At 36.1% G+C, this 57,671-nt stretch carries 53 protein-coding genes (1 of these 53 running past the window's edge); 34 read left to right on the plus strand and 19 right to left on the minus strand.

The annotated features are described in order from the left end of the window. Positions 1-23: 23 nt before the first annotated feature. Together ACFQO1_RS04615 and hutH are read left to right on the plus strand one after the other, a co-directional pair. Positions 24-137, plus strand: coding sequence for a T9SS type A sorting domain-containing protein (locus ACFQO1_RS04615; RefSeq protein WP_380217219.1), 114 nt, complete (start codon positions 24-26; stop codon positions 135-137). Between the two features lie 116 nt (positions 138-253). Then, a complete protein-coding gene (gene hutH, locus ACFQO1_RS04620; protein ID WP_380216808.1) occupies positions 254-1,762 on the plus strand; it encodes a histidine ammonia-lyase in 1,509 nt (502 codons plus the stop codon). A 21-nt stretch (positions 1,763-1,783) separates the two neighbouring features. On the opposite strand, the gene ACFQO1_RS04625 is transcribed toward hutH, so the two are convergent. Both ACFQO1_RS04625 and pepT read right to left on the minus strand, forming a co-directional pair. Then, positions 1,784-2,008, minus strand: a complete 225-nt coding sequence (locus tag ACFQO1_RS04625) for a hypothetical protein (protein WP_380216809.1) — start codon at positions 2,006-2,008, stop codon at positions 1,784-1,786. Positions 2,009-2,342: 334 nt separating this feature from the next. Then, positions 2,343-3,578, minus strand: a complete 1,236-nt coding sequence (pepT, locus tag ACFQO1_RS04630; protein WP_380216810.1) for a peptidase T — start codon at positions 3,576-3,578, stop codon at positions 2,343-2,345. A 99-nt stretch (positions 3,579-3,677) separates the two neighbouring features. On the opposite strand from pepT, the gene ACFQO1_RS04635 reads away from it, so the two are divergent. Beyond that, positions 3,678-4,703 (plus strand): quinone-dependent dihydroorotate dehydrogenase, encoded by a 1,026-nt coding sequence (locus ACFQO1_RS04635; RefSeq protein WP_380216811.1) that lies wholly within the window; start codon positions 3,678-3,680, stop codon positions 4,701-4,703. On the opposite strand, the gene ACFQO1_RS04640 is transcribed toward ACFQO1_RS04635, so the two are convergent. Next, positions 4,693-5,607: a T9SS type A sorting domain-containing protein gene (locus ACFQO1_RS04640; protein WP_380216812.1), complete on the minus strand. Its 915-nt coding sequence runs from the start codon at positions 5,605-5,607 to the stop codon at positions 4,693-4,695. The genes ACFQO1_RS04635 and ACFQO1_RS04640 overlap by 11 nt on opposite strands. A 72-nt stretch (positions 5,608-5,679) precedes the next feature. Here ACFQO1_RS04640 and ACFQO1_RS04645 point away from each other — a divergent pair, with 72 nt between their 5' ends. The 9 genes from ACFQO1_RS04645 to guaB all read left to right on the plus strand — a co-directional run bounded on the left by ACFQO1_RS04645 (position 5,680) and on the right by guaB (position 13,799). Then, positions 5,680-6,294: a LysE family translocator gene (locus ACFQO1_RS04645; protein WP_380216813.1), complete on the plus strand. Its 615-nt coding sequence runs from the start codon at positions 5,680-5,682 to the stop codon at positions 6,292-6,294. Between the two features lie 54 nt (positions 6,295-6,348). After that, positions 6,349-7,212, plus strand: coding sequence for a hydroxymethylglutaryl-CoA lyase (locus ACFQO1_RS04650; RefSeq protein WP_380216814.1), 864 nt, complete (start codon positions 6,349-6,351; stop codon positions 7,210-7,212). A gap of 1 nt (position 7,213) precedes the next feature. Next, positions 7,214-8,764 (plus strand): bifunctional metallophosphatase/5'-nucleotidase, encoded by a 1,551-nt coding sequence (locus ACFQO1_RS04655; protein WP_380216815.1) that lies wholly within the window; start codon positions 7,214-7,216, stop codon positions 8,762-8,764. Between the two features lies 1 nt (position 8,765). Next, positions 8,766-9,242, plus strand: coding sequence for a heme-binding domain-containing protein (locus ACFQO1_RS04660; RefSeq protein ID WP_380216816.1), 477 nt, complete (start codon positions 8,766-8,768; stop codon positions 9,240-9,242). A gap of 135 nt (positions 9,243-9,377) precedes the next feature. Then, the gene (locus tag ACFQO1_RS04665; RefSeq protein ID WP_380216817.1) at positions 9,378-10,553 is read left to right on the plus strand and encodes a porin; all 1,176 of its coding nucleotides are present in this window, start codon (positions 9,378-9,380) and stop codon (positions 10,551-10,553) included. 192 nt (positions 10,554-10,745) lie between these two features. Then, a complete protein-coding gene (locus ACFQO1_RS04670) occupies positions 10,746-11,276 on the plus strand; it encodes an FMN-binding protein (RefSeq protein ID WP_380216818.1) in 531 nt (176 codons plus the stop codon). After that, positions 11,276-11,764 (plus strand): hypothetical protein, encoded by a 489-nt coding sequence (locus tag ACFQO1_RS04675; RefSeq protein ID WP_380216819.1) that lies wholly within the window; start codon positions 11,276-11,278, stop codon positions 11,762-11,764. The genes ACFQO1_RS04670 and ACFQO1_RS04675 overlap by 1 nt, the downstream gene beginning before the upstream one ends. A gap of 28 nt (positions 11,765-11,792) precedes the next feature. Then, positions 11,793-12,230, plus strand: coding sequence for a hypothetical protein (locus tag ACFQO1_RS04680; protein WP_380216820.1), 438 nt, complete (start codon positions 11,793-11,795; stop codon positions 12,228-12,230). Positions 12,231-12,326: 96 nt separating this feature from the next. Then, complete coding sequence (gene guaB / locus ACFQO1_RS04685; RefSeq protein ID WP_380216821.1) at positions 12,327-13,799, plus strand: IMP dehydrogenase; 1,473 nt, start codon at positions 12,327-12,329, stop codon at positions 13,797-13,799. Between the two features lie 104 nt (positions 13,800-13,903). Here the strand turns inward: guaB and ACFQO1_RS04690 are convergent, their stop codons facing one another. From ACFQO1_RS04690 to ACFQO1_RS04700, 3 genes are all read right to left on the minus strand, one after another. Then, complete coding sequence (locus tag ACFQO1_RS04690; protein ID WP_380216822.1) at positions 13,904-14,410, minus strand: OmpH/Skp family outer membrane protein; 507 nt, start codon at positions 14,408-14,410, stop codon at positions 13,904-13,906. Between the two features lie 89 nt (positions 14,411-14,499). After that, positions 14,500-14,736, minus strand: coding sequence for a hypothetical protein (locus ACFQO1_RS04695; RefSeq protein ID WP_380216823.1), 237 nt, complete (start codon positions 14,734-14,736; stop codon positions 14,500-14,502). Beyond that, positions 14,736-15,194, minus strand: a complete 459-nt coding sequence (locus ACFQO1_RS04700) for an SRPBCC family protein (RefSeq protein WP_380216824.1) — start codon at positions 15,192-15,194, stop codon at positions 14,736-14,738. The genes ACFQO1_RS04695 and ACFQO1_RS04700 overlap by 1 nt, the downstream gene beginning before the upstream one ends. A 150-nt stretch (positions 15,195-15,344) precedes the next feature. Here ACFQO1_RS04700 and ACFQO1_RS04705 point away from each other — a divergent pair, with 150 nt between their 5' ends. From ACFQO1_RS04705 to ACFQO1_RS04730, 6 genes are all read left to right on the plus strand, one after another. After that, positions 15,345-17,303, plus strand: a complete 1,959-nt coding sequence (locus ACFQO1_RS04705; protein WP_380216825.1) for a peptidylprolyl isomerase — start codon at positions 15,345-15,347, stop codon at positions 17,301-17,303. A 1-nt stretch (position 17,304) separates the two neighbouring features. After that, entirely contained in the window at positions 17,305-18,150 is an 846-nt protein-coding gene (locus ACFQO1_RS04710) for a peptidyl-prolyl cis-trans isomerase (protein WP_380216826.1), read from the plus strand. After that, positions 18,137-19,582 (plus strand): peptidylprolyl isomerase, encoded by a 1,446-nt coding sequence (locus ACFQO1_RS04715; RefSeq protein ID WP_380216827.1) that lies wholly within the window; start codon positions 18,137-18,139, stop codon positions 19,580-19,582. Before ACFQO1_RS04710 ends, ACFQO1_RS04715 begins: the two co-directional genes overlap by 14 nt. A 6-nt stretch (positions 19,583-19,588) precedes the next feature. After that, a complete protein-coding gene (locus ACFQO1_RS04720; RefSeq protein WP_380216828.1) occupies positions 19,589-20,542 on the plus strand; it encodes an AAA family ATPase in 954 nt (317 codons plus the stop codon). A 271-nt stretch (positions 20,543-20,813) separates the two neighbouring features. Then, positions 20,814-23,078: an aconitate hydratase gene (locus tag ACFQO1_RS04725; RefSeq protein WP_380216829.1), complete on the plus strand. Its 2,265-nt coding sequence runs from the start codon at positions 20,814-20,816 to the stop codon at positions 23,076-23,078. Positions 23,079-23,164: 86 nt separating this feature from the next. Further along, a complete protein-coding gene (locus ACFQO1_RS04730) occupies positions 23,165-23,728 on the plus strand; it encodes a TlpA family protein disulfide reductase (protein ID WP_380216830.1) in 564 nt (187 codons plus the stop codon). On the opposite strand, the gene recG is transcribed toward ACFQO1_RS04730, so the two are convergent. Next, a complete protein-coding gene (gene recG, locus ACFQO1_RS04735; RefSeq protein WP_380216831.1) occupies positions 23,729-25,834 on the minus strand; it encodes an ATP-dependent DNA helicase RecG in 2,106 nt (701 codons plus the stop codon). 45 nt (positions 25,835-25,879) lie between these two features. On the opposite strand from recG, the gene ACFQO1_RS04740 reads away from it, so the two are divergent. Next, on the plus strand, positions 25,880-27,931 hold the full coding sequence (locus tag ACFQO1_RS04740; RefSeq protein ID WP_380216832.1) for a M1 family metallopeptidase: 2,052 nt from the start codon (positions 25,880-25,882) through the stop codon (positions 27,929-27,931). After that, the gene (locus ACFQO1_RS04745; RefSeq protein ID WP_380216833.1) at positions 27,928-28,842 is read left to right on the plus strand and encodes a patatin-like phospholipase family protein; all 915 of its coding nucleotides are present in this window, start codon (positions 27,928-27,930) and stop codon (positions 28,840-28,842) included. The genes ACFQO1_RS04740 and ACFQO1_RS04745 overlap by 4 nt, the downstream gene beginning before the upstream one ends. Here the strand turns inward: ACFQO1_RS04745 and ACFQO1_RS04750 are convergent. Genes ACFQO1_RS04750 through ACFQO1_RS04760 form a run of 3 tightly spaced genes read right to left on the minus strand, consistent with a single transcriptional unit; the run spans position 28,839 to position 32,290 of the window. Beyond that, positions 28,839-29,360 (minus strand): DUF7935 family protein, encoded by a 522-nt coding sequence (locus tag ACFQO1_RS04750; protein ID WP_380216834.1) that lies wholly within the window; start codon positions 29,358-29,360, stop codon positions 28,839-28,841. The genes ACFQO1_RS04745 and ACFQO1_RS04750 overlap by 4 nt on opposite strands. 35 nt (positions 29,361-29,395) lie before the next feature. Beyond that, positions 29,396-31,006, minus strand: coding sequence for an FMN-binding glutamate synthase family protein (locus ACFQO1_RS04755; RefSeq protein WP_380216835.1), 1,611 nt, complete (start codon positions 31,004-31,006; stop codon positions 29,396-29,398). Next, positions 31,007-32,290 (minus strand): amidohydrolase, encoded by a 1,284-nt coding sequence (locus ACFQO1_RS04760; protein WP_380216836.1) that lies wholly within the window; start codon positions 32,288-32,290, stop codon positions 31,007-31,009. A 209-nt stretch (positions 32,291-32,499) separates the two neighbouring features. On the opposite strand from ACFQO1_RS04760, the gene ACFQO1_RS04765 reads away from it, so the two are divergent. Together ACFQO1_RS04765 and ACFQO1_RS04770 are read left to right on the plus strand one after the other, a co-directional pair. Continuing rightward, on the plus strand, positions 32,500-34,278 hold the full coding sequence (locus tag ACFQO1_RS04765) for a hypothetical protein (RefSeq protein WP_380216837.1): 1,779 nt from the start codon (positions 32,500-32,502) through the stop codon (positions 34,276-34,278). A 173-nt stretch (positions 34,279-34,451) separates the two neighbouring features. Then, positions 34,452-36,770, plus strand: a complete 2,319-nt coding sequence (locus ACFQO1_RS04770; protein ID WP_380216838.1) for an ATP-dependent helicase — start codon at positions 34,452-34,454, stop codon at positions 36,768-36,770. Positions 36,771-36,801: 31 nt separating this feature from the next. Here ACFQO1_RS04770 and ACFQO1_RS04775 read toward each other — a convergent pair whose 3' ends face one another. After that, entirely contained in the window at positions 36,802-37,683 is an 882-nt protein-coding gene (locus ACFQO1_RS04775) for an alpha/beta hydrolase fold domain-containing protein (RefSeq protein WP_380216839.1), read from the minus strand. Positions 37,684-37,828: 145 nt separating this feature from the next. On the opposite strand from ACFQO1_RS04775, the gene ACFQO1_RS04780 reads away from it, so the two are divergent. The 3 genes from ACFQO1_RS04780 (at position 37,829) to ACFQO1_RS04790 (ending at position 39,620) form a co-directional block, all read left to right on the plus strand. Continuing rightward, positions 37,829-38,041 carry a hypervirulence associated TUDOR domain-containing protein gene (locus ACFQO1_RS04780; protein ID WP_380216840.1) on the plus strand — a complete coding sequence of 71 codons (213 nt, stop codon included), beginning with the start codon at positions 37,829-37,831 and terminating at the stop codon, positions 38,039-38,041. Between the two features lie 31 nt (positions 38,042-38,072). Next, positions 38,073-38,690 carry an L-threonylcarbamoyladenylate synthase gene (locus ACFQO1_RS04785; RefSeq protein WP_380216841.1) on the plus strand — a complete coding sequence of 206 codons (618 nt, stop codon included), beginning with the start codon at positions 38,073-38,075 and terminating at the stop codon, positions 38,688-38,690. Between the two features lie 93 nt (positions 38,691-38,783). Next, complete coding sequence (locus ACFQO1_RS04790) at positions 38,784-39,620, plus strand: alpha/beta fold hydrolase (RefSeq protein ID WP_380216842.1); 837 nt, start codon at positions 38,784-38,786, stop codon at positions 39,618-39,620. Between the two features lie 31 nt (positions 39,621-39,651). Here ACFQO1_RS04790 and ACFQO1_RS04795 read toward each other — a convergent pair whose 3' ends face one another. The 3 genes from ACFQO1_RS04795 to ACFQO1_RS04805 form a co-directional block, all read right to left on the minus strand. After that, the gene (locus ACFQO1_RS04795) at positions 39,652-40,143 is read right to left on the minus strand and encodes a nuclear transport factor 2 family protein (protein WP_380216843.1); all 492 of its coding nucleotides are present in this window, start codon (positions 40,141-40,143) and stop codon (positions 39,652-39,654) included. Positions 40,144-40,235: 92 nt separating this feature from the next. After that, complete coding sequence (locus tag ACFQO1_RS04800; protein ID WP_380216844.1) at positions 40,236-41,099, minus strand: OmpA family protein; 864 nt, start codon at positions 41,097-41,099, stop codon at positions 40,236-40,238. A 90-nt stretch (positions 41,100-41,189) separates the two neighbouring features. Beyond that, entirely contained in the window at positions 41,190-42,182 is a 993-nt protein-coding gene (locus tag ACFQO1_RS04805; protein ID WP_380216845.1) for a glycosyltransferase family 2 protein, read from the minus strand. Between the two features lie 121 nt (positions 42,183-42,303). On the opposite strand from ACFQO1_RS04805, the gene ACFQO1_RS04810 reads away from it, so the two are divergent. After that, positions 42,304-43,485 (plus strand): serine hydrolase domain-containing protein, encoded by a 1,182-nt coding sequence (locus ACFQO1_RS04810; RefSeq protein WP_380216846.1) that lies wholly within the window; start codon positions 42,304-42,306, stop codon positions 43,483-43,485. A gap of 215 nt (positions 43,486-43,700) precedes the next feature. Here the strand turns inward: ACFQO1_RS04810 and prfB are convergent. Beyond that, positions 43,701-44,808 (minus strand): peptide chain release factor 2 gene (gene prfB, locus ACFQO1_RS04815; RefSeq protein ID WP_380216847.1). Its coding sequence is split into 2 segments (ribosomal slippage): positions 43,701-44,744 and positions 44,746-44,808, totalling 1,107 coding nucleotides; the frame shifts between segments, so codons are not numbered across the junction. A 130-nt stretch (positions 44,809-44,938) separates the two neighbouring features. On the opposite strand from prfB, the gene ACFQO1_RS04820 reads away from it, so the two are divergent. The 3 genes from ACFQO1_RS04820 to ACFQO1_RS04830 are packed head-to-tail and all read left to right on the plus strand — an operon-like array spanning position 44,939 to position 49,011. After that, positions 44,939-47,347: a zinc-dependent metalloprotease gene (locus ACFQO1_RS04820; protein ID WP_380216848.1), complete on the plus strand. Its 2,409-nt coding sequence runs from the start codon at positions 44,939-44,941 to the stop codon at positions 47,345-47,347. 11 nt (positions 47,348-47,358) lie between these two features. After that, positions 47,359-47,982 (plus strand): hypothetical protein, encoded by a 624-nt coding sequence (locus ACFQO1_RS04825; protein WP_380216849.1) that lies wholly within the window; start codon positions 47,359-47,361, stop codon positions 47,980-47,982. 3 nt (positions 47,983-47,985) lie between these two features. Continuing rightward, on the plus strand, positions 47,986-49,011 hold the full coding sequence (locus ACFQO1_RS04830; RefSeq protein ID WP_380216850.1) for a threonine aldolase family protein: 1,026 nt from the start codon (positions 47,986-47,988) through the stop codon (positions 49,009-49,011). A 45-nt stretch (positions 49,012-49,056) separates the two neighbouring features. Here ACFQO1_RS04830 and ACFQO1_RS04835 read toward each other — a convergent pair whose 3' ends face one another. Further along, positions 49,057-49,374 (minus strand): YegP family protein, encoded by a 318-nt coding sequence (locus tag ACFQO1_RS04835; protein ID WP_380216851.1) that lies wholly within the window; start codon positions 49,372-49,374, stop codon positions 49,057-49,059. A gap of 208 nt (positions 49,375-49,582) precedes the next feature. Then, complete coding sequence (locus tag ACFQO1_RS04840; protein ID WP_380216852.1) at positions 49,583-49,906, minus strand: YbaB/EbfC family nucleoid-associated protein; 324 nt, start codon at positions 49,904-49,906, stop codon at positions 49,583-49,585. A 65-nt stretch (positions 49,907-49,971) separates the two neighbouring features. On the opposite strand from ACFQO1_RS04840, the gene ACFQO1_RS04845 reads away from it, so the two are divergent. The 3 genes from ACFQO1_RS04845 to ACFQO1_RS04855 all read left to right on the plus strand — a co-directional run bounded on the left by ACFQO1_RS04845 (position 49,972) and on the right by ACFQO1_RS04855 (position 54,635). After that, the gene (locus ACFQO1_RS04845; protein ID WP_380216853.1) at positions 49,972-52,107 is read left to right on the plus strand and encodes a S9 family peptidase; all 2,136 of its coding nucleotides are present in this window, start codon (positions 49,972-49,974) and stop codon (positions 52,105-52,107) included. A 75-nt stretch (positions 52,108-52,182) separates the two neighbouring features. After that, positions 52,183-53,220, plus strand: a complete 1,038-nt coding sequence (locus ACFQO1_RS04850) for a PLP-dependent cysteine synthase family protein (RefSeq protein WP_380216854.1) — start codon at positions 52,183-52,185, stop codon at positions 53,218-53,220. A 155-nt stretch (positions 53,221-53,375) separates the two neighbouring features. Next, positions 53,376-54,635: an aminotransferase class I/II-fold pyridoxal phosphate-dependent enzyme gene (locus tag ACFQO1_RS04855; RefSeq protein WP_380216855.1), complete on the plus strand. Its 1,260-nt coding sequence runs from the start codon at positions 53,376-53,378 to the stop codon at positions 54,633-54,635. Between the two features lie 62 nt (positions 54,636-54,697). On the opposite strand, the gene ACFQO1_RS04860 is transcribed toward ACFQO1_RS04855, so the two are convergent. Together ACFQO1_RS04860 and ACFQO1_RS04865 are read right to left on the minus strand one after the other, a co-directional pair. Beyond that, positions 54,698-55,816 (minus strand): GTP cyclohydrolase, encoded by a 1,119-nt coding sequence (locus tag ACFQO1_RS04860; protein WP_380216856.1) that lies wholly within the window; start codon positions 55,814-55,816, stop codon positions 54,698-54,700. A gap of 4 nt (positions 55,817-55,820) precedes the next feature. After that, complete coding sequence (locus ACFQO1_RS04865; protein WP_380216857.1) at positions 55,821-56,861, minus strand: transporter; 1,041 nt, start codon at positions 56,859-56,861, stop codon at positions 55,821-55,823. Between the two features lie 70 nt (positions 56,862-56,931). Here ACFQO1_RS04865 and ACFQO1_RS04870 point away from each other — a divergent pair, with 70 nt between their 5' ends. Both ACFQO1_RS04870 and ACFQO1_RS04875 read left to right on the plus strand, forming a co-directional pair. Next, positions 56,932-57,195 carry a DUF4834 family protein gene (locus tag ACFQO1_RS04870; RefSeq protein WP_380216858.1) on the plus strand — a complete coding sequence of 88 codons (264 nt, stop codon included), beginning with the start codon at positions 56,932-56,934 and terminating at the stop codon, positions 57,193-57,195. A gap of 31 nt (positions 57,196-57,226) precedes the next feature. Then, on the plus strand, positions 57,227-57,671 hold the beginning of the coding sequence (locus ACFQO1_RS04875) for a YfhO family protein (RefSeq protein ID WP_380216859.1). It continues 1,997 nt past the right edge of the window; 445 of the gene's 2,442 nt are visible here — the first part of the coding sequence; the start codon lies at positions 57,227-57,229; its stop codon lies off the right edge, out of view.

Raw genomic sequence — 57,671 nt, forward strand, 5'->3', positions numbered from 1 at the left:
GTAAGATCGTAAGAGATTATACCATTTTAGCAGGAGAGAATGATATCGACTTTAGAGGCATGGCCAATGGAGTATATGTGGTTCAGTTTGTAAGTGAGAACAGAACTTCAACTCATAGAGTCATACTAGATCAATAAAACGAAGAGAATAATCTTCTAAACAATAAACACCCTTCTTTTGTAAATCAAAAGAGGGGTGTTTTTTATTAATCATTGACAGGAAATTGTATTTTTACAGAAAACTGAGGCAACCTATGAATAATGTCCATTACATAAGTAGTGAATTATTGGATCTTCCTACGCTTAAAGATATATTACATCTTCAAAAGAAATTAGCACTTTCTGAAGAATCCATACTAAATATAAAAAAATCTCACAGCTATCTAGAAACAAAACTTAAAGAGGCTTCAAAACCTGTCTATGGTATCAACACTGGCTTTGGTTCTTTATGCAACGTAGAAATATCTCAAGAAAATCTATCCAAACTTCAAGAAAACTTAGTAATGTCTCATGCGTGTGGGACTGGTGATTTAGTGCCTCAAATTATTGTTAAATTAATGCTTCTTTTAAAGGTTCAATCACTAAGTTATGGTAATAGTGGAGTACAACTTGAAACCGTAGAACGATTAATTGATTTTTATAATCATGATATTTTGCCAGTCATTTATACTCAAGGAAGTTTAGGTGCTTCAGGAGATTTAGCTCCATTGGCGCATTTGTCGTTACCTTTATTAGGAATGGGAGAAGTTTATGTTGCGGGTAAAATTATAGCTTCAGAAAAAATATTAAAAAAACACGATTGGAAACCCATTGTGCTTCAGGCTAAAGAAGGACTGGCACTGCTAAATGGCACCCAATTCATGAGTGCTTATGGAGTATATACATTGCTAAAAAGTCATAAATTATCTTATTTGGCAGATGTCATTAGTGCAGTTTCAATTGATGCTTTTAATTGTAATATGAGTCCCTATAATGGATTAGTGCACCTGGTTAGGCCTCATCGAGGACAGGTAAAGACGGCAGAGCGTATTTTAGAGTTGCTGGATGGAAGTGAAATTGGATCCTCAGAAAATAAAATGGTTCAGGATCCATATTCTTTTAGGTGTATTCCACAGGTGCATGGAGCTTCAAAAGACACCATTGTTTTTGTGACCAAAACATTTAAAACAGAGATCAACTCCGTAACAGACAACCCTAATATTTTTGTAGGTGAAGATTTAATTATTTCCGGCGGAAACTTTCACGGGCAGCCACTTGCTTTAGGATTAGATTATCTGGCAATTGCCATGGCAGAACTAGGAAATATAAGTGAAAGACGTACTTTTCAGTTGGTTTCAGGGTTAAGAGGTTTGCCAGATTTTTTGGTGAATAATCCGGGATTGAATAGTGGATTTATGATTCCGCAGTATACAGCAGCGAGTATTGTAAGCCAGAATAAACAATTTGCGACACCGGCTTCAGTAGATTCTATCGTCTCTTCCAATGGTCAGGAAGATCATGTAAGTATGGGTGCAAATGCGGCCACTAAATGTTTAAAAGTGGTTGAGAATATAGAAACCATTCTTGCAATAGAATTAATGAATGCTTCGCAAGCATTGGCGTTCAGAAAACCTGAAAAATCTTCAGAATTTATAGAACAGTTTCTAAAATCATATCGTGAAGTTGTGCCTTTTGTTGAGGATGATCGTTTGCTGGCAAATGATATTCATGCGTCTGTTGCTTTTATTCAGAATATGGAAATAGATAATGAAATCCTTTTTTGAAGTTTTATTTAATAGCTTTTTTTAGCTTCTGAAAGCAACTCTACTACTATTCTCTTTCAGCCAATATATTTTAAAAACGATACCCAACCAAAAATCCGCCTTTAAAAATGCATTTGGTGAATCATTTGAATCTAACAGATAGCGACCCGCGCCTGCACTAAGTTCAAATACAAAACCATTGTTGCTTATCCATTTTTGTCCAATAGCTAATCCTATAGCTGTATCAAACCAATCCTCTAGCTCCATATTTCTTTTTTTTTAGAAAATATTGACGGTAATACGGCATAAAAGCAAATTTTTGACATTCACTGAAGCTCTCATCAAGACTAAAAATTATGGCGGCACCAGCAACAGAATATTTGCTAATTACATATTCATAGTTAATTCCAATATTGGGGATTGCTAAAGTTTCAAGCCTGTCAATACGGAGATCATGTTTTCTGTTTAATGTATCTTGAGTAGGTATTTCGTCTTCCTGAGAAAACGTGAGTGAACTGAAAATTAATACAATGACAAAAATAGGTATTTCAAAATGGTTGTTTCTAATAAAAAAATAAGTTCGAATAATTATGCTATTTTCTTATTTTTTAGCTACAATCTTAACAATATTTACAATGACTTCAATAGCTTTTTGCATACTCTCTACAGGTACATACTCGTAGCGACCATGAAAATTGTGGCCACCTGCAAAAATATTTGGACAAGGAAGGCCCATAAAGCTTAATTGAGACCCGTCAGTTCCTCCACGAATAGGTTTAATAATTGGTTCAATATCAGCATCCTTCATGGCTTGTTCTGCAATATCAACGATATGCATCACCGGTTCTATCTTTTCACGCATATTAAAATATTGATCTTTAATTTCTACGGTAATGGCTTCAGTTTCATATTGTGAATTCAATTCATCTGCTAATTTCTGAATCATTTCTTTTCTGGCTTCAAAATGCCCTTTATCATGATCGCGAATGATATATTGAAGTTTGGTGCTATCAACTTCACCATTGATACTATACAAGTGGAAAAAGCCCTGTCTATCCTCGGTGTGTTCTGGAGTTTCCAGTCGGGGAAGCGAATTAATAAAGTCTGTAGCAATATACATGCTATTGATCATCTTTCCTTTTGCATATCCGGGATGGACAATTTTTCCTTTTACCGAAACCACAGCTCCTGCTGCGTTAAAATTTTCGTATTCTAGCTCGCCTATCTGACTTCCATCCATCGTATACGCCCAATCTGCACCAAATTTTTCTACATCAAATTTATGAGCGCCCCGACCAATTTCCTCATCTGGAGTAAAACCTACGCGAATAGTACCGTGTTTTATTTCGGGATGTCGAATAAGGTAATCCATAGCTGAAATAATTTCTGCAATACCCGCTTTATCATCGGCTCCTAAAAGTGTGGTCCCATCTGTGGTAATCAGTGTTTGTCCTTTATATAAAAGCAAATCATCAAAATCATCTGGTGACAAGACAATATTCTGATCTTCATTTAAAACAATGTCTTTTCCGTCATAATTTTCAATGATTTTCGGATTGACATTTGCACCTGTAAAATCAGGCGTAGTATCAAAATGAGAAATAAATCCAATGGTTGGAACTTCATAATCCAGATTACTAGGTAAGGTTGCCATGATATACGCATTTGCATCAATAGTTACTTCCTGCATTCCTATTTGTTTCAATTCTTTGACCAGTGCATTGGCGAGATCCCATTGTTTTGCAGTACTTGGAGTTGTGTTGCTTTCTGGATCACTTTCGGTATCAACCGTTACATAACTTATAAATCTTTTTATGAGGTCTTCTTTATGAATCATTGAATTTTTGTTATCGTTAAAAACTTGTTGTACAAATTTAAAAGATTAGCCTAAATCTTTACGGCTTTACCCTTATTTTTGCTGAAGATTTTTTTAATCATGTACAAAACACTTATTCGTCCCCTATTATTCACTGTTGACCCAGAAAAGATACACCATACTATATTTAAAAATATCCGGTTTTTTAATAAAATAGGTTTTTCTATAGTTTTTAAAGGAATGTACGCAGTAGAAAACCCAAGATTGGAACGAGAACTTTTCGGATTAAAATTTCCAAACCCTGTTGGTTTAGCTGCAGGATTTGATAAGGACGCAAAATTGTACAGAGAGCTTTCCAACTTCGGATTTGGCTTTATTGAAATTGGAACTGTAACACCAAAGCCACAAGAAGGAAATCCAAAGAAACGATTATTTAGATTACCGGAAGACAGTGCATTGATTAACCGAATGGGTTTTAATAATGGAGGTGTAGAAGCAGCAGTTAAAAGGCTTAAGGGTAACCCTTCAGGAAAAAACCATGTACTTATTGGAGGCAATATTGGAAAAAACAAAATAACCCCAAATGAAGAAGCTGTAACCGATTATCTTATTTGTTTTGAAGCATTATTTAATTATGTCGATTATTTTGTGGTAAATGTGAGTTCACCTAATACTCCTAATCTAAGAGCGCTTCAGGATAAAAAGCCTTTAACTTATTTACTGAAAACCCTAAAAGATAAAAATTCAGAAAAAAAAACACCAAAACCTATCCTTCTAAAAATAGCTCCAGATTTGACAAGCGAACAATTACTAGATATTATTGATATTGTTTCAGAAACAAAGATTGACGGAGTAATTGCAACAAATACCACAATTTCAAGAGAAGGACTTACTTCAGCCAATCAAACTGAAATGGGAGGATTAAGCGGGAAGCCTTTGTCGAAAAGGTCCACAGAAGTAATACGTTTTCTGCATACTGAGAGTAAGGGCGCTTTTCCAATTATTGGCGTTGGAGGAATTCATACTGTGGCAGACGCATTGGAAAAAATAGAAGCCGGAGCAAGTTTGTTACAACTCTACACCGGCTTTATATATGAAGGTCCTCAATTGATTAAGGACATTAATAAGGCGTTGCTTAACGCTTAATCAATTTCTTGGTAGTAATATTATTTTTAGTGTCGGTTGCTCTTAAAAGATAGACCCCAGAATTTAAATTAGAAGTATCTATAGAGGTCTGATTGCTAATATTTCGTGTAATATTCATCACTCGTGCCCCTAAGACGTTATAGATCTCAATATTCTTTAACTGAATAGCATTTGTTTGAATGGTAATTTTATCTGTAAATGGATTGGGAAAAACACTTACGGTAACCTTGTCATCAATATTATTCGTGCCAAGGATATTTGATAGTTCGATGGTCATAGTCCCAATTTTTTCCGAAGAAAAAGGAGCAGTCCCTCGTGCATCTGCTATAGGAGCTTTAGGATTCGTATCACTATTAGCAGAAGTATAATCTGAACCACTGTCTGTTCCTGCGTCTAATGGGTACACATCCAAAACAATTGATTGTTTCCATTCACCATTAGTGTCTAAAAGAGAAACGCCATCAATAGCGATCATCCAGTCTGGACTTGGAGCGATCATGGATAGCAATGTTAGCAATGGGTAGTCCTCGGTTGTTGTAACTTGATCTATAACTATTTGGCCGGCTGCGGTTCCTAGCGCAGGGCCATTAATTGACTGATTTGAATTTCCGTTTGAAATCGCTGTGTTAACTTCAGAAAAGAATGCGGTGTTCGAACCTTGCTCTGCGATGTTCTCCACTCCTGTGGTAGCAGTTTCACCTACAGTATAAAAAGAAACATTATCATTGTGTGTAGCTCCTACTAATCTTGACCAATGCGCACTAGAAGGTAAATTTCCACTAGAATGAGGATGCGTAGCTTGTGACCAGGTACTTTCAAAAGTAATCTGATAGGTAGCTGTAGATTGTCCAAAGGACACTAAAGCTAAAAGTGAAAACAAAAATAGAAAAGTAATTTTTTTCATGTCAACTAATTTAATACCTATAAGACGTCAAATTTCGTGCCTTCTTACATAAAAAACGCATATTTTTAAAAAATGTTTGAAATAATATTGTCTTTTACGCTTGCAACCTTAATTTTAGCATTATCTCCAGGGCCTGACAACATTTATGTCCTTACACAATCGCTCGTAAATGGTGTAAAAAGTGGTATTGCCACAACTTCGGGTCTTATAAGTGGTTGTATCGTACATACGACATTTCTCGCATTTGGGATTTCTGCAGTGATCACAACTTCGGAAACTTTATTCTACGCCATTAAAGTAATTGGAGCAGCATATTTACTGTATCTGGCATTTAAAGTCTTCAAAAGTGATGCTCAGGTTACTTTTTCTGAAAATGCTCCTAAAAAATCTAATTGGTCTCTCTTTAAACAAGGAGTAATAATGAATTTGGTCAATCCCAAAGTAATGATTTTCTTTTTGGCTTTTTTTCCTGCTTTTATTTGGGATAACGAAGGGAATACAGTGATTCAAATTTATATATTAGGAATTACCTTTATGGTAGTTTCATTTATTACATTTTCTACCATAGCCTTATTGGCGGGGAGTATTTCTGGATATTTAAAAAGAAATAAAAACATAGGAATTATTTTAAAATGGTTACAAATAATTGTATTTATAGGTATCGCAGTATTTATTCTAGTTCCTTAAAAAATGTAGAAGGTATTCTTTTTTGAAACTTGGTAAATTGTATCTTTGAAAGTGATGCAAAAAGTGAAGATCATAGAATGTCCTAGAGACGCAATGCAAGGAATTAAAGATTGGATTCCTACCGAAAAAAAGGTACAGTATATTCAATCCTTGTTACGTTGTGGCTTTGATACGATTGACTTCGGAAGTTTTGTATCTCCAAAAGCTATTCCGCAGATGGTTGATACTGCCGAGGTGTTAGCAGAACTCGATCTTTCAACAACGGAGAGTAAATTACTGGCTATTGTTGCCAATCTTCGTGGTGCTGAAGCTGCTGTGAAACATAAGGAAATTCAGTATTTAGGGTATCCATTTTCAATTTCTGAAAACTTTCAGATGCGAAATACACATAAAACTATTGATCAGTCTATTGTATTGCTTCAGGAGATTTTAGAACTTTCAGAAAAGCATAACAAAGAAGTGGTTGCGTATTTATCTATGGGCTTTGGCAATCCGTATGGCGACCCGTGGAATGTGGAGATTGTAGGTGAATGGACCGAAAAACTTTCAGCAATGGGAGTCAAAATACTTTCCCTGAGTGATACCGTAGGAACTTCGACTCCCGAAATTATCGACTATCTTTTTTCAAATCTAATTAAAACGTATCCCCATATAGAGTTTGGGGCTCATTTGCATACCACACCCACTGCTTGGCATGAAAAGACAGATGCTGCCTATAAAGCAGGATGCAGAAGGTTTGATGGGGCAATTCAAGGTTTTGGAGGGTGTCCCATGGCAAAGGATGAGCTTACTGGTAACATGCCCACCGAAAAAATGCTAAGTTATTTTAATACCGAGAAGGTAGACAGCAATATCAATCCTATGTCTTTTGAAAGTGCTCATAATGAAGCGTCAAAGATTTTTAATCAGTATCATTAATATGAAAAAATTAGTAGGTTTAAGTGTGTTTTTTGCAACAATTATGATGAGTTGCACCGGAACTAAAGATGTAAACGGGACGGTTATAGATGATACTATTAAAGACGATGGTTTGATCACGCTACAATTTATCCAAGTGAATGATGTATATGAAATTGCCCCGTTGGGAGGAGGCTTGTATGGTGGGATGGAGCGTGTGGCTTATGTGGCAGATTCGGTAAAAGCATTAAATAAAAATTCGATGCTGGTCATGGCGGGCGATTTTTTAAATCCGTCGTTATTGGGAACGATAAAAGTTGATGGTGAGCGCTTAAAAGGGAAGCAGATGATCGATGTAATGAACGCCATGGACTTTGATCTGGTCACCTTTGGAAATCATGAATTTGATATAGGACAAGAAGACCTTCAGAAGCGATTAAATGAAAGTACCTTTCCATGGACGTCTGCCAATGTGATGGAAATTGATAAGGGTACTAAAGATTTTTTTGAGATTGAAAAAATGCCCGCTCCTAAGCCAATTCCGGAAACATACACCCGAACCTTTACAGATAAAGACGGAACTACAGTTAATGTTGGGTTTTTCAGTGTAACGGTAGCTTCTAATCCGTTAGATTTTGTACATTATAAAGAACCTGTAGCATCTTCGGTACAGGCTTATAATTATCTAAAAGACAAAACAGATCTAATTTTAGGGTTTACACACTTAACACTTTCCGAAGATAAACAAGTAGCAGATGCTATTCCAGAATTAAAATTTATCATGGGTGGTCATGAGCACAACGCCATGCTGGTTCCACATAATAATGCGATCATAGCTAAAGCCGATGCGAATGCGAAAACGGCTTATATTCATACCCTTACCTATAATAAGAATACAGATGAATTGTCCATTGATTCTCATTTAAGAGTTATCGATGATCGAACGCCATCTGACCCTGAAGTGAAAGCCATCGTGGATACCTGGACAGCGTTGCTTGAGGAAAAGATTAAAGAAGTGATTGACAATCCGTATGAAGTTATTTATACATCTAATCCGCCGCTAGATGGGACCGATAGTGCCAATAGAAGTGTTCAGACAGATTTAGGTGATATGATTACTTCGGCCATGTTATATTCTTATAGAGATGATGCGGATGCAGCGATTGTAAATGGTGGTTCTATACGTATTGATGATATGCTGCCAAACAATGTGGCGAGTATGGATATATTTAGAACCTTGCCTTTTGGGGGAAGTATCGTAAAAGTAAAAATTACGGGTGCTTTATTAAAAGAGGTTTTGGATTACGGAAAGCAGAGTAGGGGAACAGGGGCTTATTTACAATACCATAATATTTCTGAAAACCCAACCTATGGTTGGAATATAGGAGGAAACGAGATTGATACAGAGCAAGTTTATACTGTTGCTTTTAGCGATTTTTTGCTCAAGGGTTTTGATATTCCATTTTTAAATCGTGAGAATGTAGGAGTTTTGGAGGTGTATGATCCTAAAGAAAATGAATTGGCATACGATATTCGTAAAGCTATTATAAACTACCTTAAAACATTAAAATAATATGAAAAAGATTATAAAAGCCATTTTAGTTCTTGCGTTGATAGCGTTTGTAGTCATGCAATTTATTAGACCAGAAAAAAACAATGGAGGCTATGAATCGGTTATGATTTTTGAAAAGGAAACCAAGCCTTCTATAGAAACAGCTTCTATTTTAAAAGAAACCTGTTATGACTGTCATAGCGATCAAACACGATATCCTTGGTATGCAGAGATTGCGCCTGTGTCATATTGGTTAGATGAGCATATTCAAAATGGAAAAAAACATTTTAATGTTTCTGAATGGGATAATTACTCTCCAAAGAGGAAGAATCATAAATTAGAAGAGCTTATTGAAATGATTGAAAATAAAGAGATGCCTCTTGATTCGTACACTTGGATACACGATGACCTTACTGAAGAAGAGCGTGCACAACTTGTTCAGTGGGCTACGTTATCAAAGCTTCAATATAGAGGAAGATCACATATTTCATTTAAATAATTTAAAATAAATGTCTTAAGGTTATAACTTTATTTTTATTTAAAATAATTCTAAATAAACTTGTAGAAACCTAAATGTGTTTTTATTTTTGCACCTGATAAAATTAACTATTTGTAATCAGTCTAAATAAAAACAATGAATAAATTACTGCTATTTTCAGCTATCTTAATTGGTTTTACAACAATTGCCCAAACAAATCAGGATTCAATTAACAATCCTCAATTACAACAAAATGCTGCCCAACGTATACTTTCTGGTAACTACGGGAAACAGGTTACTATCGGTGCCTATGGTGAGGTAACGTATAATCAGCCAGAAGGAGATAATGGTGAATTGGATGTTCAGCGATTAGTACTCTTGCTAGGTTATAAGTTTAATGAACAAGTTCAGTTTGTAACAGAAATCGAATTGGAGCATGTTGAAGAAGTTTTTGTAGAGCAGGCTTTCGTAAATTATGCCATAAGTAATAATGTAAGTTTACGGGGTGGATTAATGTTAGTGCCCATGGGCATTGTTAATGAGTTTCATGAACCTACAACTTTTAATGGTGTAGAAAGACCCGCGGTTGATAACGCAATTGTCCCAACTACGTGGAGAGAAATTGGAGTGGGAGTAACAGGACGTTTTCCTGATGCATCGTTGAGTTATCAGGCATATATTTTTAATGGATTTCGTTCTACAACTTCAGACGGAGAAGGTGGGGCCACAGGTTTTCTAAGTGGAAGCAGCGGTTTGCGAGGTGGTCGTCAGAAAGCAATTCGATCCACAGTGGATAGCCCAACATTATCTACAAAATTTGATTACTATGGTATTCCAGGACTTCGTTTAGGACTGGCTGGATATTTTGGAAAAACTCAAGCAGAAGATGATGTTGAAGAATTAGAAGGTGCCAATATAGGTATCGCTATGGTAGGTCTCGATGCACGTTATGCCTTTAGACGATTTACGGCTAGAGGTCAGTTTATCTATGCTTCATTAAGTGATACCGAAGATTATAATGCCTTGACTGGAAGAGATCTTGGAAGTGCCTTACAGGGATACTACATCGAAGGAGCTTATAATTTATTGCCATTATCTGCAAAGCAACGTTTATTTGCCTTTGCTCGATACGAAAACTATAATACACATGCCAACACAGACGGTGCTTTAGCGGTAAACGATGCATTTAATAGAACTGATGTTACTACAGGGTTGTCATACCATATTGCTCCTGGGGTAGTATTAAAAGGAGATTACCAATTTAGGAGTAACGAAGCCGAAGGTAGTGATGTAGACGACCGACTTAATTTCGGAATTGGAGTTTGGTTTTAGTGAGCCAGCAAATCTTTGATTTGCGTAGGTGAATTAATCCTAAACAAACCTACCGAGTTTCACGATACCAGTTAGAAAAATCTCTTACAATAATAGTGTTGTAAGAGATTCTACTGTTGGGTTCAGAATGGCATCGAATATTATGGACTTAATGTATATTAGTAATAGTAAGAATTTAAATACCTTTGTAGTATGATAAAAAAGTTGTTTTTTCTCTTCGGAATATGTTTCAGTTTGGTGTCATTTTCAATCCCCGAAAAGATTGAAAAGAAAGCAGATAAAGTAATTTCAAAGTTTCTGGATACTGAAAACTTTCAGAAAAAAACCATTACTATTTCTGAAGCGCTTGATAAAAAAACAGCTTCAGAATTTACCAATGGAAATCTTTTTAGTATCTCCTCCAAAGGAAGTATTGTAGGGTATGGGTACATTGGAAATGCACCAAGTAAGACAGCCACGTTTGATTACCTTGTGCTTTTTGATCCCAATTTTATCATTACCAAAAGTAAAGTATTGATTTATCGTGAAGAATATGGAGGCGAAATTGGAAGTAAACGTTGGCTGCAACAATTTGACGGTGAATCTTCAAAATCTTCAGAATTAAAATACAATCAGGACATTATTCCAATAAGTGGTGCGACGATTTCGGTACGCTCTATGACAAAAGCGATGAATAATCTCTTGCAAAGTATTGCAGTCTTACAAAAGGAAAAAGCCCTATAATGCAATTTCACGGCTTAATCCATACATTTCCAAAGCATGTAAAGCTTTTTATCGCTGCATTTGTCATTGTATTAAGTATAGGATATATAACTGGATTATTATTTGTTCGTCAGACTGAAGCTACGACACCAGACGGTATCGAAGAAAACTATTTGGGAAATGAAGATTCCGAAGAACTTTCAGTAATGAAATTTGAAAAAGGGGACCGTGAAATGTTGACCATACTGCATACGCACATTTTATCAGTTTCTTTTATCTTTTTCTTTTTAGGAGGCCTTGTTGCAATGACTTCGCTACCTAAAAAACTCAAATCTTTTTTAATGATTGAGCCATTTGTTTCAATCATACTAACCTTTGGTGGTATTTATTTTATGTGGAAAGGGATGCTTTGGATGAAATGGATTGTGATGATTAGTGGTACGTTGATGACAGCTGTTTTTGTTGTTTCGGCTGGGGCGGTGTTGCTTCAGTTGTTTAAAGAAAGATAATTTTCTATATTACATAAAAATTGATACTATGAAAAATCTTTTCCTTTTATTTCTAGGATGTTGTATGTTTTCTTCTTGTGGTTCAAAAAAAGAAACATTAACCACTATTAACCGTGAAGCTAATCGGTCTACAGTAAATATTGATCCTTTTTTTGACATTACAGAGAATGCCCCAGACGACACCTATGGTCTAATTGGAGAAAATCCGGTAAAAGTTGGAGGTCAAAGCCCTAGCAACCAAAGGCGGTATCTTGCCTCACTTGCGGGACCAGAGGGAGAAATAGTGAGTTTTAATAGAAAAGGAAGTTGTTGTGCTTATAAAAGTGAAAACGGATTTAATGGTTCCGCACTGGTAGATGTATATGAAGTCACTTATGAAGGCCTTAAAAAACCAATAAATATTTATATTAGTTTTTATGATTTAGAAACATTATATATTCCAAAGGGCTTTACTAAAAGAATGTAGCTTTAGTATTGTTCTTTATTCATAATTTTTAGTTGTATATTTGCACGCAATTAATCAGTAATCACTTTCGGAACTTCGAGAGTTAAATTAATTGCGATGACTGCACACAATGAAAAAATTCTAGGAGAAGGCTTAACATACGATGACGTACTACTAGTCCCTGCTTATTCTGAAGTATTACCTAGAGAAGTTTCTATTCAAACAAAATTTTCAAGAAACATTACATTAAATGTTCCAATTGTTTCCGCAGCAATGGATACCGTGACCGAAAGCGCCATGGCCATCGCAATTGCCCGTGAAGGCGGAATTGGTGTGCTTCATAAGAATATGACTATCGAACAGCAGGCTGCAGAAGTTCGTAAAGTGAAACGTGCCGAAAGCGGTATGATACAGGATCCGGTTACGCTCAAAAAGACAAATACAGTAGGAGATGCGCAAAGCACGATGCGCGAATACAGCATTGGTGGTATTCCAATTACAGATGATAATGGAAAATTAATTGGAATTGTAACCAATAGAGATCTGCGATTCGAAAAAGACTATGCACGTCAGTTAAGTGATATCATGACTACTGAAAATCTCGTTACGGTGGCGCAAGGAACCTCCTTGAAAGAAGCAGAAATCATTCTTCAAAAAAATAAAATCGAAAAATTACCGGTGGTTGATGACCACGGAAAGTTATTAGGACTCATCACCTTTAGAGATATTACAAAATTGACTCAAAAGCCTACTGCTAATAAGGATAGCTTCGGAAGACTACGTGTAGCCGCAGCATTGGGAGTTACAGGAGATGCTGTTGAAAGGGCTGAAGCTTTAGTGCAAGCACAAGTGGATGCCGTGATTATTGATACGGCCCATGGCCACACAAAAGGAGTTGTTGCAGTTTTAAAAAAGGTTAAAGAAAGATTTCCAGAATTGGACGTAGTGGTAGGAAACATTGCTACTGCCGAAGCTGCACAATATTTAGTAGATGCCGGCGCAGATGCCGTAAAGGTTGGGATAGGGCCCGGATCTATTTGTACTACCCGTGTGGTAGCTGGAGTCGGTTTTCCGCAGTTTTCTGCTGTATTGGAAGTTGCTGCTGCCATCAAAGGAAGCGGAGTTCCAGTCATTGCAGATGGCGGAATTCGATACACAGGAGATATCCCAAAAGCAATTGCTGCCGGTGCCGACTGTGTGATGTTAGGATCCCTCTTAGCGGGAACTAAAGAAAGCCCTGGAGAAACAATAATCTACGAAGGACGTAAATTTAAATCCTACAGAGGAATGGGATCTGTGGAAGCTATGAAACAAGGTTCTAAAGACAGATATTTTCAGGATGTAGAGGATGATATTAAAAAGTTAGTCCCAGAAGGTATTGTGGGTCGTGTTCCGTATAAAGGTGAATTACTAGAAAGTATGACCCAATTTATTGGCGGACTAAGAGCAGGGATGGGCTACTGTGGTAGTAAAGATATTGCTACGTTAAAAGAAAATGGTAAGTTTATAAAAATCACTTCTTCTGGAATCAATGAAAGTCATCCGCATGATGTGACCATTACAAAGGAAGCTCCTAACTATTCAAGGTAAAATAAAAACACCCTCAATTTTGAAGGTGTTTCAACGGGTGATTATGTATTGAAGTTAGCTAATGGTAAAAGTCAGATATCTATAAAAATTGTAAAAAAGTAAGATTACTCTTCTTCTTTAACCGTAATACCAAGGTCTTTTAGAACTGCCAGAGTTACGTCATAATTAGGGTCAATATAGACAACAGTTTCTGTCACCTGAAGAATTTGCGTATACCCTTGAACCGAAGCAACTTTTTCCAGAGAGCTCCCTATTTTAGTATAAAGTGGTCCAAGTTCCTCTTCCCTTTTTAAGGCTAAAAGCTTTGTTCCATTTTGCTGAAACTTTGTAATTTCATTTTCATAAGCCATAATAGTATCCTGCTTTGCCTTTTTCTGTATAGGAGTGTATGATTTTTCATCTTTTTTGTAGGCTTCAATCAAAGAATTATAATCAGAAAGCCTCTTATTGAGACTCTCGTCTAATTGTACTCCATACGCTTCAACATTTTTTTGGACAGTAGAAAGTTCTGGCATCTTTGAAAGTATATAATCAATATCTACAGTGCCAACTTTAGATTGTGCAAAACCGCTTACACAGATAAATAATACAAGAGTTTTTAAAAATTTCATTTTTCAGGATTTAATAATTGTGTGCAAAAATACTATATTTTGCACGGTTTAAAGACGTGTTATTCGTAAAGATGTGACAATTATATTATTTAATCAGAAAATACCTGTCCGCGATGCGGTTTTAGTTGTTCTCTAAGACGATCCATATGTTCTTTTTCAACCACTAGATAAGCACTACAATTCATTTCTGAAACTTTTTGGATATCACAAATAGTATGCTGCAAGCCTTCAGCTTTTACAAATTCTTTTAAGTGAATTACGTGATGCTTTGCTGTTGGAATTGCTGTAGGGCCTCTAAAATCCCAAATAAGTTTGATTCGCTCCATTACTCTTTATGATAAACACTTATATTATTTTCAGCAAAATTTTTAAAATCAAGTAAATACTGTTTAGACTGCTTTTTAAAAGCCCTAGGCATAAGAAATCCGATTATTTTCATCATAAAAGAATTAAATTTAAATTCACTTTCAGAAATCCATTTTGTATGTGATGCGTCTATTTCTTCAAAAAAGTTTTTTTGAATAGTATGAACTCCTTTAGCATCGTAGCTAGCATGAAATTCATCTGGAAAATTATTTTTAATAATAGTTTCAATAAGTATCATATCACGCTTCCCCATTTTATACTGTAATTCCATTGTTGCTCCATTTTCTCCGGGAGTTCCGCTTAAGAATTTGTAGTCAACTAATCCTTTCTGCCAGTGTTTCATGTTTTCAGGATTATCAAGTTTTTTTATGACCTCGTTTTTGGGAAGATCAATACGTATATCAATACTGTAGCGCATAGTAACTAATTTATGAATGCAAGGTACATTTTTTTGGTATAATAGATGTTGAGGGTACTTCGTTAATACTATTGCAAATGGACATTAATTAGGCTTGTGAAACGGTATGATTTTGTTATTTTTGCGCTGCTTCAAATGAAAATAAATTATATGAAAATAAATTTAAAAATGTTCCTCTTTTTCCTAACGGTGGGAGTCACATTGGCTAGTTGTGGTCAAGAGAAAAAGGACGTGTTAATGACAATAGATGGATCTCCAATCTATGCTTCAGAATTTAAAAGAGTTTATAAGAAAAATTTAGATTTAGTAAAAGATGAATCACAAAAATCTGTGGATGCATATCTTGATCTTTTTATTGACTATAAACTTAAAGTAGCAGCTGCTTATAGTGAAAATCTACATGAAAAAAGCTCTTTCAAAATCGATTTTGAAAAATATGAAGAGCAGTTATCAAGGGATTATATTTATGAAGATAAGGTAACTGAAGAAATTGTAAAAGAAGCTTACGATAGAAGTATGTATGAAATCGAAGCATCTCATATATTGTTGTTGCTTGATTATACAGCTACTCCTCAAGACACACTTGAAGCTTACAATAAAATTAAGAATATACGACAAGAAGCTTTAGATGGAAAAGATTTTAAAACATTAGTTAAAAAGTATACAGAAGAACCGGGAGGAGCAGAAAGAGAAGGGTATTTAGGTTATTTTAGTGCATTTGCAATGGTATATCCTTTTGAGTCTGCAGCATATGCTACAAAAGTTGGAGAGTTTTCAGAGATTGTAAGAACCCAGTTTGGGTATCATATCTTAAAAGTAACCGATAAAAGGAAACGGTTACCTACCATAAAAGTATCTCACATCATGGTTGCTATAAAGGGAGATAGTACAGGAGTGAAATCTGAAAAAAAAATTAAAGAGATCAATGAACTTTTAGAGCAGGGAGAATCTTTTGAGAGTCTGGCAAAACAATTTTCTACAGATAAAGCTTCTGCAAAAAATGGAGGGGAACTTAAACCTTTTAGAAAGGGGATGTTGCGCGCTCCAAAGTTTGAAGAAGTTGCTTATTCTCTAAGTAAAAAGGGAGAGCTCTCTGCTCCATTTAAAAGTTCTTTTGGATGGCATATCATACAATTTGATAGTGTACTGCCAGATCCTTCTTTTGAACAACAGAAAGCTGAGTTGCAAGAAAAAGTTAGAAGTGGAGATCGCTCAAAAATTATTGTATCAACTACGCTGCAAAAGATAAAAGATCAGTTTGGGTTTTCAAAAAAGAATGACTACATGCCTATTTTCCTTGAATATTTAGGCGATTCTATACAGAATAGAAGAAAACAATTTAGACCTTTTCCAGCTTCCGAAGAAAAAGCACTTTTTAGTATTGGGGATAGAACTGTTAATTTTTCTGATTTCGACACCTATATTAAAACGAATAAATTACGGTATAAAATTCTTAAAACACCTGTAGAAACTCTTACAAACCTTTATGATGAATTTGAAACTAAGGAAGTAAAACGTTATTTTAAAAATAATCTCGAGAATACGAATGAGGAGTATGCCGGTGTTATTAGTGAATACAGAGATGGATTGCTTATTTTTGATGTAATGAATCAAAATGTCTGGACTAAAGCTAAAAACGATACTATTGGTCTGGAAAATTACTATAATACACATATTGACGAATATCAATGGAAACAACGTGTTAATGCGACAATCGTCTCCAGTAGGTCAAAAGACATCGCTCAGGAAGTTATTACGCTTTTCGAAAGTAATATGGCTATTGAAGAAATAAAAGCAGCACTAGCAAAACAAAATAGTGTCATTGTTGTTACAGAAGGCTTGTTTGAAGTAGACTCAAAAGAATTGCCAGAAAATTTTAAAGTTTCTCAAGGGGTTTCAAACATATATGCTGTTGAGGATTCTTTTGTAGTGGTAAAAGTTAATGATATTGTGGTACCTTCAGCGAAAGAAATTGATTTGGTAAAGGGAAGAGTAATCAATGCTTACCAAAATGAACTGGAAAAGAAATGGTTAACATCACTACGCGAAAAATATTCCGTAGAAATTAATGATAAAACATTAAAAAAAATCAAGAAAGACCTAAAGTAAGATGTATAAATTTTTTTACATACTGTTGCTTATAGTACTCTTTACGTCTTGCGATTATTTCAAAACCAATTCGTCTCAGGTTCCAGTAGCTCGTGTCAATAAAAGTTATTTATATCAAGAAGATATAAAAGCACTCATTTCTGAGAATACTTCAAAAGAGGATAGCGCCCTTATCGTAAACAGTTATATAAATCGATGGGCGACTCAACAATTGTTATTAGATCAAGCTAAAATTAATCTTTCTGAAGAACAACAAAGAACATACGAACGATTAATTCAAGAATATAAAAACGGGCTGTATACAGAAGCTTATAAAAATAAAATCGTATCTCGCCAACTAGATACAACTGTTTCACAAATTGAACTTGAAAGCTATTATGAATTAAATAAGGAGAACTTTAAATTGAACGATGAATTGCTTAAGATTCGTTATATTCATATGCCAACAGATTATAATGAAGTAGCTGTAACAAAGCAAAAATTTAATCGTTTTAATGAAGAGGATCAAAAAGACTTAGAGGCACAAACCTTTAAATTCACATCATATAATTTTAATGATTCGATCTGGGTCAAGAAAGAAAACCTTTTGAAGGTCATGCCTGTTTTAAGTACTAAAAAAGAGGTCTTATTAAATAAATCAAATAATTTGCAATTACAGGATTCCTTAGGACTATATTTGCTCGCTGTTGAGGACGTATTGAAAACTAATGACATTGCACCGCTTCCATTTGTGAAGCCTACGGTGCAACAAATTATTTTAAATAAACGTAAACTAGAGTTGGTTAAGAAACTCGAAAAAGATATTACTAAAGATGCTATTAAAAATAACACATTTGAAATCTATTAAATTTACTGTGATACTCATTTTTATGATGAGTCTCACTACATTCCACGCACAAGAAGTAGTTGTTGTAGACAGTACAGGTGTCGCCCAAGAAAATAATGAGGTGCTTACGACCTCAATAGTCAAAGATACAATTAAAGTTCCTTTTAAAAGATTTAAAGCCGAAGGCGTGACTGCTGTAGTAGGGGATTATGTAGTGCTTGATAGCGATATTGATAAAAGCTATCTTGAATTACAACAACAAGGTATAGGTGTTGAAGATATTACTAGATGTCAGTTATTAGGAAAACTTCTTGAAGACAAATTATATGCGCATCACGCAAAACAGGACAGTATAGTTGTTTCTGAAGCAGAAATTACAAGCCAGGTAGATCAACAAATACAATATATGGTAAGTGAACTTGGTTCTGAAGATAAGGTTGCAAAATACTATCGTAAAGATAATATAGCAGAATTAAAAACTGAACTATATACCGTAAACCGTACGCTAAAACTTGCCAGCGAAATGCAGCGAGCTGTAATTGAAAAAGTTGAGGTTACTCCCGAAGAAACCAGTCAGTTCTTTTACTCTATTCCTGAAGAGGATAGGCCTGTATTTAGTGCAGAGGTTGAAGTTGCGCAAATTGTCATTGAACCTGAAGTAAATGAAGAAGCACGCCAAGGTGTTATTGAGAGACTAAATAGTATTCGTGAAGATATTGTTGACAATGGTTCCAGTTTTGCTACCAAAGCAGTATTGTACTCTAAAGATGGTACAGCGCAAAAAGGGGGATTGATTGAAGGTATCCAACGAAATTCACCGCTTGCTAAAGAATTTAAAGACCAAGCATTTTCTCTACTAGAGGGTGAAGTTAGTGAACCTTTTGAAACAGAATTTGGATTCCATATTTTAACGGTTGATAAGATTAGAGGACAAGAAGTGGATGTTCGACATATTATTCTTTTTCCTGAATTATCTCAGGATGTTATCGATGCTGCCAGAGCAGAAATTGACGATTTGCGTGAAAAAATTGTAAATGGCGAAATTACCTTTGAAGAAGCTGCTAAAAAATATTCAGACGAAACAGAAACTAAAAATAATGGCGGACAATTAGTAAATCCAGTTACTGGTGATACTCGATTTGACCTTACAAAAATGGATCCTACATTAAGCGCACAAGTTTACAATCTCGAAAACGGAGAGGTTTCTAAAGTATATAATGATCGTGATTATACTGGAAAAAGTAAATTTAAAATACTTACCGTAACAAATAAATACGATGAGCACAAAGCGGATTATGCAAAAGATTATGAAAAAATTAAGGCGTTGGCCTTAAAAGAGAAACAGATACGAGAAATTGAAATATGGCAGGATAAAAAAATTAAGGAAACTTATGTAAATGTCAATGAAGATTATTTAGATTGCGATTTCTCTAGTAACTGGATCAAAAAATAAGAGTATATGTCCGACGTAGCAGCAGTAGAACAATTAGTAAAAAAGTACGCAGCCTTAAAACAGGAAATTAAAAAGATCATTGTAGGACAAGATGCTGTTGTAGAAGAGGTCTTATTATCTATTTTTTCTGGAGGTCATGCATTGTTAATTGGAGTTCCTGGATTGGCTAAGACATTACTTGTTAATACTATTGCTCAAACCCTCGGACTTCAGTTTAAGCGTATTCAATTTACGCCAGACTTAATGCCTAGCGATATATTGGGATCAGAGATACTGGATGAAAACAGAACGTTTAAATTTATAAAAGGACCTATTTTTGCCAATATAATTCTTGCAGATGAAATTAACCGTACGCCTCCAAAAACGCAGGCTGCGCTTCTGGAAGCAATGCAAGAGCGTGCAGTAACGGTAGCTGGACATCACTATAAGTTAGAGTTGCCCTATTTTGTGTTGGCGACGCAAAACCCAATTGAGCAGGAGGGAACTTATCCTTTACCTGAAGCACAGCTAGATCGTTTTATGTTTGCGGTAAACCTAGATTATCCTTCCTTTGCTGAAGAGGTTGATATTGTAAAAGCTACAACTACTGGCGAGTCGACACAAGTTAATGCATTATTTTCAGCACAAGAAATCATTGATTTTCAGCAATTAATCCGTAGAATCCCTGTAGCAGATAATGTGGTAGAATATGCGGTTACTTTGGTCGGAAAGACCCGTCCAAAAAGTCAGGCTGCTCCAGAGATTGTAAAAAATTATATCGATTGGGGTGCTGGTCCTCGTGCCTCCCAAAATCTTATTCTAGGTGCAAAAGCAAATGCGGCGCTCCACGGAAAGTTTTCTCCAGACATAGAAGATGTCCAAAAAGTTGCCACTGGAATCCTTCGCCACAGAATGATTAAAAATTATAAAGCAGAAGCTGAAGGCTTATCGATTGAAGAAATAATTAGAAGTCTGTTTTAGACTTTTTGTACGATCTGGCTCCAATTTTCTACAGAATAATGCGACACTCTATTTTTGATTCAGTTTGAAATTCTCAAATTTCATTATCAAAAATTACGAATACTTAATTTTATTTGCTCAAAAACAATAAATTATTGAATTATACTCAGTAAAATTCGTTTTTGATTGTAAATTTTTAAAATATTTCTATTTTTTGTAAATTTGCAATAATTAGAAAAGAAGCTACTATTGCTTCAGAAGAACTTCAGTAACACTAAAAAACACACCAATTATGGCTTTCGATATTGATATGATTAAAGAGGTTTATGCTCGTATGGCAGAACGCGTAGATAAAGCGCGTGAAGTTGTAGGTAAGCCTTTAACTCTTTCAGAAAAAATACTTTACAATCATCTATGGGACGGAATGCCTACCAAAGCGTTCCGAAGAGGAAAAGATTATGTTGATTTTGCACCAGATCGTATCGCTTGTCAAGATGCTACGGCTCAAATGGCATTGCTTCAATTTATGCAAGCTGGTAAGAAAAAAGTTGCGGTGCCAACTACTGTGCACTGTGATCACTTAATACAGGCAAAACAGGGAGCTGCGAAAGATCTTCAAAGAGCCAATGAAACAAGTAACGAAGTATTCGACTTCTTAGGTTCTGTGTCAAATAAATACGGAATTGGTTTCTGGAAGCCTGGAGCAGGAATCATTCATCAAGTGGTTTTAGAAAATTATGCTTTCCCTGGCGGAATGATGATAGGAACCGATTCACACACGGTAAATGCTGGCGGATTAGGAATGGTAGCTATAGGAGTAGGAGGAGCAGATGCGGTTGATGTAATGGCCGGAATGGCATGGGAGCTTAAATTTCCAAAACTTATTGGAGTTAAATTAACCGGAGAATTGAGTGGCTGGACCGCTTCTAAAGATGTGATCTTAAAAGTGGCTGGAATCCTTACTGTAAAAGGAGGAACAGGAGCTATTGTAGAATATTTTGGACCTGGTGCTAAAAATTTATCATGTACTGGAAAAGGAACTATCTGTAATATGGGGGCTGAAATTGGAGCTACTACATCAACATTTGGTTATGACGATTCTATGGAACGCTTCCTAAGAGCGACAGACCGTTCAGATATTGCAGATGAAGCAAATAAAGTGCGAGAACACTTAACAGGAGATGCAGAGGTCTACGAAAATCCAGAGCAGTACTTTGATCAAGTCATTGAAATCAACCTTTCAGAATTAAGACCACATTTAAATGGTCCTTTTACACCAGATCTGGCAACACCTGTAGGACAACTAGGAGAAAAAGCCAAGAAAAATGATTGGCCAATTAAAGTTGATTGGGGATTAATAGGGTCATGTACGAATTCTTCTTACGAGGATTTGACAAGAGCTGCTTCGATCGCGCAACAAGCAATTGATAAAAAATTAAAGCCTAAGAGTGATTTCGGTATAAATCCGGGTAGTGAACAAATTCGATTTACAGCAGAGCGTGACGGACTGTTACAAGTTTTTGAAAATCTAGGGGCAACCATCTTTACAAATGCCTGCGGACCCTGTATTGGTCAGTGGGATCGAAGTGATGCACAAGGTGACCGAAAAAACACCATCGTACATTCTTTTAACCGAAACTTCTCAAAACGCGCCGATGGAAACCCAAATACGCATGCCTTTGTAGGATCACCAGAAATGGTAGCAGCAATTGCAATTTCTGGTAGATTGGATTTCGATCCTATGAACGATACGCTGCTAAATGAAGAGGGTGAGCAGGTCAAATTAGATATGCCTAAAGGAATCGAACTACCACCTAAAGGTTTCGATGTGGAAGACAATGGCTATGTCGCACCGCCAGAAGACGGTAGCAATGTAGAAGTTAAAGTAGCTGAGGATAGTGAGCGTTTAGAATTATTAACTCCGTTTGAACCGATCAAGGACAGCGAAATGCAAGGCATGAAGTTGTTGATTAAAGCATTTGGGAAATGTACAACAGATCATATTTCAATGGCAGGACCCTGGTTGCGTTTTAGAGGACACCTAGATAATATCTCTAACAACTGTTTAATTGGCGCTGTAAATGCTTATAACAAGAAGACAAACTTTGTTAAAAATCAGTTAGATGGTGAATATGGAGGTGTGCCAGATACTCAACGTGAATATAAAAAGGCAGGTATTAAGACAATTGTCGTTGGAGATCATAATTACGGAGAAGGTTCTTCGCGGGAACATGCTGCCATGGAACCACGTCATTTGGGGGTTGCCGCAGTATTGGTAAAATCTTTTGCACGTATCCATGAAACAAACCTTAAAAAGCAAGGGATGCTAGGATTGACGTTTGCAAATGAAGCAGATTATGATTTAATCCAGGAAGATGATACTTTCAACTTTATTGACATTGCCGATTTTGCTCCTGAAAAACCATTAACAATAGAAATTGTTCATGCAGACGGCAGTAAGGATACTATTAAAGCAAATCATACTTATAACGATGCTCAAATAGCGTGGTATCGTGAAGGATCTGCGCTTAATATGATTAAAAAACAGAATGCATAAATTCTAATTATTTTAAACTAAAAAGACCTTCAATTTTTTGAAGGTCTTTTTTTAATAATACTTTTCTTGATATTGTATTTTGAAGTATGAAAAATTTTTTTCACAAAAATTGGAGCAATATTCTGTTTTTTGGAATCATAGTTTTATTAATTTTTCCGCAAACTAGAGTCCCAATTCAGGTATTTGTGACAAGATTAATTTCTTTTAGTCCTTCGGAAACTGCTCAAGAAGATCAACAGCTAATAAATTCCTTGGATTGGTCGCTTGTCACAATCGAAGGTGAGTCAATTAACCTAGCTTCTTCTGAAGGAAATGTAATCCTTATCAACCTTTGGGCAACCTGGTGTCCTCCCTGTATTGCAGAGATGCCTTCTTTACAGAACTTATATAATGATTATAAATATTCGGTTGATTTTTATTTTCCTTCTTCCGAAGAAAAAGAAATTCTGCAAATGTTTCTTCAGAAAAAAGGGTACACCTTTCCTGTGTATCGATTTAATGAACAGCCTCCATTGCAGTTACAAAGTCAGAGCATTCCTGCGACCTTTGTCATTTCAAAAAAAGGAGAAATCGTCATTAAAAAAATAGGACCCGCTGACTGGGATTCAGAAAAAGTAAGAGGAATTCTAGACCGCTTAGTTGCAGAGTAACTACGAAATATAATTCCAGATATTTTTATATTTCATTAGTTGTGAAAGCGCGACCTTAATAGGTTTGTTTTCTTCGGCATGAAGATTTGGATCATTTTTCAAAGTTTGCATTGCATAACTTCGGGCTATTTTTAGGATTTCTGTATCTTTTATCATATCTGCAATTCGTAAATTAAGAACGCCACTTTGTTGTGTTCCCATGAGATCTCCAGGACCCCGTAACTTAAGATCCACCTCTGCAATTTCAAATCCGTCACTAGTCTTCGTCATCGTCTGTAGCCGTGTTTTAGCGTCTTCAGAGAGTTTATGACTCGACATTAATATACAAAAACTTTGATCTGCACCACGGCCAACACGCCCTCTCAATTGATGCAGTTGTGATAATCCAAAACGTTCGGCACTTTCTATGACCATAACCGAGGCATTAGGAACATTTACACCAACCTCAATTACGGTCGTTGCAACCATAATCTGTGTTTCTCCATTGATAAACCGATTCATTTCATATTCTTTATCGGCTGGCTTCATTTGTCCGTGCACAATTGAAATCTGATAGTTGGGTAATGGAAATTCCCTTACGATGCTTTCATAGCCATCCATCAAATCTTTGTAATCTAATGCCTCGCTTTCTTGTATTAATGGGTACACAATATAGACTTGTCTACCCTTAGCAATTTCATCCTTTAAAAACCGAAAAACCTTCAGCCGATTCGCATCAAATCTATGGACTGTTTTAATCTCTTTTCTGCCGGGTGGAAGTTCGTCAATTACACTAATGTCCAGGTCACCATAAACACTCATAGCAAGGGTTCGTGGAATGGGTGTTGCAGTCATAACAAGTACATGTGGAGGGTAGTTGTTTTTATGCCATAATTTGCTTCGTTGTGCAACTCCAAAACGATGTTGCTCATCGATAATAGCGAGCCCTAAATTTTTAAATTTAACCTTATCTTCAAGGAGTGCATGTGTGCCAATTAAGAGATCTAATTCCCCATTTTCAAGCTTTTTATGTATTTCTTTTCTTTTTGAAGCTTTGGTTGAACCTGTAAGTAATTCTATACTGGTATTGAGTGGCTTACATAATTCTAATAATCCATTATAATGTTGGACTGACAAAATTTCAGTAGGCGCCATTAGACAGCCTTGAAAACCATTGTCAAGTGCTATTAACAGTGACATGAGTGCTACTATGGTCTTCCCAGAACCAACATCTCCTTGCAACAATCGATTCATCTGCGCATTACTCCCTAAATCATGTCTAATTTCTTTGATTACACGTTTCTGAGCATCAGTTAATTTGAAGGGTAAATGATCGTTATAAAAAGTGGTAAAATGCTCCCCTACTTTTGAAAAATGATATCCTTTTATTTTGGATTTATGGAGTAAATTTTTACGAATTAATTGCAACTGAATGTAAAATAATTCTTCAAATTTTAACCGATATTGAGCACGTGCTAAATGCTCTTGACTTTGTGGAAAATGAATATTAAAAAGTGCTTCATTTTTTGGCATTAATTTCAGGTTTTTCAGAAGCGGTTTTGAGAGACTTTCAGTAAAGCTATTTTTAGCTTCAGAAAACAACTGTTGCATCAGTCCATGGAGCACACGATTCGTGATATTGCTATTAGACAATTTTTCGGTAGACGGATACACAGGTTGCATCACTGCACGAATGCTTTTTTCATGATCTGCCAATAATTCCATCTCAGGATGAGGCATCGAAAAATGTCCATTAAAGTAGTTCGTCTTTCCGAAGACCACATAAGGAACATTGATCTTTAAATTATCACGAATCCATTTATGACCCCGAAACCATATAAGGTCCATTTTGCCAGTATCATCTATAAAAGTGGCGACCAATCGTTTGCCACGCTTTTCACCCATCATTTTAATATGCGTTATTTTACCAATAATTTGTACTTCGGCGTTTGTTTGCTGAAGTTGCCCAATCTTATAGTATTGAGTGCGATCCAAGTATCTGTTTGGAAACAGGTGAATAAGATCCTGAAACGTATGAATTCCCAACTCTTTCCGAAGCAAATCTGCGCGATTTGGTCCAACTCCTTTGAGATAATCGATAGGTGTTTGTAATAAATTGGCATTCATACAACGAATTTAGGTATTTTGGCAAAACTATTGTAACATTGAAATATGCGCTATCTACTTTTTATTCTAATTCCTATTGCAAGCTTTGGTCAACAGACTGATGTTGTTGATTATTTACGTATTAAAGCAGACATTCAACCAAATCCGTTCACAAAAGAAGTGACGGGTAGTATCGAAGTTACTTTTAGAATGAAAAATAATGCAACTCAAGTATATTTGGATGCGGTCAACATGGACATACGAACTCGCCAGTTAGAAAAAATTATTGCTACGTACAGTGATAACAAAGTACTATTAAAAGCAAATTTTAGGAGAGATAGCACTTATACTGCAAAATTCTCCTACACAGCAGCGCCTAAACAAGCACTTTACTTTACGGGAGATCAGATCTGGACACAGGGACAGGGAAAATACACATCTCATTGGTTGCCGAGTTTGGATGATATGAATGACAAGATTGAATTTGATATAACATATCGCATTAGGCACATTCCGGCCCTTGTTGCAAATGGTAAATTAGAGTCTTTTTCTGAAGATCCTTTTGGAACCAAAACTTATGAATACGATATGAATCATCCCATGGCGAGCTATCTGGTTGCTTTTGCCACGGGAGATTTTCATGTAAAACAACTAAAGTCCTCTTCTGGAGTTCCCATCGAGCTTTATTATGAAGTCAAGGACAGCGCAAAGGTAGAAGCGACGTACCGGTATTCTCAAGATATTTTTGATTTTCTAGAAACTGAAATCGGAGTTCCTTATCCGTGGCAAAATTACAAACAAGTTCCCGTTCGGGATTTTCTGTATGCAGGCATGGAAAATACAACTTGTACCATCTTTTCCGAAGCATTTTTAGTTGACAACATTGGCTTTAATGATAAAAACTATGTCAATGTGAATGCACACGAACTGGCGCATCAATGGTTTGGAAATCTAGTTACTGAAACTTCTGGTACCCATCACTGGCTTCAAGAGGGTTTTGCGACTTATTATGCGCTTTTAAGCGAGAAAGAAGTCTTTGGTGAGGATTACTTCTATTGGAAGCTATTCACATCTGCAGAGCAGTTAAAAGCACTAAGTGAAGAGGGTAAAGGAGAGTCGTTGTTGAATCCAAAAGCAAGTTCGCTTACTTTTTATGAAAAAGGGGCGTGGGCGCTTCATATTTTAAGAGAAACCATAGGCGATGCAAATTTTAGAACAGCCATTAGAAATTATTTAACAAAGTATCAATTTAAAAATGTATCTACTGAAAATTTTATAGCCGAAGTCAAAGCAATAACTACTATTGATATTTCCTCATGGCAGAAAAACTGGTTGCAGCAATCTGCGTTTCAATCTGAAGATGCCTATCAATCCTTGATAAAGTCTCCATTTATCAACAAGTATCTTGAGCTTACTTCACTGCGAATGGTACCACTTTCTGAAAAAAAATTGCAATTGATGACTGCACTTACATTTCCAAATGATTATATGGGCCAAGAAGCCATTTACCAAATAGCTGGAGAACCTATTTCTGAAACGCTAGCACTTTATAAAAAAGGATTTGCGAGTGACAATCTGTATGTAAGACAAGCAATTGCACTAGTGTTGGAAACCATCCCAAAAGAGCTTCAGGCCGATTATGAATCGCTTTTAAATGATGATTCGTATGTGACCAGAGAAATTGCATTGCAGCAGCTATTTATTAATTCTCCAGAGAATAGAAAACGCTATTTAGACCTTTCAAAAGAGTGGATTGGCTTTCAGAATAAAAATTTAAGACAGATGTGGTTAGTCTTAGCTTTGGTTGAGCCATCTTATGAGCCTGATAATACTTCAAAGTATATCGAAGAACTTTTAGCCTACAGTAGTGCTGAATTTAGTTTTGAAATACGGGAAATTACCTTACAGTATCTTTATGAGCTATCGCTATGGCAGCCTTCGTCATTAAAAAATGTGTTAAATGCGGCGACACACCACAATTGGCGTTTTAGAACTACTGCCAGAGAAATCCTTTCCGAAGTGCTTAAAAATGAAGATTACAAAGGTTTTTACCGAAATAATTTTGATACCTTTTCTGAAAATGAACAGGAATATTTAAATAAAGTTCTAACACAATGAGAGCATTAGTCATTTCTGGGGGTGGGAGTAAAGGTGCTTTTGGCGGAGGTGTAGCCCAATATCTCATTGAGGATTTAAAATATGAATATGAACTTTTTGTGGGTACTTCTACTGGTAGTTTGTTAATATCACATTTAGCACTTAACAAACTTGAAAAAATTAAAAAAGTCTATACAAGTGTTACTCAGGATAGTATTTTTAGTAATTGTCCATTTGTAATAAAAAAGCAGAAGTATGGTGGGAAAGAAATAGCCATTAATCATTTAAATGTACTTCGAAATTTTATAAAAGGGAAAAAAACTTTTGGAGAAAGTAAAAATCTTCGGAAACTAATAGAAGAAACATTTACTAAAGAGGAATTTAAAGAGCTCAAGGAAAGCATAATAGATGTTGTAGTAACGGTTTCAAACCTATCTTTGAGTCAGGTAGAGTATAAATCTATTAACGATTATGAATATCAGGACTTTCTAGACTGGATTTGGATTTCCTGTAATTACGTACCTTTTATGAGTTTGGTGTATAAAGAGGGCTGTGAGTATGCAGATGGAGGTTTTGGGAGTATGGTACCTATTGAAGAAGCATTAAATAGGGGCGCTACCACAGTTGATGTGATCATTTTAGAAACAGAAGTAACCTATTTTAATAGATTGCCTTCAAAAAATGTCTTCTCATTGCTTACATCTGTCAATGCGTATTTATTAGATCGTGTTGAAAAACAGAATATACGTATAGGAAAGTACGTAGCTTCCAAAAATAATGCAATTATCAATCTTTATTACACACCAACGGTGCTTACTACAAATTCATTAGTGTTTGATAAAGCAATGATGCAGCAGTGGTGGGAAAGTGGTTTGGTCTATGCGAAACAAAAAAATATCGAACTGAATGAAATTAAAGAACAGGATACTTAATACAATTCACTCACTTCCTTTCTAATGTACACCAATGCTTTTTGAGAAGGTGTTAATTGGTCCATAAAGTGATTGAGCACCATCTCTCTAAGCTTGCTTGAGGTTTCGACCTTCTCATTCATAGCAGTTTGCCTAATTAGCTGAATTGTAGCATTTTTTGTGGTTTTTACAACATTCCAAGATTCGGTTGAAAGATAAATTTGCTGTGTAAGATTATGTTCAAATTCTTTTTCAATGCTACCAATCAAGGCATTTTCATAGGTATCAAGGTTACCAGAGGTAGGTTTAATTCGAATCAACAAACTGTTTGGGTCAATTCGTTCTAAAAACAGCGTTACCCTTTCATACGCTTGTAATCGAAGCGGTAGGATTTTACCTTGCGCATCTTTATGAATTAAGAAACGTCTTCTTCCTTCTTCATTGTCGGTATGGGTTTTAAAAAACACATAGGCAATTACACCTACAATGATTGCAGAAAGTAGGGATGCAAAATAGGGGAGTAGTGGTTGGAATTCCATAGATTTTGAAATTTAGGGATTGATTTTGTATCGAATTAATAACGTACCTCTTCGTTCTTAATTGCTTTTTTAACGTCTTTCTTTTCCTTTTTTGGTTCGTAACCCCCACCCAAATGAGGGCAATTCATGATATCTTTGATCCCTGTAAATGGAACAGCTACTTTATGGTAATGGTATACATCTGCAAGTGTATTGATCATATTTTTATCACCTGTAGCCATGTCCACATCATCCATAGTAAATTGAGCAGGATGTTCGTATCCGGCAGCGTGAGTCATTTCTAATAATTCTTTTCTGAAATTTTTAAAATAGAAACTTGTTCGTATAGATTTGTCTTCAATATTGATTCCTCTCTGTTTCCATTTACTCTGTGTTGCCACACCACTTGGACAATGGTTGGTATGACAGATCTGAGCCTGAATACAGCCAATTGATAACATAGCTTCACGAGCCACATTGATGCAATCAACTCCCATAGCAAAAGCCATGACAGCTTTGGCTGGAAATCCTAACTTTCCGCTTCCAACAAAAACAACACGCTCTGTTAAATTATGTTTTTTAAATAGCTGATACACTGCCGAAAATCCGTATATCCAAGGTAATGCAACATGATCTGCAAAGCTTGGAGGGGCTGCTCCAGTACCTCCTTCGCCACCGTCAATACTAATAAAATCTGGCCCTTTTCCGGTTTCAGCCATTATTGTAACGAGTGCTTGCCAATCCTCTAATTTTCCGATAGCTGCTTTGATCCCAACGGGTAAACCTGTAGCCTCGGCAATATTTTCAACAAATTCAACGAGCCCGTCAACACCTTTAAAAGCGCTGTGACTTGGAGGGGAGAGCACATCTTTTCCTATGGGGACATGTCGTATTTCGGCAATTTCAGCAGTAATTTTAGAGCCTGGTAATACTCCTCCTTTTCCAGGTTTGGCTCCTTGAGAAAGTTTAACTTCTATAGCGCGCACCTGCGGGTTTTCAGCAACAAGTTTTTTCATTTTTTCCATGGAAAAATTTCCATCATCATCTCGAACGCCAAAATATCCCGTTCCGAAGTGAAAAACAACATCGCCTCCTTTTTTGTGATAGGGTGAAAGTCCGCCCTCACCTGTATTATGATACGCATGAGAAAGTTGACAGCCTTTGTTTAAAGATTCTACTGCACGTGCCGATAGGGAACCAAAACTCATAGCAGACACATTTATGACAGAGGCAGGTCTGTACGGTCTTCTTCTGCGACCTTCTCCCATGATTTTTGCACAAGCTAGAAAATACGGATCCTTCTGGTTTGGGTGTTTGTTCTCAACCTTAAAAGGCATCATTGCATTTTTTACAAAAATATAATTGGGTTCGTAAATATCACGGTCGGTTCCAAAGCCTTCGTAATTGTTTTCATTTTTTGCTGAAGCATAGATCCAGCTACGCTCAATTCGATTAAAAGGAAGCTCTTCACGATTGTTGGCTACAATATATTGGCGCAATTCGGGACCAATACTCTCTAATAGATACCTAAAATGACCTACAACCGGAAAGTTATGTAGGATAGTGTGTTTTTTCTGAAGGATATCGTATAAAAATACAAGGACAATGACTGCTAATATCCACCCCCACCATGGAATGTTGCCTAAAAATTCTAAAACCATCTCCATTTATTTGGCGTTGAGGTAATCAAGTGAAAGCTGTGCCATTGTTTTTACTCCCAGTAGTAATCCGCTGTCATCAATCTGAAAGTCAGGCGTATGATGTGGATACGGTGTTTTATTACCAGGGGTCATTCCACCTAAAAAGAAATAAAAGCCCGGCACTACTTCCTGAAAGTACGAAAAGTCCTCTCCACCAGTTGAAGCTTTCATTAAGTTTACATTTTCAGTTCCTGCAATCTTTTGAAGCGTAGGTAGCATCTGAGCCGTTAACGCAGGATCGTTATAGGTGACCACCGTATTATTCTGCCATTCGATCGTTGCTTTTCCGCCATGTGCTTCCGCAATTCCTGAAGCCATTTCGGTCATACGTCTAATAATATGTTCTCTCATGTCTGGATTTAATGTTCGTACCGTTCCAATCATTTCGGCACTTTCAGGAATGATATTAAACCGAACACCACTGGTGATTTTACCAACGGTAATAACAGCCGGAGCTTCAACCAAATTTGACTCTCGACTGATAATACTTTGAAATCCGTCAATAATCTTAGCCGAAATATAAATAGGATCCACACCTGCCCATGGAGCAGAACCATGCGTTTGTTTTCCTTCCACATTCACCACAAAACGTTCAACCGCAGCCATCGTGCCTTCGGGTTTATATCGAATGGTTCCCACAGGAGTACCAGAATTAATATGCAATCCAAAAATTGCATCTACGTCTGGGTTTTTAAGAACCCCTTCTTTGATCATTAATTTAGCACCTCCTTCTTCACCGGGTGGTGGACCTTCCTCGGCAGGTTGAAAAATGAATTTTACAGTCCCTTTGATAAGGTTTTTATTAGCGGCTAAGACTTCTGCTACGCCCATTAAAATTGCAATGTGAGTATCGTGCCCACAGGCGTGCATGACGCCCGTTTCTTTGTCTAGAAAAGTCGTAGTTACTTCACTTTTATAGGGAAGATTGTTTCTCTCGGTTACAGGTAACGCATCAATGTCGGCTCGTAATGCCACTACTTTACCTGGTTTATTTCCTTTTAAAATTCCTACGACACCTGTTTTTGCCACACCTGTTTGCACTTCCATTCCTAAGGATTTCAAGTGTGCAGCTATCTTTTTGGCTGTTTTAAATTCTCTGTTCGAAAGCTCTGGATTTTCATGAAAATAACGACGCCAGTCGATCACCTTTTCTTCTACATTCGTGATATCTTTCAAGAGTTTAGAATCCATTTGAGCCGTTAAAGAAGTAGTAGTACCTAGTAACAGTAAGCAGTAAATTATATATTTCATCTTCAATTTTTTTACTGGCAACTGCAATTAGCAACCGCCGACTATAAGATGGCTAAAGATATTCAAATTTCAGTAGAACGGAAATGAAAATATATTTTACGAACTTTTCGGGTTTTTACAACATATGAACTGTTATATATAAATAGTACAAATGCCCTATTTCAAATTTTTAGAATATATTCATTATTTGTAATTACAAATCATATCTTATGAGAGTAGTACTTTTTCTATTTTTTGGAATTTTTTATACTTTTTGTAATAGTGCTGCACAAGAAAAACAATTAGTGCCGATTGATTATAATGTAGTTACAAATATTCCTAAGGATGATTTAATAAATGCTGTTTCCTCGGTGCTATATAATTTGCGTGGTATTGAAAATAAGACTTGGTGTGATGGTGAAAAATGCAAAGTGAATAAAATCTACAATAAAATTTCAATTCTTAATAATAAATCTGAACCGATACTGTATGCAAAAGGATCCTTACGTGTCGCATCAGGAGAGATAGCTTATACCTTTGATGGAAATACCGCGATATATTATAAAGATACTAATCAACTGTTTGGTAATGTAACCTATACTGATAAAGGCTTTATAAATTTTAAAGACCATGCCGTTACCTTGTTTCATAAAAATGGAAATATATTATTAGAAACTATTCCAGAAGGAACTAATCAGGCATATGAAAGAGGATATGATGAAGATGGACAATTAATTTATAGCATTCTTAGAGATTATTCTGAAAACGAGCTTGAATATAAGCCGGCTTATTATGATGTTGTAAATCACGGTACGATTCTTTTTAAAGAGAGGCGACCAAAAATTCTTGCATCTTCAAAAAAGCTTCATTTTATTAATCATAAAGAAAATGGTGTGTATATGGGCAATAGGTATTTTGGAACCTATACAACGGCATCTGCAATTGATATTACAGGATTTTTGCTTACTACTATCGAAAGCTTAGGCAATGGTAGTGTTGTATTTGTAAGCAATAATGAAGAGAATGGTAGTGGTTACTTTACAATATATTTTAATGGCCAATTAGACGAACGTTACAAAACACTAGAAACATCTTTAGATATTACAACTTTTGTTGAGAATCTTATTGAGACCACAGCTGTAACAGACACTTATAAGGACTGGAGAGGTTATACTTATAGCATGCCCGTTTATAAAATTAAAACTAATAATCTTGAAGCACACGTAGGGTATGGGATAGATTATTTCACAAAACAAATTCAAAAAAATATTAATGAATATCAACTTAAAATTGGTTTCTATAAAAACGGAAAACTAAATGGATTAGGGTATAAGGTAAAGCTTACACAAGCGGTAGATGGAATTTGGTCGTATCAAGATGTAGCTTATGAATACGGTTTTTTTGAAGAGGATGTTCTCATTCAAGGTGAAACATACAAGAAAGAAGGCAAAATGAACGAGAAGAACTGGACAGCAAGAGACAGTCGATTTAAGTATACATCCAGAGATTCAATAAAGGGAACCTATAGCAAAAAAGGGATTGCACTCTCAGAATTAAATTTAAAGAAGGATACTCTTGTTTATATGCCGTCTGTAAATGGAATTTTAAAATTGGACTCTATCGATATTACAAACAAAAAACTTTTCGTTAGAGAATTCTATAATAGAAATACGTTAGACAAGACTGCCTTAGGTTTAGTTGAATTATCGTTAAATGAACAACTTTTCCTAATGGAAACTGAAGATTCTGGAGTAATTGTCGGATTCTGCTATGCTTGTAATGGGGCAGGCACTCTTAAAAACGAGTTTGTAAAAACCTTTGCAAAGCCTGGGTTAAGAGGTAATGTTAGAAATGGCTTGGTTGGGTATTTTGATCCAAGTACGAACTCATACTATTACCTAGAAAAGAAAAAAGTTATAGAATATATTGAGTGTAAGGTCTGTAAAGGAGAAAGAATTTCAAAAGCAACTGTAGCAAAACACTACATGCTATATCCTATAGTGAATTAATATAAGGTGACCTTTTTTCTATATAAAGTTGCGATAAATTACAAAGACTTTTTTACTAATACTCATAAGCTAATGTAACCTCATTTTGTTTATAATTTCTGAAAATTTCAAGGGTTTTTGTATCTGAATTTCTGTATTTTTCGATTTCAGAAATTTCCTCAGAAATAAAAATCTTGCAGAACTATTTAGAACAATTAAACGACGCCCAAAGAGCGCCAGTCTTACAAAAAGACGGAGCAATGATTGTCATTGCTGGTGCAGGATCTGGAAAGACCAGAGTACTTACCTATCGTATTGCTTACTTGATGGAGCAAGGAGTCGACCCCTTTAATATTTTAGCATTGACCTTTACCAATAAAGCGGCTCGTGAGATGAAAAAACGGATCTCACAGATTGTGGGTGCGAGTGAAGGGAAAAATCTATGGATGGGTACCTTTCATAGTATTTTCGCGAAGATCCTTCGATTTGAAGCTGATAAGCTAGGGTATCCCAATAACTTTACCATTTACGACACCCAAGATTCACAAAGTGTCATTCGTGCTGTGATTAAAGAAATGATGCTCGACAAGGATGTGTATAAATACAAACAGGTATATTCACGAATTTCTTCGTACAAAAACAGCCTGATTACGGTGAAAGCGTATTTTTCTAATCCGGAACTAATGGAGGCCGATGCGATGGCCAAAATGCCACGTTTGGGAGATATTTATAAGTCTTATGTCGATAAATGCTTTAAGGCAGGCGCCATGGATTTTGATGATCTTTTGTTAAAGACAAACGAACTCCTTACCCGTTTTCCTGAAGTGCTGGCAAAGTATCAAAATCGCTTTAGGTATATTCTAGTGGACGAGTATCAGGATACAAATCACAGTCAGTACCTTATTGTTCGGGCGCTTTCAGACAGGTTTCAAAACATTTGTGTGGTAGGGGATGATGCCCAGAGTATTTATGCTTTCCGTGGAGCGAATATTAATAATATTCTCAACTTTCAGAAAGACTATGACGATGTCAATGTATATCGTTTGGAACAGAATTACCGTTCCTCAAAGAATATTGTAAATGCTGCTAATAGCATCATCGAAAAAAACAAAACACGTCTGGACAAAGTAGTCTGGACCGCAAATGAGGAAGGAACCAAGATCAAAGTAAATCGTACGATGACCGATGGTGACGAAGGTCGTTTTGTGGCGAGTAGTATTTTTGAAACTGCCATGAACAATCAGGTGGGGTATGGAGATTTTGCTATTCTTTACAGGACCAACGCACAATCCCGTGCGATGGAGGATGCATTGCGAAAACGTGACATTCCGTATCGAATTTATGGCGGACTAAGTTTTTACCAGCGTAAAGAGATCAAAGATGTGATTGCATATTTACGTCTTATTTTAAATCCAAAAGATGAAGAAGCACTTAAGCGTGTAATTAATTATCCTGCCCGTGGCATTGGACAAACCACAATGGAGCGTTTAACAGTCGCTGCCAATCATTATAACCGCTCTATTTTTGAAGTGATTAATGCCCTCGGAAAGATCGATCTTAAAATCAACGCTGGAACAGCAACGAAGCTTCAGAACTTTACCTTGATGATCGAAAGTTTTCAAGTGCTCAATCAGACCTATAATGCGTTTGAAATTGCAGAGCATGTGACTAAGAAAACTGGTTTGGTTCAGGAATTAAAAAAAGACGGAACTCCAGAAGGGATCGCGCGTATTGAAAATATTGAAGAGTTGTTAAACGGAATGCGCGATTTTGTAGAAGAGCAGAAGGAAATGGCAGATGCTACGGGTTCTCTGGCCGAATTTCTGGAAGATGTAGCATTGGCAACCGATATGGACAATGATAAAGGAGATGAGGATCGTGTTGCTTTAATGACTGTGCATTTAGCGAAAGGACTAGAGTTTCCCTATGTCTATATTGTAGGAATGGAAGAAGAATTATTCCCTAGTGGAATGAGTATGAACACGCGTAGCGAACTGGAAGAAGAACGTAGATTATTTTATGTAGCGTTGACAAGGGCCGAAAAGCAAGCGTATCTCACGTATACGCAGTCTAGATATCGGTGGGGAAAACTAATAGACGCTGAGCCTAGTCGATTTATTGAAGAAATTGATTCTGAATACCTAGAATACTTGACGCCTATTACCGAACACCGGTTTAAGCCTTTATTGGACGCCGATATCTTTGATGATATTGATAAAAGTAAGCTACGTTTACGTAAGCCAAGTGCTGGAAATCCACCTAAGGGACCTACCGAAGAACAACTTCGGAAACTTCGCAGATTAAAACCTGTGACGAGTGATACCAGCAAAAATGTTGATCTATCTAGTACCAATTTAAACGTAGGAAGTAAAGTTGCACATGTACGCTTTGGTAAAGGTACCATTACCAAAATAGAAGGTGTAGGAGCAGATACGAAAGCTGAGATCAATTTTGAAAACGGTGGTCTTAAAAAGCTATTGTTACGATTCGCAAAGCTCGAGGTGCTAAACTAAAGAGATCATCTGTCTTTCGACTTCCACAACTCTATTCAATTTCTAAATACGTATTAATAAAAACACTTGTTTTTTGCTGAAGATCCAATGCATCTGTAGGAGAAAAATCTCCATGACCTGCATTATAAACGGTGTATGAATGTGTCACATCATTATTGGTAAGTGCCGTATCTAAACGGTCGCCATTAGTTAAAGGAACTAATTCATCTTGATTGCCATAAAACATTAAGGTTGGACTACTAGTTGCCGAAACTTGCTGCGCAGGACTTGTCGCTACAGCATAATTGGTGCCTGTTGGATAGGCACTTTCATCTACTAATAGATCCTGTAATACTTGAAATTGCGAATTGTTAGCAAAAAACGGATCAGTAAAGTCGGTAGGACCTACGATATCGACTACCATTTTTACTTGGTCATCTGTGTCATAAACATAATCATATTGAAGTGACAAATGTGCGCCTGCACTTACTCCAATTAATCCAAATTCTCCTTTCACTGCATACTCATTGCTATTGGATGTGACATGATTGATGACGCGATCTATATCAAGAAACTGATTGGGAAAGGCTGGAATTTGAAAAGTAGCTAAGACATAATTCATATTTATAATAGCATGATTTGGGTGATTTGTTTGTACCAATTCAATAAAGCTATTCATATCTGCTTTATCGCCTTCAATCCATCCGCCACCATGAACGAGTACAATCACTTTCGTTTTAGCTGAAGACCGATTGGCAGGCAAATACAGGTCATAAACTTGTTGCGGATCACTACCGTAAGAAACATTCATTCTGGTTTCTGCTTCTAGTGCAACCGCCTCATCATCTGTGGACGCGTTATTTTCCGAAGAACAAGAAGAAAACAACAATAAGGTAATAAATGATAGTAAGGGTAACATCATCAAGTTTTTCATAGCAAAGTCAGGTTTCAGTAATTTGTTATGATCTCAAAACGTGCGAAAGAGGGTTTTATGATGCTTGCTTAAAATTATTTGTTAGTATGTCGTTAAATTGCTTTTATAGTTTCTGAAGTTTACTAACTTTAAGAAAAAAAATAGTATGATCAAAAAAGGAACGAAAGTTAGTTGGAAATGGGGTAATGGAACAGCCCAAGGCAAAGTAGAAGAAACCTATACGAAAGAGGTGACAAAAACCATCGATGGAAATGAAGTAACTCGAAAAGGAGAAGAAGGGAACAAGGCACTATTCATTAAGCAAGATGATGGTGACAAAGTTTTAAAGTTGGAGAGTGAGGTAAAACGTGTTGACTAAAAAAAATAAAGTAATTTAAAGATAGTAAGATATGGCTGTATTGATAAAATTATATGAAGAGAACCCTAATCCGAAAGACGTTCAAATGGCAGTAAAAATTATACGCAATGGCGGATTAGTTATATATCCAAGTGATACGGTCTATGCGCTAGGTTGTGATATCACTAACACCAAGGCGTTAGAGCGTGTAGCTCAAATAAAAGGTGTTAAGTTAGAGAAAGCCAATTTTAGTTTTGTTTGTGAAGACTTGAGTAATCTTTCAGATTATGTTAAGCAAATTGACTCTGCTACTTTTAAATTATTGAAACGAAACCTTCCAGGTCCTTATACATTTATATTGCCGGGTAATAACAACCTTCCTACTGTTTTTAAAAAGAAAAAAGAAGTTGGAATACGTGTGCCAGATAATGCAATTGCTCAGGCATTAGTACGAGAACTTGGAAATCCTATAGTTTCTACTTCAATCAAAGATGAGGATGAGGTTATCGAGTATACTACAGATCCAGAACTTATTTATGAAAAATGGCATAAACTAGTTGATGTAATTATTGATGGTGGATTTGGAGATAATGTTGCTTCTACTGTAATAGATCTAACCGGTAATGAGCCTGTATTAATACGAGAAGGAAAGGGAAGTATAGAGATTTAAAAAAGCCTTAACACACTGCGTTAAAATATGATTAAACCGTACCACTATCTTTTGAAGCCTTTCTGTTATTATGTATCTTCAAAATAAAAAATTATGGGATATATTAAAACAACTTCAAAAGAAAGAACAGATTACATTAACCTATATTATGAAGACTATGGAGAAGGACAACCAGTGATTTTAATTCATGGTTGGCCCTTGAGTTCTGCTATGTTCGAGCAACAGCGTTGGGCGATTGTAGAAGCGGGTTTTCGTTGTATTTCTTATGATAGACGTGGGTTTGGAAAAAGTGATAAACCTTGGAATGGGTATGATTATGATACTTTGGCAACTGACTTGAATGACATTATACAAGCGTTGAATTTGGATAATGTTATTTTGGTTGGATTTTCCATGGGTGGAGGAGAATTGGGACGTTATGTCGGGAAGTTTGGAACCAGTAAACTTTCAAAAATGGTTTTCTTAAGTTCGATTGCACCATTTATGTTAAAGACTGCTGATAACCCAAATGGGGTGCCTGAAAAAGTCTTCGAGGGGTTTAAAGATGAACTAGAAAAAGATCGACTGGATTTTTTAAAAGGCTTCGGAAAGAATTTTGTTAATTATGACGACAACAAAGACATTGTAAGTGAAGCCCTATTAGAGTATACTTGGAACATTGCAGCACATGCCTCACCCAAGGCAACTATTGATTGTGTGAATGCTTTTGGAAAGACAGATCTTAGAGACGATCTAAAAAAGATTGATATCCCAACATTATTCATACACGGAGATGCCGATGAAGTAGTACCTATTGAACCTACAGCAAAGCAAGGGCATAAATTAGTCGCAAATAGTGAATTAGAAATTATTAAAGGAGCTCCTCATGGATGCGTCTTTACACATAAAGAGGAAGTAAATAAGATATTGCTGACCTTTTTCAAGAAATAGGAAAAGAAAAATTTTAACTAGAAGCCACTTATTAATTTGAGTGGCTTTTTTTATTCAATTTTTCTTCAAAATCTGACAAACGCTTACGTACTTTACTTCTAATTTTCTTTTTGAAGAAAGCGGTCCAGCCAACAAGAAAGCCTTTTAGGCCAGTTGCTTGTTTTGACCACCTATATAAATTAAATGTGTCAATATGATTGATAATTTTACCCTCTTTAAAAGTAAAGCGAGCATTAATACAATTATGAACCTTACGACCCTCTTTCCCAAATGTATAAAACTCATCCCAACGAGCCGTACCCGTACTTTTATTATACTGAATGTTGCTCGCTTTCACAGTAAAGTTTTTTCCTTTTTGAGACTCACACACCATACGCCACATATTTTTTGCACGTTCTCCTTTTAAAATACCAAAAACAGGGTCTTCAAAAGTGATATCTGGATGGTACCATTCGACCATGCGTTCTGCATCAAGCTCTCCAAAAGCTTCATAGAACTGCTCAATGATATTCGATTCTTCCATACTCCTAAGATACTTAAAAACTAGATACTTTCAGAAAACAAAAAACCCGTTTTCTAGTTGAAAACGGGTTTTCCTTTTAGATTATAGTTGGATTATTGACCTCCGCCAGCTTCCAAAGTTTTCATTTCTTTTTCGATCATATCGTAAAACTGATCAATCTTAGGAAGAACCAAAATTCTAGTTCTTCTGTTGGTAGCTCTGTTAGCAGCTGTATCATTAGATACAAGTGGTACTTTATCTGCGCGACCAGCAGCAATAAGTCTATTTGAACTCACCCCAAGATCTTCAAGAATACGTACAATAGTAGTCGCACGTTTCACACTTAAATCCCAATTGTCTAATAGTACTCCGCTTCTGTAAGGTACATTGTCTGTATGTCCTTCTACCATCGCTTCAAAATTAGGTTTTCCGTTTATTACAGTAGCAACTTTTTGAAGAATTTCTCTCGCTCTTCCCGTTGGTTCATAGCTTCCACTTTTAAACAATACTTTATCTGATAATGAAATGTAAACCACTCCTTTTTCAACATCAATATTGATATCTGGATCGTTAATACCAACTTCTTTTTTAAGACTGGTAACTAAAGCAAGTGTTACGCTATCTTTTTTATTTAATGCATCTTGTAATCTTGTGATTTTAAGGTCTTTTTCTTTAAGACTTTCTAATGACTTTTCTAGGTTTGTAGCACCTTTTGAAGTTAACATAGTAAGGTCTTTAGAACTCTGAATTAAATCTTCATTCGTTTTCTTCATATCTGCTAAGCGTGCCTGTAATTCAGAATTTCTAGCTGAAGCAGCCGCTTTTTCAGTTAAACAGTCGTTTAACTTTACTGTAGCAGTGTTGAGAAGGTCTTGTGTTTGTTTTTGTTTTGCTTCAAGTTCTGCATATTGTTTCTTAGAAACACATGAGGTTAAAAAGAAAGCTGCACAAAGTGAAAAGATCACTATTTTTTTCATTGTTGATTTAAATTTAAGTTGTTATTTGAGATCAAATTTATCAAATCTAATGCCACAACAGATACGATTAACAATACTTTAAGTAAAATATCAAAGTTGGTGATACTTCTTTTTTTTCTGAATAAAATAAGCCCAAATTATTGAATTTATTTCACTGTATTTGAGTTGAGTAGCTTCTTTTTTGCGTTTCCGAAGAAAGGAGGGCAACAACCGATAGAAACTAAGATGTGCTCTAAATATTGCCCAGGCGTGATTCGGTTTTCCTTCTAATAAAAACTGAAAAAATGCCACGCCATCAAGTATCATACGAATTAAGATTTTATACCAGGCCTGTATACCTTGTACATTTTTGACTATTAATAATAATGTATTTCTAAAGTTGTAAAATGTCTTTCTTGGATTAGCTGAAGTTAAGGTAGCTCCGCCTACATGGTACACCTTCGAAGTTCCAACATATTTAATTACACCTCCACTGGCCTGAAGCCTCCAGCAAAGGTCAATCTCTTCTTGATGTGCAAAAAAATCTTCATCAAAACCTTCTACAGTTTTAAAAGCATCATTTCTTACAAACAAACAAGCGCCTGTGGCCCAAAAAATGGTTTTGATATCATCGTATTGACCTTCATCTTTTTCTAAGGTTGTAAAAATTCGACCTCTACAAAAGGGATACCCTAATGCATCCAGAAATCCGCCAGCAGCTCCTGCATATTCGAAATACTCTTTATTTTTGAAATCTAGAATTTTGGGTTGTGCTGCAACGAGTTGTGAGTCTTTTTCAAATTCTGAAAGTAGTGGAGACAACCAGTTATGGGTTACTTCAATATCACTGTTTAAAAGCACTATAATATCTTCGGAAAGCTTTGCTAACGCATCATTGTATCCTTTTGCATAACCTCCGTTCGCTGTATTTTGGATGATGTTTACTGAAGGGTAATTTTGCTTCAGAAACAGTACAGAATCATCTGAGGAATTATTGTCTGCTACGTATAGTGTAGCTTCTTTAGAATAAGAAACCACAGAAGGTAAAAATTGCTCCAGCAATTTCCTACCGTTCCAGTTTAGTATAACGACTGCTACTTTCACTTTGTAAAGGAAGCATTATTTTTTTAAAACATAAAGCAGAATTGAGAACAGTTATACTTTCAGAAGAAATACTACAAAAAGTAAACTGGGTTACGTACTTTTATTTTTTAAAGAGGTATTTATGAGAAAACAATATCAATATTCAGTTAATACGAGACTTTGTTTTTTGGTCTTTTTCAGTTTTAGTTTATCCATTTTAGGTGTAAATGCTCAAAACTATTATTTTCCAGAGCGAAATGTAGTATGGCAAAACAAATCACCTGAAGAATACAACATTGATTCAGCAAAACTCGCAGCAGCCGTTGATTTTGCAAAGGAAAACGAATATTCGGGCTCTAAAGACCTACGAATTGCCATACTCGAAGGATTTGCCAGTGAACCATTTCATGAAATTCTGGGACCTACCAAAAAGCGAGGAGGTCCTGCTGGGATGATTTTAAAGAATGGGTATATTATTGCACAATGGGGGGATATTAAACAAGTGGATATGACCTTTAGTGTGACTAAAAGTTATTTGTCCACTATAGCGGGCTTGGCAGTTGATGACCATTTAATTGCCAATGTAACCGATAAAGTTAGTCAGTATCTCTGGGATGGTTCTTTTCAAGGCGCACATAATAGTAAAATAACTTGGGATCATTTGCTTACACAGTCTTCGGACTGGAGTGGAACATTATGGGGCGGACATGATTGGGCAGACAGACCACCTCGGGAAGGAACAATTGATGATTGGAAAAACAGAACTTTGAAAGAGCCAGGAACTAACTTTGAATATAATGATGTACGGGTTAACTTACTGGCGTATGCGCTTCTTCAAGTGTTTAGAAAGCCATTACCAGTTATTTTAAAGGATAAAATTATGGATCCAATTGGGGCTTCAACTACTTGGAGATGGCATGGTTATGATAATGCTTGGGTCAATATTGACGGACTTAACATGCAGTCGGTAACTGGAGGAGGGCACTCTGGAGGCGGATTATTTATTTCTACCGAAGATCATGCCCGATTTGGATTGCTATTTTTAAACAACGGAAAGTGGAATGATTCCCAGTTAATTTCAGAAAAATGGATTGAAAAAGCAATTACTCCATCTAATGCTAATGTAAATTACGGATACATGTGGTGGCTTAATGAAAATGGACCTCGCCATTGGGAAGAAATTTCAGAAACCGTATACTATGCTGCAGGATTTGGCGGAAATTATATTGTCATAGACAAAGAAAAAGACCTAGTTGTTATTACACGTTGGCTAGAACCAAGCAAAATAGAAGAGTTTTTAAACATTTTGTATCAATCACTGTAATTCGTAAATTTAAATGTTAAATTTTTATCAATGCTGTTGAAAATTAAATAAAGTATCGTATATTTATTCAACTATTATATCGGGGTGCTTAAGTTAAACAGCTGAGAAAATACCCGTTGTACTTCGTAGGATAATGCCAACTGAAGAAATATAATATGCAAAGGGAATCAAAACTTCAAACGTTTTATTCCCTTTGTTTTTTATACTAATTTGATCTACAATTCATCCTTTACTTCTTTCTGTCCGGTCATCATCAAATACGCTTTTAAGAACTCATCAATATAGCCATCAAGAATAGCATCTGTATTGCCACTTTCATGACCTGTTCGAACATCTTTCACTAATTTATAAGGATGCAACACATAATTACGAATTTGCGACCCCCATTCGATCGCCATTTTGTTTCCTTCAATTTCGGCTCGTTGTGCTTGTTGTTTTCTGAGTTCTATCTCATATAATTGAGACTTCAACATTTGCATCGCTTTTTCGCGGTTTTCAAGCTGCGATCGGGTTTCAGAATTATGGATTACAATCCCAGAAGGTTTATGAGTTAAGATCGCTTTTGTTTCTACTTTGTTTACGTTCTGTCCACCCGCACCAGAACTCCGTGCAAAATCCCAAGAAATATCTGCCGGATTAATGTCAATTTCAATCGTATCGTCTGCTAGGGGATATACATACACACTTGCAAAACTTGTGTGCCGTTTCGCATTACTGTCAAAAGGAGATATACGTACTAGTCTGTGAACCCCATTTTCACTTTTTAACCAACCAAAGGCAAATTCACCTTCAATTTCTAAAGTTACGGTTTTAATACCTGCTACATCACCAGCTTGGTAGTTAAGTTCTTTTACTTTGAAATCATTTTTTTCTGCCCACATTAAATACATACGCATCAGCATGTTTGCCCAGTCACAACTTTCGGTACCACCGGCACCTGCTGTAATTTGGAGTACTGCGCTCATGTCGTCACCTTCTTCGCTTAACATGTTTCGAAACTCTAAGGCTTCAATAACTTCAAGTGCTTTACCGTAACGGATTTCTACATTTTCTGCTTCGCCTTCGCCTTCTTTAAAAAATTCAAAAATAACTTCGGCGTCTTCGGTGAGGGTAATGGCTTGTTCATAATCTTCGACCCATTTTTTTTTATTACGCAGTTGCTTCATAAAAGCTTCCGCTTCCTGCGGATTGTTCCAAAAATTTGGGTCAAAGGTTTTTTCTTCGTCGTTTGAAATTGCAATACGTTTACCAGCAATGTCAAAGATATTGCCTTAACGCATCTAGACGAGAGCGAAGGTCTTGGAGTTGGTCTTGTGTAATCAAGGTGTGAAATTTTCAGTAAAAATAAAACTTATGATTTTCAGAAAAAAGAAAAAAGAACAGGGAAGTGTAAAATTAAATGCATTCTGCTTATTTTTATCGCTTTACTTATCCAGATTAAAAAGCATTGCTTATGAAATATATAGTACAAATTTATTTATTATGCTTCGGAACGTTCCTCTGTAACGCCCAATTTCTGGAAAAAAAAGAAGACCTTAAAAAACAGGATGGATTTTTTAGTTTTTACTATTCTGAAAGTGACGATGAACTCTATCTCGAAGTGCCTGCTGAAAGAGTTGATGAAGAATTTCTCTACGTTCATTCGCTTCGAACGGGCTTAGGAAGTAATGATATTGGCCTGGATAGGGGTCAGCTGGGCGATCAGGCAGTTGTAAAGTTTATTAAAAGTGGTAATAAGTTGTTACTTCTTCAACCCAATCTTAAGTTTAGGGCAGACACAGATAATCCCCTCGAAAAAAAATCGATTACTGAAGCTTTTGCGAAATCGGTACTCTTTGGCTTTGAAATTAAAGAAATAAAAGACGGAAACCATATTATAGATTTGACTCCTTTTCTATTATTAGATGCTCATAATGTAGCCGAGAGATTGAAATCACGAAACGAAGGTACTTACAAACTAGATAAATCTCGAAATACGCTTTGGATGGAGCGTACCAAATCTTTTCCTAAAAACACAGAGTTTGAAGCACTACTCACTTTTGTAGGAGAACCTAAGGGCAGAAATATTCGAAGTGTGGCTCCAGATGCAGCTTCACTTTCGGTAATTCAACATCATAGTTTTGTAGAATTGCCAGACAATAAGTATCGTCCAAGAGGTTTTGATACCCGCAGTGGTTCTTTTTCCATAGACTATCAGGATTACAGCACGCCTATCTGGGAACCTCTTACCAAGCGATTCATTACACGTCACCGATTGGAAAAGAAAAATCCAATGGCGGTTACAAGCGAAGCTAAAGAACCTATTATCTACTACCTTGACCCTGGAACTCCAGAGCCAGTTCGCTCAGCATTATTGGAAGGAGCTCGCTGGTGGAATGAGGCATACGAAGCCATTGGATATATCAATGCTTTTCAAGTAAAATTGTTACCAGCAGATGCAGACCCTATGGACGTACGCTACAATGTGATTCAATGGGTACATCGCAGTACGCGTGGCTGGAGTTATGGAGGCAGTGTGATCGATCCGCGAACGGGTGAGATTATTAAAGGGCATGTAAGTTTAGGAAGTTTGCGTATCCGTCAGGATTTTATGATCGCACAAGCATTGATGAATAAACCTTTTGCCGAACGTGATGATAACTATCAGCCTATGTTGGAAATGGCGTTAGCTCGAATTCGACAATTAAGTGCGCATGAAGTGGGACATACGTTAGGTTTTGCACATAATTTTGCTGCTAGTACTAATGCCAGAGCCAGTGTAATGGATTATCCGCACCCGACGCTAACTCTGAAAAATAATGAAGTTGATTTTAGCAATGCGTATGCGACTGGAATAGGGGATTGGGATAAGGTAACAGTAGCGTATAGTTATAGTGATATCCCCGAAGGAACTAACGAAACTTCCTATTTAAATGGAATATTAACAGCGGCTTCGGAAAGAGGATTGCGGTATATTAGCGATCCAGATGCTAGAGCAAGTGGCGGCGCACATACAAAAGCCCATTTATGGGACAATGGAGCAAATGCTGCGGAAGAATTAAAGGATGTTTTAAAGCTTCGGGAGGTTGCTATGGCTAATTTTTCTGAAGACAACATTCGTACAGGAGAGCCCTATACGGTATTAGAAGATGTATTTGTGCCTTTGTATTTTTACCATCGCTTTCAAACAGAGGCTACAGTTAAATTAATTGGCGGCTTGGATTACAATTATGCGGTAAAGGGAGACGGACAGATTATCCAACAAACCCTTCCGAAGAAACAACAGGAAGAAGCATTGAAGGCTATTTTATTGACATTAGAACCTACTACTTTAGCTATTTCAGAGACCACATTGGCTTTATTTCCGCCGAGAGCGTACGGCTATAACAGAAGCAGAGAATCCTTTAAAAGTGATACAGGTGTTACTTTTGATGCCTTGGGCGCTGCTGCTACGGCTAGTGATATGACCTTAGGCCTGTTGCTACACCCTCAAAGAGCCAATAGATTGGTGCAACAAAAAGCATTAGCTCCTAAAAACATAGGACTTTCAGAGGTTTTGAGTGAGTTAAAATCCAGCGTATTTGCTTCAGAAAATGAAAATGAATATTATCGGGAAATTAGACAGACCATTCAGTTTGAAATGGTGCAGCATTTAATTAACTTAGTCGCAAGTCCGCAAAGCATTCCGCAGACAAAAGCGATTGTCAATAAAATATTGGATTCTCTTGTAAAAGAATTGAATGAGAACAAAAGTGTTTTTGCAGAACAATTGCTTCGTGAGATTAAAATGTACAGAGAAAAACCAGAAAATTTTAAAATTCAAAATCCTCCTGAAATTCCAGATGGAAGTCCGATAGGGAGTTTTGAATGTTTCAGAAATTAAAACAGATAAAAATGAAAAAAATACTATTGGCATTCGTAATGCTAGGTGCCGCAACAAGTTTTGCTCAAAACGATAAACAGGCCGTACAAAGTATGGTTGACACGTTCACTTCGGCTTTAGAAGAACGAGAAATATTTACGTACCTAACCACTACAAGGTATTGCGATGGTAATATTCAAATGATCAAAATGCCTAATGGACGTATGTGTGCCAGTAAGGGTACTTTTTATGAAACCTATATTTTTTGGCAGGAGGAAGGAAAAAGCTATGGAAAGAAAATTGATAACTGTGGTATGTTTGGTTCCATAGAATTGCCAGATAGTGAAGTCTATGATTATTTTACAACTCATTTTGAAGCTATTAGGTCAAATCCAGTTAAAGGGTATGAAATTGCTCAAAAAGAAACTGGACCTTTGCAACGAACCGAAATTAACAATTGTCATAAGTCATTTACGCTAAGTAATACTGACGATACATTTTCTCAAAAATTCAATCCGTTTGATCTTACAAACGATGCAGTAGAGGCAAATATACATTATGAATACAATCAAAAATTAAAGATTGTGCACTTGGATTCATTACTGGACACTGCGATTAAGCAAATAGAGGGAAGTGCTAATTTTATCCGTATTTAATCTATGATTATAGACTTACGAAGTGATACAGTAACAAAACCCGGCACAGGTATGATGCGTGCTATTTTGAGTGCAGAAACTGGCGACGATGTATATAAAGAAGACCCAACGGTTAATAAACTAGAAGCATATTTAGCGACACTTTTTGGAATGGATGAAGCCTTATTTTTTCCTACTGGAAGTATGGCAAATCAAGCAGCAATTAAGTTACATACGCAACCTGGAGAACAACTCATTTGCGATAAATGGGCGCATGTATATAATTATGAAGGCGGTGGTGTTTCATTTAACAGTGGTGTTTCCTGCAAGTTGGTAGATGGGGTTAGGGGTATGATTACTGCAGCCCAAGTAGAAGAGAATATCAATCCGCCAGACTTTTACCACAGTCCGTTGACAAGCTTGGTATGTCTTGAAAATACAACCAACAAAGGAGGAGGTGCATGTTACGATTTTTCAGAAATAAAAAAAATCAAAGCGGTTTGTGATATGCACGGCTTAGGATTGCATCTGGATGGAGCTCGTTTAATGAATGCGATTGTCGCAAAAAAAGAATCTCCTTTAGCCTACGGAAAGGTTTTCGATACAATCACAGTCTGTCTTAGTAAAGGACTGGGGACCCCGCTGGGAACTGTTTTATTAGGTACTAAGGAACTCATGAAAAATGCCATACGGATTCGAAAAGTATTAGGAGGGGGCATGCGACAGATAGGATATATGGCTGCTGCTGGTTTGTATGCTATGGAAAATAATGTGATGCGACTTGCGCACGATCATACAAAAGCTTCAGAAATAGCTATGGTGTTAAAGAAGCAGGAATATGTCTTAAAAATTGAACCTACCGAAACCAATATTGTAATCTTTTATCTAGCTGAAGGTCTTTCTGAAGAAAAATTTATGAGTGATCTGGAAAAAGAAGGCATTCGAATTAGCAATATGGGACAAGGTAAATTGCGGATTGTTACTCATCTTGACTATACCCAGCAAATGCACAAAAAAGTGCTGGAATACCTAGCAGCATATAAGAAATAAAAAAAGCTCCAAGTAAGGAGCTTTTATAAAATGTAAGATGTTACATTAAATTTCTTTGATTTCAGCTCCTGGAGCATTTTTTCTTACCGATTCGATACCGTTATTCATACCACTTTCTGCGGCATACATTTGGCTACTTCCTACTATTTGACCATTAGTTGATTTAAGGTTAAAATGAAATTTTCCATTTTTTGCAGTTTTTCTTTCGAATAGGTTTTCATTACTACAATTTTTCTGTACGGAAGCAATTCCATTTTTTGCAGAAGCTTTTGAATTATACATTTCGCTTGAAAGGATTACTTGTCCATTTCCAGCTTTTAAAACAAAATGATACTGCTCTCCTTTTTTCTTTAATTCAAACATATTTTTTAGTTTAAGAGTTAGACTTGTGATTATTAAGTGTTAAATATCGTCAAAAAAAATTAAGTTTTAAATTATTTTAGGAGTGGATTTCTTTAAATGTGTCAATTTTTACACAAAAAGTGTACATAAATAAAATATTCGTTTGCAATAGTATAAAGGTATTAGCCATTGTCAAATTTCTGGACAAATGCCTACCGCTATTCGTAATTTATTTAAATAGATCCATACCCGGAATGTTAGGCATTCCTTCTTTGGCCACAGCACCAAGTTCGGCTTCATTAACTTCTGTCGCTTTAGTTATTGCCTTATTTAGTGTTAGTACAAGATAGTCTTCCAATTGTTCCTTGTCTTGTAGTAGCTCTTCAGAAACAGCAATATTCTTAATTTGTCTGTTAGCCGTTAACGTAACTTTTAAGAGTCCGTCATTACTGCTTTCATCAATTAAAACTGTATCAAGACGTTTTTTTGTGGCTTCTACTTTTTCCTGGGTTTCTTTTAATTTACCCATCATTCCCATAAGATCTCCAAACATATATTTAATATTTAAATGTGCTACAAATTTACTACTTTGCGATGATAACAGTCAACCTTTTCTTTATGAAAAATATAATGCTCTTTTCTGTGGTGTGTCTTATTTTTGCCACCTCTTGTAAAAAAAATGAAACTTCTAAAAAACAAATGGATATCAAACCCCCTGTAGCCGATAAAATTGCAAAAAACCTTGAAATACATGGCGATGTGCGGACCGACAATTATTATTGGTTGAATCAAAAAGATGAACCCGAAGTTATTGACTATCTGGAGCGTGAAAATGATTATTATGCAAAAATGACGGCTCATACAGATGATTTAAAGCAATCACTTTTTGAAGAAATTAAAAGCCGCATTAAAGAGGATGATGAGTCGGTTCCCTATTTTTACAACGGTTACTATTACATTACCCGCTACGAAACTGGGAAAGATTATCCCGTTTATACTCGAAAAAAAGGATCATTAGATGCTGAAGAAGAAATTTTGTTCAATGTAAATGATATGGCTCAGGGCCATTCGTACTACAGCCTTAACGGAATTAATGTAAGTGATGATAATAAATGGGTCGCTTTTGGAGTGGATACGGTATCTAGAAGAAAATACACTATTTACATAAAAAATCTTGAAACCAAAGAAATCCTAAAAAACTCTATTGGTATAACTACAGGAAGTTCTACTTGGGCGAATGATAATAAAACATTATTCTATACTCGCAAAGATGATCAGACGTTGCGTTCCAATCAGATATTTAGACATGAAAGAGGAACGTTGCCTTCAAAAGATATCCTTCTTTTTACAGAAGAAGATGAAACGTATAGCACTTATGTGTATAAAACCAAGTCTAATGAGTTTCTGGTCATAGGAAGCTATAGTACGGTTGCTTCAGAATTTCAAATTCTCAAAGCAGATAATCCTCTGGGAACATTTAAAATGTTTCAGAAAAGAGAACGAGGATTAGAGTATGACATTTCACATTATGAAGATAGTTTTTACATTGTAACAAATAAGGATAATGCGACCAACTTTAAACTGATGAAAACTTCAGAAGAAAAAACTGAAAAAGAACATTGGATAGAAGTGATCGCTCATCGTGACGATGTATTATTAGAAGATATTGATATTTTTAAAGAGTTTCTCGTAGTTTCCGAACGCAGTAATGGTTTAAACGAACTTCGTATCATTAATTGGGCGACCAATGCAGAGTATTACCTACCGTTCGACAATGAAACGTATACCGCCTATACGACTCAAAATCCTGAATTTGATACTAAAATATTGCGATACGGATACCAATCGTTGACAACTCCAGCTTCTGTTATCGATTTTAATATGGAAACTAAAGAAAAAACCATAAAAAAAGAGGTAGAAATATTGGGAGGTACTTTTAACAAAGATAATTATGAATCAAAGCGTATTTGGGCAACCGCACGAGATGGGGTTAAAGTTCCTATTTCGATAGTCTATAAAAAAGGGATCAAGTTGGACGGAACAAATCCTGTACTGCAATACGCCTATGGTTCATATGGATATTCTATGAATCCGACTTTTTCAGTGTCAAGATTGAGCTTGCTGGATCGTGGATTTATTTTTGCCATCACACATATTCGTGGCGGTCAGGATCTCGGTCGCGACTGGTACGAGACAGGAAAACTGCTAAATAAAAAAAATACATTTACTGACTTTATTGATGCTTCAAAATTTTTAATTAGTGAAGGATATACCTCTAACGAACATTTGTATGCCATGGGTGGTTCTGCAGGAGGTTTGTTAATGGGAGCGATTATTAATATGAATCCAGAACTTTATAACGGAGTCGTAGCTGCTGTTCCTTTTGTTGATGTAATTACTACAATGCTTGATAGCAGTATTCCATTAACTACGAGTGAATACGATGAATGGGGGAATCCCAATGATAAAGAGTATTACGATTATATGAAGTCGTATTCTCCTTATGACAATGTTGTGGCAAAAAAATATCCTAATATGTTGGTAACTACAGGATATCACGATTCTCAGGTGCAATATTTTGAGCCTGCAAAATGGGTTGCAAAATTAAGAGAGTTAAAAACAGATGATAATATTTTATTGTTCCATACTAATATGGAGGCTGGTCACGGTGGAGCTTCAGGAAGATTTGAAGCACTTAAGGAAACTGCCATGGACTATGCGTTTTTGCTGGATTTAGAGAACATTACAGAGTAATTAATTTTTTTGACGTACCTTTGTCCGGTTTTAAAAAGCATTTTTAAAGTGCTATTTATAATGAAATCAAACTATATGAAAGAAGGCATTAAAGCGCATTCAAATATTTTGGAATTGATTGGGAACACACCATTAATTCAGTTGAATAAAATTACCGCTTCTTTAAAGGGTAATTATTATGCTAAAGTTGAAGGATTTAATCCTGGACATTCTGCTAAGGATCGTATTGCATTACATATTATTGAAGAAGCTGAAAGAACTGGGGTTTTAAAGCCTGGGGATACCATTATTGAAACGACTAGTGGAAATACTGGCTTTAGTATAGCAATGGTGAGTATCATTAAAGGCTATGACTGTATTTTGGCAGTTAGTTCTAAGTCTTCAGCAGATAAAATTGACATGTTGCGAACAATGGGAGCAAAGGTCTATGTGTGCCCAGCTCATGTCAAAGCAGATGATCCACGCTCTTATTATGAAGTAGCGAAGCGTTTACATAATGAAATAAAAGGGTCGGTATATATCAATCAGTATTTTAATACTCTTAATATAGCTGCTCATTATAAATCTACAGGGCCAGAAATTTGGGAACAGACCAATGGACAAATTACGCATCTAGTAGCTTGTAGTGGTACTGGAGGAACTATTTCTGGAACAGCAAGATTTTTAAAAGAACAAAATCCAAATATTAAAATTATTGGTATTGATGCCTACGGAAGCGTTTTACAAAAATACCACGAGACTCGTGAGTTTGATACTAAGGAAATCTATCCTTACCGAATAGAAGGCTTAGGAAAAAATTTAATTCCTACCGCAACAGATTTCGATTCTATCGATCAATTTGTAAAAGTAACAGATGAAGATAGCGCGCATACCGCACGCGAAATTGCAAAAACTGAAGGGTTGTTTGTTGGTTATACCAGTGGGGCAGCAATGCAGGGAATTAAACAGTTAAATGAACAAGATGTCTTCTCTGAAAACAGTAACGTAGTTGTGATCTTCCCCGATCATGGTTCTCGCTATATGAGCAAAATTTTTAATGACGAATGGATGGAGCAGCAAGGTTTCTTTGATGCTGAAACTGTTGAGGTAGAGGCTATTCATTACATAAAATAAATTAGAATTAAAAAATAAGTATCAACCCGGTAGCTAAGCTATCGGGTTTTTTTGTTCATAAAATGATGATTAATCTATGGGAGTAGTATGCAAATAATATTGTCAGACTATAATAATTACCTATTTTTGCCTATTAAAATTCTCATACCGACTTGATGAAAGATTTATTTGATAAGATTTATAAAGACAAAGGACCCTTAGGAAAGTGGGCAGAACATGCTGAAGGATACTTTGTTTTTCCAAAATTAGAAGGTCCAATTTCTAACCGTATGCGTTTTAGGGGCCGTGAAGTTATTACTTGGAGTATTAATGATTACCTAGGGCTTGCAAATCACCCTGATGTGCGAAAAGTAGATGCTGAAGCTGCAGCTGAATATGGGTCGGCGTATCCAATGGGTGCACGTATGATGAGTGGTCATACCGATCTACACGAACAATTACAAAACGAATTAGCAGATTTTGTTCAAAAAGAAGCTGCCTATTTATTGAATTTTGGATACCAAGGAATGGTTTCAACCATTGACGCTTTGGTTTCTAAAGATGATGTCATTGTTTATGATGTGGATGCACATGCGTGTATTATAGATGGAGTACGACTGCATATGGGTCAGCGTTTTACCTATAAGCATAACGATATGGAAAGTATCGAAAAAAATCTTGATCGTGCTACAAAAATGGCTGAAAAGACAGGTGGAGGAATTCTTTTAATTTCTGAAGGTGTTTTTGGTATGCGAGGAGAACAAGGGAAATTAAAAGAAATCGTAGCCCTTAAGAAAAAATACAATTTCAGATTGTTTGTAGATGATGCTCACGGATTTGGAACGCTCGGTAAAACTGGAGCTGGAGCAGGTGAGGAGCAAGGTGTACAAGACCAGATCGATGTGTATTTTGCAACCTTTGCAAAGTCCTTAGCAAGTACTGGTGCTTTTATTGCAGCAGATGCAGAGATCATTCAGTATTTAAAATACAATCTTCGTTCACAAATGTTTGCAAAATCATTGCAGATGCAATTGGTCGTGGGAGCATTAAAACGCTTGGATATGCTTCGAACGATGCCCGAACTAAAAGATAAACTTTGGGAAAATGTAAATGCTTTACAAAATGGACTGAAAGAAAGAGGTTTTGATATTGGAACAACCCAAAGTTGTGTAACCCCTGTTTACCTTAAAGGAAGTATTCCTGAAGCGATGGCATTGGTAAAAGACTTACGTGAAAATCACGGAGTATTTTGTTCTATTGTTGTATATCCAGTAATCCCTAAAGGATTAATATTACTACGAATGATACCTACCGCTTCTCATACTATGAAAGACATTGAAGAAACCTTGGAAGCATACTCATCTATTAGAGAACGTTTAGAAAACGGTACTTATAAAAGATTATCGGCAGCTGTTGCAGCTGCTATGGGAGAGTAGGAAAGAAATACGAAATAAGAAAATTGAAAAAGCCACGAATTTTAATTCGTGGCTTTTGTTATTTACAATGATTTTCTAAACGTACTTCGTTCTTTATGCTGAATGGGATTATAATCTTTCCAAAGAAGTTGAACAGCAGTATTTTCTTTTAATTCAGGGTTAGTTTCAACCTTCTCAATGCCTTTAGAGTTGAACAAATATTGCATTTCTTCAAAAATAATGGCAGTAACTCCTTTTCCTTGATATTCAGGGTCTATACCTATGAGATAAAAAGCTGCTCTATCGTTTTTACGTTGGGCCTGCCATAAGTGGTACCAGCCAAATGGAAATAAGCTTCCGTTGGCTTTTTTGAGTGCTTTGGTGAACGAAGGCATCACTATAGAAAAAGCGATAAGGTCCCCATCTTTATCTTGAATACAGGTAATATAATCTGGCTGAATAAAAGAGAAGTATTTTTCTTTGTAATAATCTATCTGGTATTGCTGAATGGGAACAAATGTTTGTAAGGTGTTGTACGTATTATTCAGCAATTCAAACATCGTATCTACATAGGGTAAAATTTCCTTTTTATTTTTAAAACGAATGACCGAAAGTCCGTAGCGTTCTTTAACGATACCAGAAAACTTAGCAACTTTTTCTTTAATTGAAGGAGGGATACTCAGCTTAAACTCAACCCATGTTGCCTGCTTCTCAAAACCAAGTTGTTGAAAGTGTTCTTTGTAATACGGATAGTGATACCAGGTGATCATGGTATTCATTTCGTCATAGCCATCAATTAGGATTCCAGCTTTTTCCATATTAGAAAAACCTACAGGTCCTTCGGCATATTCTAAATTGTGTTCGCGCCCTTTTTCGTATACTTTTTCAAGTAGAGCTTTGGTGACTTCGATATTGTCTATCACATCAAACCATCCAAAACGGACTTTTTTCTTTCCAATTTCATTAATTTCAAGATGATTGAGTATAACGGCAATACGTCCTACAATCTTTCCGTCGATATAGGCTAGAAAATATTCGGCTTCAGCATTTTTAGAAACAGGATTGGTTTTAAAATCCAGAGTTTCCATTTCATCTTTAATAAGCGGTGGAACCCAATTATCACAATCTTTGTAAAGTGTAAAAGGAAACTTCACAAATTGTTTTAATTCTTTTTTGTTAGTTACTGGTAGTACTTTTATCATATACTTACTTCATAAGGCCTCCTTCATTTTCGAAGCCATCTTTTCTTTTGTTGTTTTTCTTTTGAGCTTTTTTCTTGGCTTTTGCTTCTTTCCGTTTAGCACGTCCCTGGCTGCCTGTGTTTTCCAAAAATACATCTTTATCGTGCATGTCAAAACGATAAGAAATACCTAGTCTTCCGTAGGTTCTTTTAGGTGTATCCTTAAAATTTAAGAGAATAGAGCCATCAATCTGAAAATTAGGTGTAACCAAAACAGCAGCTCCACCACGGAAAATCTGATCGGCATAAAAATCACTTTTTATTCCTTGATTTTCTACAAATACTGAAAACCATGCCGTAGGTGTATGTGTTAAAGTTACAATATAACCATATGATGGAAAGTCTGTAGTGACACGATCTGCAATTATATTGGTGACAAATACAAATCCACCAATGAAATTATTCTGAGTCGAAAGGACAATTTTAGGACTGATAGTGGATTCCTGTTCTGGGGTAAATGGATTGTCGGCAAAATCAAAGTTAGCACCCGCGTATAATGAGATTGCAGGAATGAGGTCTGCCCACTGAGTTCTATTGTTCGCTTTCCAGCTGTATAAGTTAGGGCCTTCTAATTGTCTTTTTCTATTGGGATCATAAAATAAATATTTTACACCCACGGTATTATTTCTAAAATTACTAAACTTTCGCTCTGTAGCAATTGCTCCACGGGAATCGAGAACAGTATTTGATTGAAACTCTCCCATCACACTTACTTCCAGCTCTTCCTTAAAAAAACCATAGCGAACAGAATAGTCTATTCCGTAAGCATCCGTTTCAGTGCCTAACAAACGGTGTTCTTCTGTACCTAAATTAAAACCTGTTTCAAACTGGAGTACATTGGTACCCACAGAGAATGCTCCTTGAGATCCACCAGGACGATTAGAATTAAGTGTTTCTGTATATTGAGCAACAACGATTGTTGTAGAGCCAAAGAGGAAATAAATAGCGATTAAAAAAGGGTGACGCATATTTTTTGGGTTTAGTTCAAAGATAGAAGATTTTATCATTTATTTAATAATTGGTTTTTTCTTTTTCAGAAAGTGATACGTACTTTTGAAAAATTAGATGGAAACTGCTATGATGACTTTCTTAAAAACGCTTTTAATTATTCTTCTCGTATATTTTGGCTTAAAGTTTTTAATCAAATTTACGTGGCCATACATCATGCGTTACATCACCAAAAAAGCAGGTCAGAAATTTGAACAGGCTTTTAATAATACGATGCATCGGTCAACCGAAACAAAAAAAGAAGGAAGTATCTCAATAGATAAAATGCCTTCTACCCACGCTAAATCAAAATCTACCGTTGGAGAGTATGTGGATTATGAAGAAATTGAGTAATTTTCACAACTCATAATACATTTCCATCTTTATGCAGCTATTTAAGCGTTTTATCCCACATCTAATAGTATTTGTTTTATTTGTAATTGCTTCTTTGGCATACTTCAATCCTGTATTGTCTGGAAAACAAATATACCAAAGTGATATTGTTCAGTATATTGGAATGTCGAAGCAGCAAAAGGATTACAAAGCCGAAACAGGCGAAGAAACCTATTGGACAGATGCTGCTTTCGGTGGCATGCCAACCTATCAGCTAGGAGCTAGATATCCTCACAATTACATAAAACAGTTAGATCTTACGCTTCGCTTTTTACCAAGACCTGCCGATTACCTCTTCCTGTATTTTATGGGAATCTATATTTTATTTCTCGTTTTAAAAATAGATTATAAACTTGCCTTTCTGGGCGCTATTGCGTTTGGGTTTTCCACTTATCTCATTATAATTTTGGGAGTAGGACATAATGCCAAAGCGCATG

The sequence above is a fragment of the Jejudonia soesokkakensis genome (assembly GCF_042664795.1).
GTDB lineage: Bacteria > Bacteroidota > Bacteroidia > Flavobacteriales > Flavobacteriaceae > Jejudonia > Jejudonia soesokkakensis.

Excerpts from the sequence above, each read along its gene's own strand:
- hutH (WP_380216808.1), top strand. The coding sequence starts at position 254 with ATGAATAATGTCCATTACATAAGTAGTGAATTATTGGATCTTCCTACG.
- ACFQO1_RS04625 (WP_380216809.1), bottom strand. The coding sequence starts at position 2,008 with ATGGAGCTAGAGGATTGGTTTGATACAGCTATAGGATTAGCTATTGGA.
- pepT (WP_380216810.1), bottom strand. The coding sequence starts at position 3,578 with ATGATTCATAAAGAAGACCTCATAAAAAGATTTATAAGTTATGTAACG.
- ACFQO1_RS04635 (WP_380216811.1), top strand. The coding sequence starts at position 3,678 with ATGTACAAAACACTTATTCGTCCCCTATTATTCACTGTTGACCCAGAA.
- ACFQO1_RS04640 (WP_380216812.1), bottom strand. The coding sequence starts at position 5,607 with ATGAAAAAAATTACTTTTCTATTTTTGTTTTCACTTTTAGCTTTAGTG.
- ACFQO1_RS04645 (WP_380216813.1), top strand. The coding sequence starts at position 5,680 with ATGTTTGAAATAATATTGTCTTTTACGCTTGCAACCTTAATTTTAGCA.
- ACFQO1_RS04650 (WP_380216814.1), top strand. The coding sequence starts at position 6,349 with ATGCAAAAAGTGAAGATCATAGAATGTCCTAGAGACGCAATGCAAGGA.
- ACFQO1_RS04655 (WP_380216815.1), top strand. The coding sequence starts at position 7,214 with ATGAAAAAATTAGTAGGTTTAAGTGTGTTTTTTGCAACAATTATGATG.
- ACFQO1_RS04660 (WP_380216816.1), top strand. The coding sequence starts at position 8,766 with ATGAAAAAGATTATAAAAGCCATTTTAGTTCTTGCGTTGATAGCGTTT.
- ACFQO1_RS04665 (WP_380216817.1), top strand. The coding sequence starts at position 9,378 with ATGAATAAATTACTGCTATTTTCAGCTATCTTAATTGGTTTTACAACA.
- ACFQO1_RS04670 (WP_380216818.1), top strand. The coding sequence starts at position 10,746 with ATGATAAAAAAGTTGTTTTTTCTCTTCGGAATATGTTTCAGTTTGGTG.
- ACFQO1_RS04675 (WP_380216819.1), top strand. The coding sequence starts at position 11,276 with ATGCAATTTCACGGCTTAATCCATACATTTCCAAAGCATGTAAAGCTT.
- ACFQO1_RS04680 (WP_380216820.1), top strand. The coding sequence starts at position 11,793 with ATGAAAAATCTTTTCCTTTTATTTCTAGGATGTTGTATGTTTTCTTCT.
- guaB (WP_380216821.1), top strand. The coding sequence starts at position 12,327 with ATGACTGCACACAATGAAAAAATTCTAGGAGAAGGCTTAACATACGAT.
- ACFQO1_RS04690 (WP_380216822.1), bottom strand. The coding sequence starts at position 14,410 with ATGAAATTTTTAAAAACTCTTGTATTATTTATCTGTGTAAGCGGTTTT.
- ACFQO1_RS04695 (WP_380216823.1), bottom strand. The coding sequence starts at position 14,736 with ATGGAGCGAATCAAACTTATTTGGGATTTTAGAGGCCCTACAGCAATT.
- ACFQO1_RS04700 (WP_380216824.1), bottom strand. The coding sequence starts at position 15,194 with ATGCGCTACAGTATTGATATACGTATTGATCTTCCCAAAAACGAGGTC.
- ACFQO1_RS04705 (WP_380216825.1), top strand. The coding sequence starts at position 15,345 with ATGAAAATAAATTTAAAAATGTTCCTCTTTTTCCTAACGGTGGGAGTC.
- ACFQO1_RS04710 (WP_380216826.1), top strand. The coding sequence starts at position 17,305 with ATGTATAAATTTTTTTACATACTGTTGCTTATAGTACTCTTTACGTCT.
- ACFQO1_RS04720 (WP_380216828.1), top strand. The coding sequence starts at position 19,589 with ATGTCCGACGTAGCAGCAGTAGAACAATTAGTAAAAAAGTACGCAGCC.
- ACFQO1_RS04725 (WP_380216829.1), top strand. The coding sequence starts at position 20,814 with ATGGCTTTCGATATTGATATGATTAAAGAGGTTTATGCTCGTATGGCA.
- ACFQO1_RS04730 (WP_380216830.1), top strand. The coding sequence starts at position 23,165 with ATGAAAAATTTTTTTCACAAAAATTGGAGCAATATTCTGTTTTTTGGA.
- recG (WP_380216831.1), bottom strand. The coding sequence starts at position 25,834 with ATGAATGCCAATTTATTACAAACACCTATCGATTATCTCAAAGGAGTT.
- ACFQO1_RS04740 (WP_380216832.1), top strand. The coding sequence starts at position 25,880 with ATGCGCTATCTACTTTTTATTCTAATTCCTATTGCAAGCTTTGGTCAA.
- ACFQO1_RS04745 (WP_380216833.1), top strand. The coding sequence starts at position 27,928 with ATGAGAGCATTAGTCATTTCTGGGGGTGGGAGTAAAGGTGCTTTTGGC.
- ACFQO1_RS04750 (WP_380216834.1), bottom strand. The coding sequence starts at position 29,360 with ATGGAATTCCAACCACTACTCCCCTATTTTGCATCCCTACTTTCTGCA.
- ACFQO1_RS04755 (WP_380216835.1), bottom strand. The coding sequence starts at position 31,006 with ATGGAGATGGTTTTAGAATTTTTAGGCAACATTCCATGGTGGGGGTGG.
- ACFQO1_RS04760 (WP_380216836.1), bottom strand. The coding sequence starts at position 32,290 with ATGAAATATATAATTTACTGCTTACTGTTACTAGGTACTACTACTTCT.
- ACFQO1_RS04765 (WP_380216837.1), top strand. The coding sequence starts at position 32,500 with ATGAGAGTAGTACTTTTTCTATTTTTTGGAATTTTTTATACTTTTTGT.
- ACFQO1_RS04775 (WP_380216839.1), bottom strand. The coding sequence starts at position 37,683 with ATGAAAAACTTGATGATGTTACCCTTACTATCATTTATTACCTTATTG.
- ACFQO1_RS04780 (WP_380216840.1), top strand. The coding sequence starts at position 37,829 with ATGATCAAAAAAGGAACGAAAGTTAGTTGGAAATGGGGTAATGGAACA.
- ACFQO1_RS04785 (WP_380216841.1), top strand. The coding sequence starts at position 38,073 with ATGGCTGTATTGATAAAATTATATGAAGAGAACCCTAATCCGAAAGAC.
- ACFQO1_RS04790 (WP_380216842.1), top strand. The coding sequence starts at position 38,784 with ATGGGATATATTAAAACAACTTCAAAAGAAAGAACAGATTACATTAAC.
- ACFQO1_RS04795 (WP_380216843.1), bottom strand. The coding sequence starts at position 40,143 with ATGGAAGAATCGAATATCATTGAGCAGTTCTATGAAGCTTTTGGAGAG.
- ACFQO1_RS04800 (WP_380216844.1), bottom strand. The coding sequence starts at position 41,099 with ATGAAAAAAATAGTGATCTTTTCACTTTGTGCAGCTTTCTTTTTAACC.
- ACFQO1_RS04810 (WP_380216846.1), top strand. The coding sequence starts at position 42,304 with ATGAGAAAACAATATCAATATTCAGTTAATACGAGACTTTGTTTTTTG.
- ACFQO1_RS04820 (WP_380216848.1), top strand. The coding sequence starts at position 44,939 with ATGAAATATATAGTACAAATTTATTTATTATGCTTCGGAACGTTCCTC.
- ACFQO1_RS04825 (WP_380216849.1), top strand. The coding sequence starts at position 47,359 with ATGAAAAAAATACTATTGGCATTCGTAATGCTAGGTGCCGCAACAAGT.
- ACFQO1_RS04830 (WP_380216850.1), top strand. The coding sequence starts at position 47,986 with ATGATTATAGACTTACGAAGTGATACAGTAACAAAACCCGGCACAGGT.
- ACFQO1_RS04835 (WP_380216851.1), bottom strand. The coding sequence starts at position 49,374 with ATGTTTGAATTAAAGAAAAAAGGAGAGCAGTATCATTTTGTTTTAAAA.
- ACFQO1_RS04840 (WP_380216852.1), bottom strand. The coding sequence starts at position 49,906 with ATGTTTGGAGATCTTATGGGAATGATGGGTAAATTAAAAGAAACCCAG.
- ACFQO1_RS04845 (WP_380216853.1), top strand. The coding sequence starts at position 49,972 with ATGAAAAATATAATGCTCTTTTCTGTGGTGTGTCTTATTTTTGCCACC.
- ACFQO1_RS04850 (WP_380216854.1), top strand. The coding sequence starts at position 52,183 with ATGAAAGAAGGCATTAAAGCGCATTCAAATATTTTGGAATTGATTGGG.
- ACFQO1_RS04855 (WP_380216855.1), top strand. The coding sequence starts at position 53,376 with ATGAAAGATTTATTTGATAAGATTTATAAAGACAAAGGACCCTTAGGA.
- ACFQO1_RS04860 (WP_380216856.1), bottom strand. The coding sequence starts at position 55,816 with ATGATAAAAGTACTACCAGTAACTAACAAAAAAGAATTAAAACAATTT.
- ACFQO1_RS04865 (WP_380216857.1), bottom strand. The coding sequence starts at position 56,861 with ATGATAAAATCTTCTATCTTTGAACTAAACCCAAAAAATATGCGTCAC.
- ACFQO1_RS04870 (WP_380216858.1), top strand. The coding sequence starts at position 56,932 with ATGATGACTTTCTTAAAAACGCTTTTAATTATTCTTCTCGTATATTTT.